The organism is Pseudomonas rosaeacicularis, from assembly GCF_057128745.1.
In genome coordinates this window covers 159,383-217,053 of record NZ_JBSKHT010000006.1, presented here as the reverse complement: position 1 = coordinate 217,053, position 57,671 = coordinate 159,383, and the positions used below count along the sequence as shown (strand labels likewise).

At 61.3% G+C, this 57,671-nt stretch carries 39 protein-coding genes; 16 read left to right on the top strand and 23 right to left on the bottom strand.

Annotation, left to right across the window (positions count from 1 at the left end; all coding sequences use genetic code 11):
* Positions 1–236: 236 nt before the first annotated feature.
* The 13 genes from yghX to ACWKWM_RS10015 all read right to left on the bottom strand — a co-directional run bounded on the left by yghX (position 237) and on the right by ACWKWM_RS10015 (position 13,085).
* Positions 237–1,124: a YghX family hydrolase gene (gene yghX / locus ACWKWM_RS10075; RefSeq protein ID WP_483846004.1), complete on the bottom strand. Its 888-nt coding sequence runs from the start codon at positions 1,122–1,124 to the stop codon at positions 237–239.
* 237 nt (positions 1,125–1,361) lie between these two features.
* Positions 1,362–2,396, bottom strand: coding sequence for an ABC transporter substrate-binding protein (locus ACWKWM_RS10070; RefSeq protein ID WP_483846003.1), 1,035 nt, complete (start codon positions 2,394–2,396; stop codon positions 1,362–1,364).
* Positions 2,397–4,508: a TonB-dependent receptor gene (locus tag ACWKWM_RS10065; RefSeq protein WP_483846002.1), complete on the bottom strand. Its 2,112-nt coding sequence runs from the start codon at positions 4,506–4,508 to the stop codon at positions 2,397–2,399.
* An 11-nt stretch (positions 4,509–4,519) separates the two neighbouring features.
* Positions 4,520–5,284: an ABC transporter ATP-binding protein gene (locus ACWKWM_RS10060; protein ID WP_483846001.1), complete on the bottom strand. Its 765-nt coding sequence runs from the start codon at positions 5,282–5,284 to the stop codon at positions 4,520–4,522.
* On the bottom strand, positions 5,281–6,297 hold the full coding sequence (locus ACWKWM_RS10055; protein ID WP_483846000.1) for a FecCD family ABC transporter permease: 1,017 nt from the start codon (positions 6,295–6,297) through the stop codon (positions 5,281–5,283). Before ACWKWM_RS10055 ends, ACWKWM_RS10060 begins: the two co-directional genes overlap by 4 nt.
* Before the next feature lie 362 nt (positions 6,298–6,659).
* A complete protein-coding gene (gene alc, locus ACWKWM_RS10050; RefSeq protein ID WP_483845999.1) occupies positions 6,660–7,664 on the bottom strand; it encodes an allantoicase in 1,005 nt (334 codons plus the stop codon).
* 159 nt (positions 7,665–7,823) lie between these two features.
* On the bottom strand, positions 7,824–8,510 hold the full coding sequence (locus ACWKWM_RS10045) for a DUF1989 domain-containing protein (protein ID WP_483845998.1): 687 nt from the start codon (positions 8,508–8,510) through the stop codon (positions 7,824–7,826).
* Between the two features lie 21 nt (positions 8,511–8,531).
* A complete protein-coding gene (locus tag ACWKWM_RS10040; protein ID WP_483845997.1) occupies positions 8,532–9,188 on the bottom strand; it encodes an amino acid ABC transporter permease in 657 nt (218 codons plus the stop codon).
* Positions 9,188–9,847, bottom strand: coding sequence for an amino acid ABC transporter permease (locus tag ACWKWM_RS10035; RefSeq protein ID WP_483845996.1), 660 nt, complete (start codon positions 9,845–9,847; stop codon positions 9,188–9,190). The genes ACWKWM_RS10040 and ACWKWM_RS10035 overlap by 1 nt, the downstream gene beginning before the upstream one ends.
* Positions 9,848–9,850: 3 nt before the next feature.
* Positions 9,851–10,495, bottom strand: a complete 645-nt coding sequence (locus tag ACWKWM_RS10030; RefSeq protein WP_483845995.1) for an urea carboxylase-associated family protein — start codon at positions 10,493–10,495, stop codon at positions 9,851–9,853.
* Positions 10,496–10,506: 11 nt separating this feature from the next.
* Positions 10,507–11,124 carry a DUF1989 domain-containing protein gene (locus ACWKWM_RS10025; RefSeq protein WP_483845994.1) on the bottom strand — a complete coding sequence of 206 codons (618 nt, stop codon included), beginning with the start codon at positions 11,122–11,124 and terminating at the stop codon, positions 10,507–10,509.
* Between the two features lie 8 nt (positions 11,125–11,132).
* Complete coding sequence (locus tag ACWKWM_RS10020; RefSeq protein WP_483845993.1) at positions 11,133–11,984, bottom strand: transporter substrate-binding domain-containing protein; 852 nt, start codon at positions 11,982–11,984, stop codon at positions 11,133–11,135.
* Positions 11,985–12,206: 222 nt separating this feature from the next.
* Complete coding sequence (locus ACWKWM_RS10015; protein ID WP_483845992.1) at positions 12,207–13,085, bottom strand: MurR/RpiR family transcriptional regulator; 879 nt, start codon at positions 13,083–13,085, stop codon at positions 12,207–12,209.
* A gap of 242 nt (positions 13,086–13,327) precedes the next feature.
* Between ACWKWM_RS10015 and ACWKWM_RS10010 the strand changes: the two genes are divergently transcribed.
* Both ACWKWM_RS10010 and ACWKWM_RS10005 read left to right on the top strand, forming a co-directional pair.
* Positions 13,328–13,936: an SCO family protein gene (locus tag ACWKWM_RS10010; RefSeq protein WP_483845991.1), complete on the top strand. Its 609-nt coding sequence runs from the start codon at positions 13,328–13,330 to the stop codon at positions 13,934–13,936.
* Positions 13,936–14,415, top strand: a complete 480-nt coding sequence (locus tag ACWKWM_RS10005; RefSeq protein ID WP_483845990.1) for a copper chaperone PCu(A)C — start codon at positions 13,936–13,938, stop codon at positions 14,413–14,415. Before ACWKWM_RS10010 ends, ACWKWM_RS10005 begins: the two co-directional genes overlap by 1 nt.
* Before the next feature lie 824 nt (positions 14,416–15,239).
* Here the strand turns inward: ACWKWM_RS10005 and ACWKWM_RS10000 are convergent.
* The 4 genes from ACWKWM_RS10000 to ACWKWM_RS09985 all read right to left on the bottom strand — a co-directional run bounded on the left by ACWKWM_RS10000 (position 15,240) and on the right by ACWKWM_RS09985 (position 19,237).
* A complete protein-coding gene (locus ACWKWM_RS10000) occupies positions 15,240–15,785 on the bottom strand; it encodes a GNAT family N-acetyltransferase (protein ID WP_483845989.1) in 546 nt (181 codons plus the stop codon).
* A gap of 48 nt (positions 15,786–15,833) precedes the next feature.
* Positions 15,834–17,195 (bottom strand): cysteine--tRNA ligase, encoded by a 1,362-nt coding sequence (gene cysS / locus ACWKWM_RS09995; protein ID WP_483845988.1) that lies wholly within the window; start codon positions 17,193–17,195, stop codon positions 15,834–15,836.
* Between the two features lie 203 nt (positions 17,196–17,398).
* On the bottom strand, positions 17,399–17,764 hold the full coding sequence (locus ACWKWM_RS09990; protein ID WP_483845987.1) for a response regulator: 366 nt from the start codon (positions 17,762–17,764) through the stop codon (positions 17,399–17,401).
* A 63-nt stretch (positions 17,765–17,827) separates the two neighbouring features.
* Positions 17,828–19,237, bottom strand: a complete 1,410-nt coding sequence (locus ACWKWM_RS09985; protein ID WP_483846063.1) for an ATPase domain-containing protein — start codon at positions 19,235–19,237, stop codon at positions 17,828–17,830.
* A gap of 315 nt (positions 19,238–19,552) precedes the next feature.
* On the opposite strand from ACWKWM_RS09985, the gene ACWKWM_RS09980 reads away from it, so the two are divergent.
* The 3 genes from ACWKWM_RS09980 to ACWKWM_RS09970 all read left to right on the top strand — a co-directional run bounded on the left by ACWKWM_RS09980 (position 19,553) and on the right by ACWKWM_RS09970 (position 22,822).
* Positions 19,553–20,989, top strand: coding sequence for an iron-containing redox enzyme family protein (locus tag ACWKWM_RS09980; protein ID WP_483845986.1), 1,437 nt, complete (start codon positions 19,553–19,555; stop codon positions 20,987–20,989).
* Positions 20,986–21,972, top strand: coding sequence for a methyltransferase (locus ACWKWM_RS09975; RefSeq protein WP_483845985.1), 987 nt, complete (start codon positions 20,986–20,988; stop codon positions 21,970–21,972). The genes ACWKWM_RS09980 and ACWKWM_RS09975 overlap by 4 nt, the downstream gene beginning before the upstream one ends.
* Before the next feature lie 304 nt (positions 21,973–22,276).
* Positions 22,277–22,822 (top strand): S1 family serine peptidase, encoded by a 546-nt coding sequence (locus tag ACWKWM_RS09970; RefSeq protein ID WP_483845984.1) that lies wholly within the window; start codon positions 22,277–22,279, stop codon positions 22,820–22,822.
* 11 nt (positions 22,823–22,833) lie between these two features.
* On the opposite strand, the gene ACWKWM_RS09965 is transcribed toward ACWKWM_RS09970, so the two are convergent.
* The 5 genes from ACWKWM_RS09965 to ACWKWM_RS09945 form a co-directional block, all read right to left on the bottom strand.
* Entirely contained in the window at positions 22,834–24,012 is a 1,179-nt protein-coding gene (locus ACWKWM_RS09965) for an HlyD family type I secretion periplasmic adaptor subunit (RefSeq protein WP_483846062.1), read from the bottom strand.
* A 29-nt stretch (positions 24,013–24,041) separates the two neighbouring features.
* Positions 24,042–26,201, bottom strand: coding sequence for a type I secretion system permease/ATPase (locus tag ACWKWM_RS09960; protein WP_483845983.1), 2,160 nt, complete (start codon positions 26,199–26,201; stop codon positions 24,042–24,044).
* Positions 26,198–27,604 carry a TolC family outer membrane protein gene (locus tag ACWKWM_RS09955; RefSeq protein WP_483846061.1) on the bottom strand — a complete coding sequence of 469 codons (1,407 nt, stop codon included), beginning with the start codon at positions 27,602–27,604 and terminating at the stop codon, positions 26,198–26,200. The genes ACWKWM_RS09960 and ACWKWM_RS09955 overlap by 4 nt, the downstream gene beginning before the upstream one ends.
* Before the next feature lie 129 nt (positions 27,605–27,733).
* Positions 27,734–41,557, bottom strand: coding sequence for a BapA/Bap/LapF family large adhesin (locus ACWKWM_RS09950; protein ID WP_483845982.1), 13,824 nt, complete (start codon positions 41,555–41,557; stop codon positions 27,734–27,736).
* 596 nt (positions 41,558–42,153) lie between these two features.
* Complete coding sequence (locus ACWKWM_RS09945; protein ID WP_483845981.1) at positions 42,154–42,963, bottom strand: phytanoyl-CoA dioxygenase family protein; 810 nt, start codon at positions 42,961–42,963, stop codon at positions 42,154–42,156.
* A gap of 533 nt (positions 42,964–43,496) precedes the next feature.
* Here ACWKWM_RS09945 and ACWKWM_RS09940 point away from each other — a divergent pair.
* The 8 genes from ACWKWM_RS09940 to ACWKWM_RS09905 are packed head-to-tail and all read left to right on the top strand — an operon-like array spanning position 43,497 to position 50,945.
* Positions 43,497–44,348, top strand: coding sequence for a transporter substrate-binding domain-containing protein (locus ACWKWM_RS09940; protein WP_483845980.1), 852 nt, complete (start codon positions 43,497–43,499; stop codon positions 44,346–44,348).
* A 9-nt stretch (positions 44,349–44,357) separates the two neighbouring features.
* Positions 44,358–45,005, top strand: coding sequence for an amino acid ABC transporter permease (locus tag ACWKWM_RS09935; protein ID WP_483845979.1), 648 nt, complete (start codon positions 44,358–44,360; stop codon positions 45,003–45,005).
* Positions 45,002–45,661 (top strand): amino acid ABC transporter permease, encoded by a 660-nt coding sequence (locus ACWKWM_RS09930; protein ID WP_483845978.1) that lies wholly within the window; start codon positions 45,002–45,004, stop codon positions 45,659–45,661. Before ACWKWM_RS09935 ends, ACWKWM_RS09930 begins: the two co-directional genes overlap by 4 nt.
* Entirely contained in the window at positions 45,658–46,494 is an 837-nt protein-coding gene (locus ACWKWM_RS09925; protein ID WP_483845977.1) for an amino acid ABC transporter ATP-binding protein, read from the top strand. Before ACWKWM_RS09930 ends, ACWKWM_RS09925 begins: the two co-directional genes overlap by 4 nt.
* Positions 46,491–48,875 (top strand): xanthine dehydrogenase family protein molybdopterin-binding subunit, encoded by a 2,385-nt coding sequence (locus ACWKWM_RS09920; protein WP_483845976.1) that lies wholly within the window; start codon positions 46,491–46,493, stop codon positions 48,873–48,875. Before ACWKWM_RS09925 ends, ACWKWM_RS09920 begins: the two co-directional genes overlap by 4 nt.
* Positions 48,872–49,702: an FAD binding domain-containing protein gene (locus ACWKWM_RS09915; RefSeq protein ID WP_483845975.1), complete on the top strand. Its 831-nt coding sequence runs from the start codon at positions 48,872–48,874 to the stop codon at positions 49,700–49,702. The genes ACWKWM_RS09920 and ACWKWM_RS09915 overlap by 4 nt, the downstream gene beginning before the upstream one ends.
* Entirely contained in the window at positions 49,699–50,178 is a 480-nt protein-coding gene (locus tag ACWKWM_RS09910) for a (2Fe-2S)-binding protein (protein WP_483845974.1), read from the top strand. Before ACWKWM_RS09915 ends, ACWKWM_RS09910 begins: the two co-directional genes overlap by 4 nt.
* A gap of 23 nt (positions 50,179–50,201) precedes the next feature.
* Positions 50,202–50,945, top strand: a complete 744-nt coding sequence (locus tag ACWKWM_RS09905; RefSeq protein ID WP_483845973.1) for an SRPBCC family protein — start codon at positions 50,202–50,204, stop codon at positions 50,943–50,945.
* A gap of 744 nt (positions 50,946–51,689) precedes the next feature.
* Here ACWKWM_RS09905 and ACWKWM_RS09900 read toward each other — a convergent pair.
* On the bottom strand, positions 51,690–52,205 hold the full coding sequence (locus ACWKWM_RS09900; protein WP_483845972.1) for a MarR family winged helix-turn-helix transcriptional regulator: 516 nt from the start codon (positions 52,203–52,205) through the stop codon (positions 51,690–51,692).
* Positions 52,206–52,616: 411 nt separating this feature from the next.
* Here ACWKWM_RS09900 and ACWKWM_RS09895 point away from each other — a divergent pair, with 411 nt between their 5' ends.
* The 3 genes from ACWKWM_RS09895 (at position 52,617) to ACWKWM_RS09885 (ending at position 57,165) form a co-directional block, all read left to right on the top strand.
* Entirely contained in the window at positions 52,617–53,882 is a 1,266-nt protein-coding gene (locus tag ACWKWM_RS09895) for an amidohydrolase/deacetylase family metallohydrolase (protein WP_483845971.1), read from the top strand.
* 15 nt (positions 53,883–53,897) lie between these two features.
* Complete coding sequence (gene hpxZ / locus ACWKWM_RS09890; RefSeq protein WP_483845970.1) at positions 53,898–55,481, top strand: oxalurate catabolism protein HpxZ; 1,584 nt, start codon at positions 53,898–53,900, stop codon at positions 55,479–55,481.
* A 76-nt stretch (positions 55,482–55,557) separates the two neighbouring features.
* On the top strand, positions 55,558–57,165 hold the full coding sequence (locus ACWKWM_RS09885; protein ID WP_483845969.1) for a gamma-glutamyltransferase family protein: 1,608 nt from the start codon (positions 55,558–55,560) through the stop codon (positions 57,163–57,165).
* Positions 57,166–57,671 lie beyond the last annotated feature (506 nt).

Here is a 57,671-nt window from a genome sequence, read left to right as displayed (position 1 = left end):
TGTTTAAAGGTGCAAGAGGAGAATCGCGACGACGTGGCCAAGGAAATTGCGCGCAAGGCGCTGAACCAGCCACTGGACGATCGCAGCCGATGTTGGAGCGAGGCTTGCCCGCGAAGTCGACAACCCTGTAAGCCTGACACACCGCAATAGTTTTAAAAGGGGGCTGATGTAATTAACCGGTTAACAGGAAGGTCTCCTGCAATCCGCGTTTAAATAAATCAGACCCCTTTAAACGACTAAACCAGATACTTACGAAACCAGTCCAGCGTCCGGTCCCAGGCCAGCGTCGCGGCGGCTTCGTCGTAGCGCGGGGTCGAATCGTTGTGAAAGCCGTGGTTGGCGCCGGGGTAGATATACGCTTCGTAGGTTTTGCCCGCAGCTTTCAGCGCTTGTTCGTAGGCGGGCCAGCCTTCGTTGATGCTCTGGTCCAGTTCGCCGTAATGCAGCAACAGCGGGGCTTTGATGCGCGCGACGTCTTCGGATTTCGGCTGGCGACCGTAAAACGGTACAGCGGCGGCCAGTTCGGGGTACGCCACGGCAGCCGCATTGGCCACGCCGCCGCCATAACAGAACCCGGTGATCCCGACTTTTCCGGTGCTGGTGTCGTGGTTCATCAGCCATTCGATGCCGGCGAAAAAGTCGTTCATCAGCTTGGTCGGATCGACCTTCTGTTGCAGCTCTTTGCCCTTGTCGTCATTACCGGGATAACCACCCACCGAGGTCAGGCCGTCCGGGGCGAGGGCGATGAAACCGGCTTTGCCCAGCCGCCGGGCAACGTCTTCGATATAGGGGTTGAGCCCACGGTTTTCATGGGCCACCACCACGCCGGGCAGCTTGCCGCTGACTTTGGCCGGTTGTACCCGATACGCCCGCACGGTGCCGTTGCCTTTGGGCGAGGGGTAAGTGATGTATTCGGCGACGATGTCCGGGTCGGTGAACGACACTTGTTCGGCCAAGGCGTAATTGGGGCTAAGGGACGCCAGCATCGCCGACGCGGTCAGCCCGCACAGGGTGAACGCCGCCGCGCGGTCCAGAAACTCGCGTCGGTTGATCCGGCCGTGGGCGTAGCCGTCGTAGAGTTCGAGCAGTTCAGGGGCAAAGTCTTTGGCGGTGAGGCGAGTCATCTGCGCTTCCTTATCGATTCGTTCGGGCTGGGCTGTCAGGTCCGACCTTGGACAGTAGGCACGATCCGTTGACTGCGCAAATCTTTGCGACGTGAGCACCAACCTGTAGGAGCGGTACTGGCAGCAATCTGGCCAAAGACAATCCCGTGGGAGCGGACCTATCCGCGAATGGGTCGGTAGATTCGATATATCTCTGCTGTCTGAAACATCGCTTTCGCGGACAGGTCCGCTCCCACATTACTGAGAGGGCGGCAGGCCCTGGAGGATGAGTCGGGCGTCTGGCTCACTCAGCGGGTAATCAAAAAACTGCCGATAAAACTCCACCGTATTCGCGACCATATCCACATCCCCAAACAGCTCCGGATGCAGCTGCTGCGCGGCCCATTGAATTTGCAGCGCAACCTCGGTGCCGTAGCGATCCCACGGGAACACGCCGGCTGGATTGCGCAGCACATGCTGCTCTTGCACGGCCTTGAGCTGCGCCAGCAACGGCGCCTGCGCAGCGTGACTCAGGTCGCCAGCGCCCGCCGCCAATATCACCACGTCCGGCTGCCAGGCCAGCAATTGCTCGGCGGACACCACCTGCATGTTGCCCTTAAGACCCGTCGCCGCATTACGCCCGCCGGCAATCTTGATCCAATCGTCAATCAGCGTGTCGCTGCCATCGACCTTCAGCGGATTAACCGAAGCGATGTGCAGCACACTTGGCCGCTGCTCGGTGGTCAATCCAGCGAATTTGCCCTGCACGCCTGCAAGCTGCGTGTTCAGGTACTGGTTGTAGGCATCGGCACGCGCCGTCGGCTGCGCGCCGCCAAGGGCCTGAGCCGTCGCGAGCATCGAGCGTTGCAGCCCGGCCAGATCCGTGTAGCCCATGCGCATCACCGGCAGGCCGACTTGCTGATACGCCAGCGCCTGTCGATCCGCGGTGGAGGTAAACACCAGATCCACCCGGTCGGCCAGCAGCCCCTCGACATTAAACGCCGTGCCCTCGACGCTGGTGGCCTGATTCAGGCTCGGCAGCACCTTGAACATCCACGGCTGGCTGCGCGCATGGTTGACCGTGGCGACGATGCGCGGACCGGCGCCGAGAGTCATCAACAGTACGTGATGGGCATACCAGGCGTCGGCGATACGCATGGGTTCGGCGGGCACCGTGACCGATTGTCCGCTGTCATCCACTACCTGCCGAGCGTCTCTGTCGTCAGCGTTCGAGGAGAGGCTGATCACTAACAGGCAACCCATCAACCAAGGCTTCAAGCCAACAGCCGCCACTTACAGATCCACCTGAATCGACGCCTGCAACATGCGCGGCGCCGCCACCGATGCACTGGCCTGGCCTGCGCCGGTGTAGCCGTTCAAGCCGCCGGGGACGATGTTGGTCCAGTAATGCTCGTTGCCGACGTTGGTCATCTCCAGGCGGTAGACCGTGTCCCGTTTCATCAGGCGCGTGCTGTAGCTTGTGCCGATGTCGAAGGTCTCGTAGCTGCCGACCCAGTGATCGTTGCTGTCATCGGTAGGGCGAGGGCCGACATAGCGCGCGTTGAGATTGACGGCCAGCCCTGGCACCTGATCGATGCGGTATTCCGTCAAGAGGCTTGCGGTCACTCGCGACAGGCCGACGATGCGCGTGTCTTCAGTGCTGGCGTTGCCGGTGGACAGCAGCTTGGGATCGAGCCAGGTGATGCCGCCATACATTTTCAGGTTTTGCGTGAGGCTGCCATCCGCCAGAAATTCCATGCCCCGATTACGCTGATCGCCGGCGATGGCATAGACGTTGTCCGCCTGGGTGTAGGCGAAGGGCCGCTTGATCTGGAACGCTGCCAGCGACAGGTTCACGCCGCTGACTACCCATTTGCTGCCCAGCTCCCACATGCGGCTGCGATACGGCGCAAGGATGCTGCCGACGTTGCTGCTGCCTGCTGCGGCGCTGTCGCCTTGTTGCAGGCTGTCGGCGTAGGTGAGGTAGAACGTCAGGTCATCGACCGGCTTGTACAACAGGCTGCTGGCGGTGCTGATCCCGGAATCCTTCGATGACGTGTGGGCGCCAGCCAAGGTGTAGTTGTCGGCGGTCAACCGGCTCTGGCTGCCACTGAGCATGACGCTCCACTGCGGGGTAAACGTCAGCGTGTCGCCGAAAATGAACGAGCGCTGTTTGGCGTTGGCCGAGTGATAGCGATCGGTGAAGTCCGGGTAGTTCGGTTCAGTGAAATTGGCCGGATTGCTTAACGACGCGCTGCCCAGGGTCTGCGTGCTGCCCGACACCGGGTTGTAGTTATCCCAGTCAAAACCGGTCAGGCCGAAGGTCAGCTCGTGCTGGATCGGGCCGGTGTTGACCGTACCGTTCAGGTTCGCCAGGTAGCTGTTGATCGTAAAGCGGCTGGCCGTGGCGCTGGACACCGAGGTGCGATAGGCACCGCTGTTGTTGATCAGCGTATTGGTCACGCCAGTGGATTCGCGGTCGGCGATCTGCCGCAGGGCACCGACGTCGAGTTTCCAGTTGCCGTCGAAGTCGTGCTTGAAGTGCGCGCTGGCGGTGTCAGTGGTGTTGTTGTCGCCAGCGAAATTCTGCCCCAGGTTGCTGCGCGTCGCGTCCGGCGCGTTGGGCAGCTTGACGCCGGAGGCCACGGCGAACTTGCCCGGCAGGCCTTTGGCGAGATAGTTGTAATGACTCAAATTGGTCTCGATGACGCTGTCGTCGCTGATTTGGAAATCCGTCGCCAGACTCACCAATTGCCGGCGCAAAGTACTGCCGGGCGCGTAGCTGTGGCCTTGTTCATCGGCGACGTTGAGGCGGTATTTGATCTTGCCTTCGGGGTCGAAGGGGCCGCTGAGGTCGGCCGCTTTCAACCAGCTCAAGCCGGTGCCGACGCCTGCCGTCACGCGGTTGCGGGTGAAGTCGGTCGGTCGCTTGGACAGCAGATTAAACGTGCCCGCCGGGTTCGCCGGACCGTACAAAGAGCCGGACAGCCCGCTCAGCACCTCGACGCCGTCCAGTTGTTCAGCGGGGTAGTCGGTGGTCGACACCACGTTGAGCCCGTCGAGCCGGCTGTTCTGCACCACGCTGCCCTGCAAGCCTCGGGTTTGCGGGCGGGCACCGTCGGCCTGTACCGAAGGCAGGTAGCGGATGATGTCCTTGAAGCTTTTGAGCTGCTGGCTGTCGATCAGATCGCGCGGCACCACGCTGATGGAGTAGGGCGTGTCCTGCAAACGGCGCTGACCCATGGGCCCGACCGTGGCGGATTTGTCCCGTGCCTGTTGCGCCAGCGAGTCATCGGCATTGACGTCGATGGGGGCCAGTTGCAGTTCTTCGGCGTGAGCCAGTTGCACGCAAACGCCTAGCAACAGCGGCGCAAAAACAAGGTGGGGCGGGAGTGAACGTCTCATCAACAGAAGGCTCAGCAAGGGACAAAAAATCGGTGTCCGTCGGCATCGATCTGCCGCACGGTGACGTGATAAAGACGCTGCATCAGGTCGCTGTCGATGACGGCGCGGGGCTCGCCATCGGCAATCAAACGACCTTCATGCAGGACCAGCACGCGGTTGGCCCAGGCCAGCGCCTGCTCGGGTCGATGACTGCTCGAGAGCACGCTCAGGCCTTGACCGGCCAGCCGTTGCAGCAAGTCCAAAAGGCGCAATTGGTGCCCGTAGTCCAGGCCTGTCACTGGCTCGTCGAGAATGATCAGCCGCGCCTTTTGCACCATCGCGCGGGCAATCAGCACCAACTGACATTCGCCACCGGACAGCTCCGTGTAAGGCCGCGCTTGCAGATGCTCGATCCCCAGCTCCGCAAGGGCTTGGGTCACGGCTTGTTCATCGGCAAGGCCTGGCGCACGGCCGAGACCGGTCACCGGTAAACGACCCTGGGCAACGATTTGCGCGACGCTGAACGGGAAACTCGGCACGTGGGTTTGTGGCACGTAGGCCAGTTGTCGGGCGATGGCGCGACGGCTCAGGTTGGGTAACGGTTCGTCATCAAGCAGCACCTGCCCGCTGGCCGGTTTCAGCAAACCAAGCAGCAGCCGCAGCAGGGTGCTTTTGCCCGCACCGTTGGCACCCAGCAGGGCGATGTTGTCGCCAGGACGAATGCTCAGGGAGATGTCATCGAGGATCAGTCGGTGGCCGATTCGAAAGCTCAGTTGGTCCGCTCGCAACAGCGTCATAACCAGCCCTTGCGCACGCGGTGCAGCACCAGCACGAAGGCAATCGCGCCGAACAGTTCGGTGATGATGCCCAGCGGAATTTCCCCTGCTGAAACGCTGCGCGCTACGCCGTCCGCTGCCAGCAGGAACACCCCGCCCAGACAAGCACTCACCGGCAGCAAACGCACGTTGCTCGGCCCCACCAGCAGCCGCGCCAGATGCGGCACCAGCAGGCCGATCCAGCCGACCATCCCGGCCAGACTCACGGTCAATGCGCAGATCAGCGTTGCCAGAATGATCACCCCGTAACGGATTTTCTGCACCGGCACCCCAAGGCTGTAAGCCTCGTCATCGCTCAGGGACAGCGCGTCGATGGCACGTCCGCCAAAACACAGCAGCACGATCGCAATCGCGAGCACTGGGGCGATCCACATCAGGGTGTGTTGATCCACCGCGCTGAGACTGCCCAGCAGCCAGTAGACGATGCTCGGCAGCTGATCGACCGGATCGGCAATGTATTGGGTCATCGATAACAACGAGGTGAACAGCGCGTTGGCGACGATGCCGCCGAGCACCAGCAGCAGGATTGATGAGGTCTGGAACATGTGCGCGATGCCCACTCCCACCGCCACGGCGATCAGCCCGGTGACGCAGGCCAGCAGCGCAATTGGCAACGCCTGCCAATGCCAGATGATCCCCAGCGCCGCGCCAAACGCGCAGCCGCTGAGCACACCCAACAAACCCGGCGACACCAGCGGATTGCGAAACACCGCCTGATACGCCGCGCCGGAAACCGACAAACCGGCGCCCACTAACACGGCGGCGATCACACGGGGCAGGCGGGCGTCGATGATCAGGCTGTGCAGGAGTTGGACGCGGGCAGTCGGCACATCGCCCAGGCCCAATGGCTGGAGGATGAACTGAGAGAACTCGGCGAGTGAGATCGAATATCGCCCCACCAACAGGGCAAGCAACATGGCGGCACACAGCAGACACAGGCTGAGCCAGACGGAAAAACGGGAAGAAGGGGGCATCAAGCGCTCAATGTAACGGTATGTAAAAAAGTATATAGCGATGAGCCTGCAGGTACTACGGACAATCACGGCTTGGGGGAAATCTTCATCCAATTAACAAGGTCGACGCTGCTTTTGCAGGAGCTGACGAGCACCGCGAGGCTCCGGGGTCGCGCTCGACCGATGGAATCTGTCTGACACACCGCAATCGCAGCCTCCCTTCGGGTCGTCAGCTCCTAAGGGGAATGTGGCGAGGCGAGCGAATCGGTGTGTCAGGGACAATGGCTCGCTGTAGGAGCCAACTTGTTGGCGAGGCGGCTATGTGGGTGTTTCAGGGATGCCAGCTCGCGAACAAGTTCGCTCCTACAGAGGGGTCGGTGGGGTTAGCTGCTTTTGCGGACGGGTTTACCAAACAACCGCAACCGGCTCACGCCGCCATCCGGAAACACGTTCAATCGCACGTGAGTGATCGGGCCCAACTGCGTCAGTTCTGCCTGGTAGAAATGCTCACGGTCCATCTGCATTTTTTGCTCCGGCAGCAGGTCTCGCCAGAACAGACTTTGGGTTTCGATCTGCCCGTCGGTGCCGCCTTTGACGTAAGCGGCCTGGATCGATACCCGGTCCGGATAGTTGCCCTTGTAGTGCAGCGTGTCGACCACGATACGCTCGATTTCCCCGGCGACACCCAGCGCGACGATCACCCAGTCATTGCCCGGTGTGCGACGGCGTGCGGTTTCCCAACCTTCGGCCATCACCGCTGCGCGGCCGGGGTTGATGATGTTGCCCATCTGCCCGTAATGCTCGTCGGAGCAGGCAATCGCCCGACCACCGTTGAGCGCGGCGCACAGGTCCACGCTCTCGTTCGGATCGATGCTCGACCAGTCTTTGTGCGGGATGCCATACACGCGCAGTCGCGCAACACCGCCATCCGGGAAGATGTTCAGCCGCAAGTGGCTGTAAGGCGCGCTGTCGTCCAGGGCGTGATAGTGATGACTGTCGCCACGCAATTCCACGGCGCCCAGCACTTCGGTCCAGACGGTATCGTCATCGGGATCGGCGCCTTGCAAAAAGCACCCCTCGATTGAAGCCGACGGCGGGAAGTTGCCGGTGAAGAATGAAGTGTCGATGTCCACGCCCTTGAGCGTGCCGGCTACGCCGAGGCGGATGACAGCGTGGTCGTAACCTTCGTGGCGTTTGCGTCGTGACTCCCAGCCGTCCATCCACTTGCCGTTGTCGTCGAACACGCCGTCCTTGAACACCGCAGGGGTGTGCTGGAACAAGCGGTTCACGTCGGCGAACCAGTCATCCGTGACCGACAGCGCGACGGTGCCGAGGCGTGCGTCGGCCAGGTTCAGGTATTTCTCGAAGGCGTGTTTTGGGGTGTTCATGGGCATACCTTTAAAAGAGAGAATGCGGTCATCAGTCCTGGCCGAGAACCTGTGGGAGCGGACCTGTCCGCGAAGACAATGTGCCAGGCGATACATGTGCATCGGGCACACCGACCTCTTCGCGGACAGGTCCGCTCCTACGGGTAAATACCATCAACCTCAACCCCGCGCCGCTTTCACATGATCCGGCACCCAAGGCCCTTTGACGCTGATCGCCGGGAAGGCTTCATCGATGATCTGCAAATCGGCATCCTTGGGTGTGTTGTCGCCTTGGCCCTGAATATTGACGATGTCTTGCGGGCAGGCGGAAAACGCGACAAAGCAGTCCATCTCCGCGCGCAAGGTGATGTAGTCGCCGGGGTTAGTGACCGTGGGCAAGGTCGCGAGGGTGATGTTGTCCGGGTGTACGCGAATATTCATGAAAATGTTGAACGATGCCAGGTTGCGGCGCGGTGGCGTCACGCCCAGTTCGAGCATGCCTTCGAACAGGTTGTCGCTGCAGTTGCGGTGGTAATGGGTGCAGCCGAGCAGCTCATAGCGACGGCGATCACAGGCGGCCATGAAGGTGTCGTGCACGCCGGGCGAGGTGTCTTCAACCAGCGTCAAAATCGGGTGACGGGCGCTGGTGACGAAGCTGTCGCCCACCACCGGATTCAAATGCTGGGTCCATACCCGCGTGGCCTCCATGCACATGAACTCCTCCAGGTCGTAGGCGTTCCAGGCCCAGCAATCCACAACCTGGGTGCCGTGGGTGTTGATGACGCGCACCGATTGCCCGGCTTTCAAGCGTACGGCTTTGCCGTGGCCGGCGTGGATGGTCAGGGACGGCGAAGAGGCAACAGACATGAGTAAAACTCCAGGTTGAATTCAGGCCAGACGATGGCGATTGAGGCGGCGCTCGAGCGCGCCCGCTGCGGTGTCCAGCAGCAAGGTGATCAGCCAATAAGCGATGGCGACCACCAGATAAATTTCCAGCGGCGCGTAGCTGGTGGAAATGGCTTGTTTGGCGGCGTACATGAATTCTTCCACGCCCACCACCGACAGCAGCGCGGTGTCTTTGATCAGCCCGATCAGCAGGCCAACGGACGGCGGCAGCGCCACCGGCAACGCCTGTTTGAGCAGAACATGGCGCAGGGTTTCCCAAGGGCGCAATCCCAACGCAGCACTGGCCTCGTATTGACCACGGGCGATGCCGCCAAAGGCCGAGCGCAGCACTTCGGCCATGTACGGCCCGTAATACAACGTCAGGGCGGTGACCCCGACTACAGGCGAACTGAGCGTAATGCCGTATTCCGGCAGGATGAAAAACAGCAGATAGATCAGCACCAGCATCGGCAGGCCGAGCACGAAATCAATGTAGGTGCGCACGACTGCTTGCATCCAAGGCCGACCCTTTTGCAGGGCCCAGGCCAGCAGGGCGCCGAGGACCAGCGCGGTGCAGGCCGAGATCAGACTCAGGCGCAACGTAATCAGCAAGCCGGCAACCAGATCGGGCGCGTTATCGACAATCGCTGACCAATCCATCAATGACTCCTCGCGCGGTTGAAGCGCCGTTCCAGGCGCCGCGCCAGCTTGAGCGTCGGCCAACAGATCAGCAGGTAGCCTGCGACCACCAACGCCAGCACCGGCGTGGCCTCATAGGTGCGGGCGATGACCAACTGTCCGGCGTAGGTCAGCTCCGTGACCGCCACCACCGAAGCCAACGGCGTGGTTTTGACCACCAGCGTGAACTCGTTGACCAGCGCTGGCAGGCTACCTCGCAAGGCTTGGGGCGCCGACACGTACCACCAGCGCTGAAACCCCGACAGCCCGAGGGCCTCGGACGCCTCGGTCTGACCGTGGGGCAGGACGCGGTAGTTGGCGCGCAGGATCTCGGCGACGTAAGCGGCGCTGTTCAGCCCGATCGCCAGCACCGCCGCCAAGAGCGGTTTACCGCCCAGACCAATCAGCGGCAGAGAGAAAAACACGATGAACAGCTGCACGATCGACGGCACCCCACGCATGACACTGACGTACAAATGCCCGATGCCGCGCCACAGCGGCGTCGACCGGCCACGCAGCCACCAGATCACATGACCCATGGCAAAACTGGTGACGGCGGCAAGCACCGTCAGTTCCAGCGTCACCAGCAGGCCCGTCGCCAGGTCGGGCAGGGCGTTGAGCAGTTGAGCGCTTGAGGTCATGGATTACGCCGGGAAATCGCTGAGGTCTTCAGCCACCGATAACTCGACGGCGCCGGGCTGGTCGTTGCCAGCGATCCCGGTGCAGCAGGTCGAAACCACAAACACTGTGTCCAGCACCACGCGGCAAGTTACCGAATCCCCGGCTTTTACAGTGTTGGGCTGCGGCGTGAGCGTGCCTTGCTGATCCAGCTGCACGTTCATGAACAGGTTGATCGGGTCCGGCAGCTTGGGTTGTTTGCGGCCCAGGCGTTGCAGCTCGGCGATCAGCGATTCGACGCAACCGGTCAGGCCTTCGTAGCCGTTGGCGGCGAGAAAAGCGCTGGTGGAGGCGGGCATCAGCAGGTCGTGTTTGCCGACGCTGTCCTTTCCCAGCACCATCACCGGACGGCGACGGTTATTGACCAGGCGCATGCCAGCGCCGAGCACGTACGAGTTGCTGAACACCCGCGTGTGATGCACCGACAGATGCACGCTGGGTTCCGTTTCGCTGAAGCCGAACAGGCTCGCCACAGCGCCGTCTTCAAGTGCCTTGATGCGTAGCAATTGACCGCGCTTGACCAGAATGGAACCGGCGCTGCCTGCCTCTACTTTTACCGATTGCATCGGCAGCGTTGCGCGGGTTTCGGTGGCTTCTTTCATTAACAACATGGGGGGGCTCCTCAAGCGTGCAGCGGTTCGTCATCGGTGATGACGATGTCGATAGGCGTCACCAACAGGCCGTTGCCGGGAATGATGTCCTGCGGGCATGACGACACGGCGCAGACCAGATCTTTCAACGCGCGAAAGACGATGCGGTCGCCTGGCTTGCTCACCGGATCAGTGACTTGCATGCGGCAGTCGGCGGTCACCGGGCCGTTCTGAAACAGGTTGAAGGGCTCGGGCACGTTCACCGGCAACACGCCGTACGCACTCAGGCCTTCGTGCATGTTGTCCAGGCAGTTGCGATGGCCGTCCACGCCGAAGTCGACGCTGAAACGGGTGCAATCGCAGGCCGGGACGTTGGCGTCATGCACGCCGACGGTATCGTGCAGCACCTGCAGCAGTGGCTCGTCGGCATTCGAATACAGGCTGTCGCCGACACCGAAGAACAGCGAATCAAGGCGCCTGCGCGTGTGGGTCGGAGACAGATATTGCTCTGGCTTACCATTAACGATGGCGACGAAATCCGCCGCTTGCTGGCCGTCACGATCGATCACCGTGATGAACTGACCGCTGCGCACTTCGAAGGTACGGCCATGCCCGGCAGGCACATGGACGTGAGTGGGGGACGAAGACATGGAGGTACTCACTTGGCAGGAATGAAGTCACTGGAAGGCAGATCGAAGGTCACGCCCAGGTACTGCTGTTGCAGTTTTTGCAGTTCGCCGGAGGTCTTCATGGCGATGATCTGATCGCTGATGACTTTGTTCAGGCGCACGTCGTCCTTGCGCGTTGCCCAGCTGATCCATTGACTATCGCCCAGTTCGCCGACCTGACGCAGGTTGTCGGGGTGCTGTTTGCGCAGGGCGCCTAACACGGTGATGTCATCGAGGATGAAATCGGCGCGTTTGGTCATCAGGGCGGACATGGTTTGATCGACGCTGTCTACGCCGACGATCTTGATCGGCGCCAGGCCTTTGTCCTTGAGCTGGACGTTGAACTGCTTGACCAGTTGTTCGGGCGCGGAGGTGGTTTTGACAGCAGCGCTCAGGCCGGCCAGGCTTTCGACCTTCAAGCTGGCCGTGTCCAGGCGTTTGTCGTCGGCGCGGGTCATCACGGCGTTGACGCTTTTGCCGAAGGGCGCGACGAATAACACTTTGCCGGCGCGTTCGGCAGTGACGTTCAGAGAGGAACCTTCTGCGTCCACCGAGCCTGAAATCAGCGCCGGGATAATGCCGCTGAACGCCATCTTCTGGTACTCGACCTTCACGCCAAGGGTTTTGGCCACCTGAGCCATGATGGCCGGGGTGTAGCCGGTAATGGCGCCGCTATCGTCGGTGTATTCGTAGGGCGCGAACGTCGGGTCGATGGCCACTACCAACGTGCCGCGGGCCTTGACGTCGTCCAGGGTATCGGCCTGGGAAACTGTGACGTGCAGGCTGACGGCCAAGGTCATGGCGGCCAGAACGAACGGAACTCCGGAGAAGGTTTTTTTCATGATGGCGCCCTTGGTGAGGTAGGTAGACCCAAGGGGTATCGCAGGTTCTGTGCCAGCCAGAGCGATGATGTCAAAAGAAAATCAGCAGGCCTTTAGAAACAATGGTTTCAGGTGTCAAGACTGTGAAACATAAGTTTCTTTCGAGCGTTAGTGTGCTTGTTTATTCAGTTGCCGCACGCTCCAAGATAGTGCGTGCCTGTACGTTCCTGGTGCTTACGGCAGCTATTCCAGCTCTTGAAGTTGCTGATGCAGCACTTCAGCCTGAGGCAGATGCGTGGATTTTTCGCCCGCCAGTTCTTTGCCGACCAATGAGCACAGCAGATTGGTGATACCGGCAACGCTGGCGTTGCTGTCAAACATCAGGCTGCCCTCGGTGTGGCAGCGGATGACCCAGCGCGCCAGTTGCGCCGGTTTGCCGGCGAGCACGTCCGAGATATAGAGGATCTGCACCCCCAGCGCGGCCATCGCCGCCATGCCGCGTTCAAGCTGCGGCACCCGTCGCCGCAAACCGATGCAAATGGCGACATCCCGTTCATCGAGGCCTGCCAGGTACTCGGCGAGACTATCCCCCGGTGCCGGCAGTACCAGAATGTCGCCGCGCACCTGAATCAGGTTGCTGCGAAACATCACCGCAATGGTCTGGCTGTGGCGATAACCGATCAGCACCACGCGCCGGGCCTTTGCAATAGCCTGGGCCATCTCGAACAGATCGGTCTGGGACAACGACTCGTAAGTCTTCGCCAGATTGGCGATCTCTTGATCCAGGTGATGCTGGATCAGCGCCTGAGGGTCGCGATCCTCGTCACCCATATGCTGCAAGTACAAAGGAGAGCCGCCGCTGCTGGCTTTGCGCGCATCACGCCGGGCAGTTTCGTAGGAATCGTAGCCCAGGGCCCGAAAGAAACGGGTGGTGGTGGCTTTGGAAACGCCTGCGCTGGTCGCCAGCTCCGTCGCCGTCTGCATCGCCAGATAGCCGGGGGAGGCGAGGATGACATCGGAAAGCCGTTGCTCGACCGCCGACATCTGCTCATACCGACTGCGGATGCGGCTTTCCAGAGACGCTGACGGGTCCGATGACGTGACGGTGCTTTTGGACGCCATGGGCGGCTCCCTGTGTTGATGGGCAATGCGGTGGCTGATGACGATGTGGTGCTGCGAAGGCATGGCAGTGTACAGAAGAATTTCCGCAGAGCCTTGTCGGCACGAGGCCTCGCACGACCTGTGCCATTTTGTCGCACGGCACAAGTCGGGTGCGACATACCTTCGGCCGCTCTGAATGTTAAATTCTGCGCCCGCTCAACTTGCGTGGCGCCGCCTGTGGCCTGCGCGTGAGGAAGGTAAACATGAATGGATTACTGACCCGTCGCCGGGTACTCACCGGCATGAGCCTGCTGAGCCTGGGCCTGCTCGCGGGTTGCGACGGTTCCACCAGCGCCTTGTCGTTCAAGTACGGCAAGGACCTGAGCAACAAGATCCTGGGGCGCACGTTCAAGCTCAAGGATGTGAATGGCGATGTGAAGCTGCTGTCGAGCTATCGAGGCCTGATGCCGATGATTTTTTTCGGCTTCACCCAATGCCCGGCTGTCTGCCCGACGGCGTTGGCCCGCGCGGCGCAGGCAAAAAAGCTCATGGGCCCGGACGGCGACACGCTGCAGGTGATTTTCATCACTCTGGACCCGGAGCGTGATACGCCGAAGATGATCGACGCCTACGTCAAGCAGTTCGATCCCAGCTTCGTGGCGTTGTCCGGCACGCTTGAAGAAACCGCCGCGACCGCTAAGGAATTCGGGGTGTTCTACGAGAAAGTCCCGCTGGGCGATACCTACACCATGTCCCATTCGGCTACCAGTTTCGTCTTCGATTCCCGGGGCAATCTGCGCCTCGGGCTGTCGCCGTCCCTTTCGGCAAAACAGTGCGCAGAAGACCTGCTCACCGTCATGGAGGTGTGCTGATGAGCACTCGATTTTTCTCGTTAATTGCTCAGTCGTCTGTATTGGCGCTGCTTTTGGGCTTAAGCCTGAACGCTTCTGCCCAGACCACCGTGGAAGACGCCTGGGTGCGCGCAACGGTTGCGCAGCAAGCATCGACTGGCGCGTTCATGCGCATCACCTCGACCACCGACAGCAAGCTGATCGGCGTTCAGTCGTCGGTGGCCAAGATTGTGCAAATCCACCAGTCGAGCATGGTCAACGACGTCATGAGCATGAAAGAAGTTGCCGATGTTCCGCTGCCTGCGGGCAAACCGGTGCAGATCGAGCCTGAGGGTTACCACATCATGTTGATCAATTTGGTGGGCCAGGTGAAGGAGGGCAATCAGGTGCCGCTCACCCTGACGGTTGAAAACGCTAGCGGCGAGAAAGAGACAATCCAAGTCAACGCCACAGCGCGGGCGTTGAACGCGCCGGAGCATGGCGGCATGCACATGCATTGATCCATGTGCCAGATCGCGAGCAAGCTCCCTCCCACAGTTCCAGTTTGATGTGGGATAGCGCGGCGTTTCGATGACGGGAGGTCTGCGGCCTGCGGCCATAATCAAAATCCATTGCCGTGCAATTCGCTTCTGCCGCAGGCGTAGGAGCCATCGGAGGCTACGACGGTCGCGATGGGCTGCGAAGCGGCCCCAAACCTGCTTCGATTCAGCCTGACACACCTCATTCGCAGGTTTTACTGCCTCTGCGCGGCAGATCGCGAGCAAGCTGCGCTCCTACGGCCTCCGGCCAGAATCAAAGCGACTTTCGCCGCGCCGCTATCGTGCTTCTGCCGCAGGCGTAGGAGCCATCGGAGGTTACGACGGTCGCGATGGGCTGCGAAGCGGCCCCAAACCTGCCCCCTCGATTCAGCCTGACACACCGCATTCTCAGGTTTTACTGCCGCTGCGCGGCAGATCGCGAGCAAGCTGCGCTCCTACGGCCTCCGGCCAGAATCAAAAGCGACGTTCGCCGCGCCGCTATCGTGCTTCTGCCGCAGGCGTAGGAGCCATCGGAGGTTACGATGGTCGCGATGGGCTGCGAAGCGGCCCCAAACCTGCCCCCTCGATTCGGCCTGACACACCGCATTCACAGGTTTTACTGCCGCTGCGCGGCAGATCGCGAGCAAGCTGCGCTCCTGCGGCCTCCGGCCAGAATCAAAAGCGACCTACGCCGCGCCGCTATCGTGCTTCTGCCGCAGGCGTAGGAGCCATCGGAGGTTACGACGGTCGCGATGGGCTGCGAAGCGGCCCCAAACCTGACAAATTGGTATCGCCTGACACCGCCATCAAACGCTTTTCAACCACTGCTCCCGGCTCAATTCCCATATCTCTTTGCCCATGACGCCGCTGACGAACCGGGCTTCGCCGACCGACACCAATGTCATGCCTTCGCGCTCTGAAACCCGTCGTGAGGCTTGGTTGCCGACTGCTTTGGGGACTTGCATCACTGGGCGGTCCAGGGTTTCAAACCAGTAACGATTAACCACCTCGCAGGCCTCGCTCATATAGCCGCAGCCGTGCCATTGGGGGGCCAGCCAGAAGCCACGGTTGTTGCCGGGTTGGTCGTACAAAGAAATACTGCCGATCGCCTGTTCCGGGTCATCGCTCAGACGAATCATCCAATGCCACTCCTCACCACGTTCGATGGCAGGCAACGCGACATCTCGCACGTAACACAGCGCGCCGTTGGCGGGGTAGGGCCACGGCACGCGACTGTCTAGATATCGCACCACTTCCCAATGAGCGAACAGCCGCTGTATGAGCGGCGCGTCAGTCAGTTGCAAGGGCGTCAGCGTCAAACGCGGGGTGTTGAGTGTCGGTGGGCTGTCCATGGCGGTCCTTGGGTAATGGCTAAAATCACAGCTAGAAATAAGTGATGGCTATAACGTCGAAGTGCCTTTGTCGTTAACCTCCCACCCCAGAGCGGTCAGTTGATCACGCAATGCATCCGCCAGTGCCCATTGCTGCTCGCGACGAGCGATCAGACGCTGCTCGATCAGCGCAGCAATCGGTGCAGAGATTTCATCTGCCGGCGGGACCCACTGATCCAGTCCCAACCCCAGCGTTTGATCGAAAGCGTGCAACGTTGCACGGCGATCAGCCGGCGGCAAGTCACTCTTGATCAGTTCCCAAACCACCGCCAATGCCCGCGGCGTATTCAAGTCCTGATTCACCTCATTCATGAACCGCTTAAAAAAGTCCGCATTGACGTTGCCGCCCTCCGGCCATGAAGCGAAGTGTCTGCGCACTTTGCCCAATGCGACGACTGCGCTTGCCAGGCCCTCGTCGGTAAACCGAAGCGTGCTGCGGTAGTGCGCGGTCAGGCATAAATACCGGTAAGCCAGTGGGTCGATGCCTTGTTCGATCAGCGATTGCAGACGCAGGAAGTCGCCGTCGGACTTGGACATTTTCCCGTGTTCCAGGGTGAGAAACGCGCCATGCAACCAGAAATTGGCGGGGCGAGTACCGTGGCAGGCTTCGCCCTGGGCTATTTCATTGCTGTGATGCACGCTGACGTGGTCTTCCCCGCCGCAGTGGATATCGAACCAAGGGCCCAGGTATTTGGCGGACATGGCCGAGCACTCGATGTGCCAGCCTGGGAATCCGATGCCCCACGGGCTGGGCCATTCCATTTGTCGCGTGCTGCCCTCGGGGCTGAATTTCCATAAAGCAAAATCGGTGGGCTGGCGTTTGTCTCCCACCGCCACACGCGTTCCGGCCCGCAGGCCGCTGGCGTTGAGTCGTGCCAGATAGCCGTAGTTGTCCTGTCGCTGGGTGTCGAAGTAAATCCCGTCGTTGGTGCGATAGGTGAAGCCCTTGTCTTGAAGGGTTCGAATGAAGTCGATTTGCTCCTCGATGTGCTCGGTGGCGCGGCACCAGAGCGTCGGTTCAAGCAGGTTGAGATCGCGCCAGTCCTGCTTGAAGGCCGCAGTGAAACGTTCGGCAATGGTCCAGGCAGACTCACCGCTGCGTCGGCTGCCTTTCTCCATTTTATCCTCGCCTTCGTCGGCGTCGGAGGTCAGATGGCCGACGTCAGTAATGTTTACCACATGCCGCACGCTGTAGCCGTTGGCCTGCAGCGTGCGGCGCAGCAGGTCTTCGAAAATGAACGTGCGCAGGTTACCGATGTGCGCGTAGTCGTATACCGTCGGCCCGCAGCAGTAGAGGCCCACGTGTCCGGGTGTCAGCGATTGGAACGCACGCAACGTTCGCGTCCATGTGTCGTAAAGCGCCAGGCTCATCGGTCAGATCCTTGTGTTGAACGATTCCACATTAAATGACGGGCAAAAAAAATGGCCACCGGGGTAAGCGGGTGGCCATTGGTATGCGTGCTCAGTCAGTCACGCGTACGCCAGGGCCACGTGAGACAGCAATTAGAGAAGACGGTGATGTTCGAAATAATGTTCATGGTCCGCACGCTAACCTCGCCAAAGCCGGGCGTCAATCAATCAGCCGCATCCACTGTCTGCTTGACCGCCGCCACCACCTCATCGATGTCGAACGGTTTTTCGAAGACGTTGAAAAACAGATCAGGCCGCGCTATGCCCAAATGTGCCTGCGCGCCGCTCATCAAGATCATGGGGGTCGTCTCCATGCCGGTCCTTTTGCGCACCGCCTCCGCCAGCTCGATTCCGTTCATGCCGGGCATCATGTAGTCGGTGATGATCAGTTCCGGACGTTCGCGGTCCAGGATGTCGAGCGCCTTTTGGCCGCTTCCGGCCTTGACCGTCAAATAACCTTCGTCTTCCAGTGCGTAGCTCAAAATGTCTGCGATCAGGTATTCGTCGTCGATTATCAGGACGGTCGTCATATGGCCCTCATCCGGCCAGATGGCGCATGAGTTCGAAAGCGTAATACCGACCGTTGCACGGGTTCAGTCGCCAATTGCATGCTGGGAAACCTTCTTGACGTCTATACCTTGGTTGCCGATGACGACCTCTAAGAGGGAAGGGTCATAAGCGCTGTCTCTTATCTTAAGTATGGACAACAGCCTTTTAAGTTCAGCAGCATGCTGATCAAATCTGATTAACAGCAGGTTATCGACAATACCCGACAGATCCGGCGCGGGGGCGTCGATCTGTGACCCGAGCAGGCTTTGCACTTCCCAGGAGGCCATTACCGTTACCCCGCGCCCCCGCAGCTCGCCCGTCAACGCGGTGAACAGGTCGAGCACCCGGCCTTTATCGGCAGCAACGCGGGTCATCCCGCCGAAGCTGTCGATGAACACCCGCTTGATGTTCTTCTCTTCAACGACGCGCAGCAGGTCGAACGCCAACCGGTCGATCAACCCCGCCGTGGTCGGGTTCCAGACGATGGTCAGCGCACCTGATGCCTCCATGGCGCGAAAATCGCGACCCAGCGCTGATGCTTTGAGGCGCAAGCGTTGCGGCGTTTCATAGAAACCAAAGTGCAGGCCGGGCTCTTGCGGCGTGGACTCACTCAGAAACTGAATGCCGAACGACGTTTTGCCGGAACCCGAAGGGCCGGCAATAAGTGTCACAGAGGACGAAATCAGGCCGCCGCCGACCACTGCGTCCAGCGTGGGGATGCCGCTGGACTGGTACCCAAGGGTGTCGCTGTCCAGCGTTGCGGGTTTCAAAACGCTTTCAAGGCGTGGATAAACGATGATGCCCTGATCGGTGATCTCGAACTCGTGAACGCCCGACACCGCGCCGCTGCCACGGGTCTTGCGCAGCTTGATGCGGCGCACGGTGCGTGGCCCGATGGACTCTTCGCCCAGCTCGATTACGCCGTCGACCATGGTGTGTTCGGGGCTGCCGTCGTCCAGTTGCGAACTGGTGAGAAACAGCACGGTGCAGCCCGCAAAGGCAGCATGGCCCTGCAGTTCGGAAATGAATTTTTTAGTGTCGATCGGCGATTCGGCCTTGGAGCGGGCATTGAGCAGTCCGTCGACGATCATGACGGTGGATTTCTGGCGAGTGATTTCGCGGCGCAGCAACTTGACCACGTCTTCAAGTCCGTCGTTCTCCAGCGTGTCGAACGCGCTGACGAACTGGATGTCGGCACCGATCCTGGTTTTGTCAAAAAAACTCAAGGTCGACAGAAATTCGAAGAGGCGTTCATGGGGTTCGGCCAGGAGAGTGGCAAACAGAACTCGACCACCATTGCCCACATGGTTAAAGCCAAGCTGGTTTGCAAGAATGGTTTTGCCCGAGCCCGGACGACCTTGAATGATGTAAGAAGCACCGGCAACAAAGCCGCCCTTCAACAGCGTATCAAGCCCTTCAATGCCACTCTGAAGGCGTTTTAGCTGATTCAAAATTAAACCCTCTGCTGGTGTTAATCAGCCTGGTGAAGCGTGCAGGCTGTCCTGCACTTTTGCGTGAGCGCCATTCTTCCCCGTTTGGCCCCGATTTCCAAGCACTTGAAGCGTAAAAAGGGTTGCAGATAGGGGTATGCGATCCATTTGAATTCTCGATTGCGGCAGAAGGCTTCTAACGGAGGCGCTGCGTGCCGCTGATCCGGGAAGTTTCAATCTGCGATGAATCTTGTTCCGGCGGCGTACTCATTCCTACAAGAGCGACAGAACACTGTTGCCAGGATTGCCCCTCGTACGTTTGATACTGCCAGGAACGCTATGACCTCTCTTCAGCCCATGACAGGCGCGCCTGTCACCCGACGGACGCTTGCCAGCGAAGGCCAAGTGAAAGCCGTTTACGACGCGTTGATGCAGCCTGATGCCAAGGTTGGTTCTGACGACGTCACTGCCTTCTTGAACCATCAGCTGACACAGGCACAGCACGCCGCGTGCGATATGCCTGACAAGCCTGAGCATCTGGAGGACTGGATCGCTCAAAGCGTCAGCAGCGTTGCCGAGCAATACGCTGCTTATCTGGCGTCGCGACACGCCGGAGAACCGCGGCGGTTTTTCACCACCAAAAGTCATGCGATGTACTTCATTCAGCACGTCGCACCCACCAAGCTGGTGGACGGCGCCTGGCTGTACGGGCTGTTGGCGCACTGGAGCGATTATCGCTTTCATGGATTGGTGCGCACCTACCTGGAAGAGCTTGGCGATGGGGATCCGGCGCTCAATCATGTGTCGCTGTATCGCAAATTGCTCGCGGATCTTGATTGCGAACCGGGCGACAGCCTGCCCGATGACCTGTACCTGCAAGGCGCGATTCAGCTGAGCCTGGGCATGAACAGTGCGCAGTTCTTGCCGGAAGTCATTGGCTACAACCTGGGTTATGAGCAACTGCCGTTGCACCTGCTGATCACCTCGTTCGAGCTGAACGAACTGGGCATTGATCCGTATTACTTCACCCTGCATGTCACCATCGATAACGCCAGTACCGGCCATGCGCGCAAGGCCGCGCAAAGTGTGTTGGCGTTATTGCCAATGGGCCCCGAGCGTGACGATTTCTATCGGCGCATTGGCCAGGGCTATCGGCTAAACGAGTTGGGGCTTGGCACCACGGCGGTGATCGAGTCCTTTGACCTGGAGCTGGAAGTCATCGCCATGCTGGAGCGCAAACGTACGTTTGGTCAGCACATGCATTCCGACTACTGCCGCCTCGACGGCAAGACTGTGAACCAGTGGCTGGCTGAGCCGGATCAGATTCCGGCGTTTCTTGACGTTCTGCAAAACCGGGGCTGGATCAAGCGCCATCAGGACCCTGCCGACAGCCGTTTCTGGCAGCTGATTGAGGGTGCGGGCGCACCGATGTTTGGCGTTTTCAGTGGTTACGAAAAACAACTGCTGTGCGACTGGATCAGCGGTGATTGGCGACCGGCCCAGAGCGATCAACCGAAAAAGGCAGCCGGCAATGCGTTCCGGGCACGCTTTCGCAAAACCGCGGCGGCGCACCCGGCTGCGCACACGCAGTTGGCTGACGGCGACCCGGATGTGCAGGCGTTGAACCGCCAGATGAATGAAGCCGAACCCGGTTCCATCATGGCTCTGCTGATCGAGCATATTTCACCGGCGCGCCATGCCACCCCGGCAGGGTTGCAAGCCACAAGGCTGTTCGTGCAGCACATGGCCGAACGCATGAAGGGGCAACACCCATGAGCAACGACGTGATGGCACCCGATGAGCAAACGCCAGCGGCGCATAATAAGTCGCCGGAGCATGAGGCGCTGCTGACACTGGGCCAGGCACTGGGGGATGGCGGCTACCGGTTCATTACCCCAACGCCATTGACCCATCAGCGGGTCAACGAGCGTGCGGGCAACGAAAGCGCGCAAACGCTGGAAGCGGCCTTCGGCTGGAACCGTCCGTTTGCGTCAGGCCTGTTGCCCAGCGAACAGCAAGGCAGCCTGCTTGGCAGCGGGATTATTGAGCGTCAGGGCAACCGGTTTATCAGCTGCGTAAGGTGGTCGACGCTCAATCACCTCCTGTTGCTGCATTCAGCGTTCCCCACTACGCAGGAAGATTCGGTTTTTTTCGGCCCCGATACCTATCGTTTCGCCCAGTCCATCGAACGGCAGATCGACGCGGCTCAACAGCCCATCCGCCGCGCAGTGGATATCGGTTGCGGGTCGGGCGCGGGGGCGTTGGTGATTGCCAGGGCGTGTCCTGAGGCTGAGGTATTGGCCGTGGACATCAATCCTAAAGCGCTGGCGTTTACGCAAGTTAATGCGCAACTGGCAGGTCTGGCCAAAGTTCGTGTGGCGCACAGCAACATTCTTTCAGGCGTGGATGGCAGTTTTGACCTGATTGTCGCCAATCCGCCGTACATGAAAGATGCCAAACAGCGGGCTTATCGCCATGGCGGCGATGCCCTCGGAGCCGACCTGTCGGTGCGCATCGTGCGCGAATCAGTCGACCGTCTGTCCGATGGTGGAGTGCTGGTGCTGTACACCGGTGTGGCCATCGTCGACGGCCACGATCCGTTCATCGCAGCAGTGCAGGAATGCCTTGAAACAGGCGGGTTCCGGTGGCGTTACAGCGAGCTGGACCCCGATGTTTTTGGCGAAGAATTACTGGAACCGGGGTATGAGAGGGTAGATCGGATTGCCGCTGTGGAATTGGTGGTCACCCGTATCGGATAATGCTCTGGGCCGCAGCTTAGCCGGCTTGTGACAGCTGAATTCTCGCCTGCCGTTTCGTAAGTGATTGAATTTTAAGGATTGGATCCAATGGATGCAGTCCGACGAATGACCGTAGTGGCACATTGCTTTTAGGGTGGCACGATGACATATTTGCCTCCCTTTCATTTACCTTGTGAACTAAATGTTATCGTTCAAGCCACTTCTGGTAGCCTGCGTGCTACTCAGCGGTTGCAATGGAATGCCCACCGCTTTTACCCAGGATCCTGTTTACGACCAAGCGTTCGTTGTTCATTCCGGAGGACCGATGCCCCTGCTGTTGATGGGTAGCGCGGTGCAGTGGAACGAAGAATATGCGGTAACCGTCAAGCACATTCCTTATCTGAACGGATCGGTCTACCAGGGCAGGGGCGATATCCAGTTCTTCAAGCATAGTGCGCCATCTGCCCCAACCTGGCGTGAATTTCGAGCCGGCGAGCAGCTGACCGCAGTGGGTTTCAACCCATTGTATTTCCCGGTCAAGGGCACGGGTACAGCATTGCCTGCGCTGGTCCGCCTGGACGCCAAAGACGGCGGCGTTCTTTACGGCACCCACGACGGCCCAACCGCTAAAGGCATGTCGGGCGGCCCGGTATTCGCCGACGACGGCGATGCTGTCGGTATTAACGTCGCTTACCTCACCCAGAGCGATCTTCGCGATCTTGATCGTGCTGATCTGGTCAACCTGCCACGGGTGAGCATCTTCATGCCGTACAACGAAATCAACAAAGAGTGGCGCCGTTTTCAAGGTGTACTGCAGGCCGAAGCGCTGCAGCAGCAGATCAAAAACGGTGGCGCCATCACCAATCGTTGAGGCTGGGGCGATCATCTCTCGCGCAATGCCTCCTTGGCCCGGTTCAACGGTTTGATCAGGTAGTCGAGGATGGTCTTCTCACCGGTACGGATGTCCACCGTGGCAATCATGCCGGGGACGATGGCGAAGGTTTTACCCGCCTTGTTGCGCAACACATCGGCGTCAGTGCGGATGTACACCCGGTAGTAAAAGACTTCAGGTTTGGCTTCGTCCTGAATGGTGTCGGGGGAGATGGTCACGACCTTGCCGTCCAGGCTGCCGTAAATGGAATAGTCGTAGGCGGTGATCTTGACCTTCGCTTCCTGGTCCGGATGGATGAAAGCAATGTCTCGAGGCGCAATGCGGGTTTCGATCAGCAGTTGTTCATCAAGCGGGACGATCTGCATCAATTGACCGTTGGGTGCCACCACCCCGCCGATGGTCGTCACTTTGATGTCCTTGACGATGCCGCGCACCGGCGAGCGCAGTGTCAGTCGCGACAGTGAATCGACACGCCCGCGTACCACTTCTGAAAGGGTGCCGGCCTCGGCGCTGGCTTTGGCCAAGTCTTCGCGGGCTCGCACCATGTAGTCCGAACGGGCCTCGGTGGCCTTGAGTTCCAGCTCCGAGCGCTGACGGTTCAGGCGAATCACTTCGACCCGGCTGGAGGCACCGATCTTCGCCAGGTTTTCGGTGATCTCCAACTCACTGCGCACCAGTTTCAGCGAATCCTGAATGCCGGCCAACGTGGATTCCAGGCCGCGACGTCGAGTGTTGTACAGCTCGGTTTCCGCGCGGGTCAATTCTGGCCAGGCGGCCAGCGACGCTGGAAACTTCAACGGCTGACCGCTGGATTCGGCTTGTAGGCGGGCAACACTGGCGACCATGGCGCGGTATTTGACTTCGCTTTCGCCGACGTTGGACTGGGTCTTGACCGGATCGAGCTGGGCCAGTATCTGACCGCGCTCCACCAGCGTGCCTTCGGACACGTTCATCTGCGTGACGATCCCGCCTTCGAGCGACTGAATAACCTGCTCGCGGGAACTGGGCACCACCTTGCCGGTGCCGGTGGACACTTCAACCACCTGAAACCACGCTGACCAGCCTAGAAAGCACGCCAGCATCACCGCACACAGCCAGACCACTCGGGTCGAACCGCGCACGTCGGCGTCATCGGAACCATCCAGGTACGAGGCAGGCGCTGACGGCATGCGAATCGCAACAGCATCGGACGCAGCGTTCATGGCCGAGCTCCATTGGGTTGTCTGAGACGGGCCAGCGCCGCGTCACGTTTGTCGTCGATCACGATCCGGCCAGCGTCCACCACAATGATCCGGTCCACCCGTTGCAGCACGCTGACCCGGTGGGTTGCGATGACCAATGTGCGGCCTTCGCTCCACAGTTCCAGGTCGTCCAGCAACTTGCGTTCGGTGACGTCATCGAGCGATGCAGTCGGTTCGTCCAGCAGCAGCACTTGCGGCTGGCGCAGCAAGAGTCGCGACATCAACAGGCTTTGTCGCTGACCGCCGGAAAGCCCTTGGCCGCCTTCGAGGATCAAGTGATCGAGGCCCTTGGGCAGTTGCCGGATGAAGTCCAGCGCGCCACTGATGGCCAGAACCGAAACCAGCTCCTGATCGCTGGCCTGGCCTGCGCCCAGCGTGAGGTTGTCGCGCAGGGTGCCGTGGAACAGCCGCGCATGTTGCTGCAGCAGGCCGACATCACGGCGCAGGTCGGCGGGGTCGATGTGCGCCATGGCGATGCCGTCGAGGGTGAAATGACCGGTGGCCAGATCCATCGCGCCCGCCAGCCCTTGTAGCAGCGTGGACTTGCCCGCGCCGTTGCGGCCGAGGAGGGCGATGCGCTCGCCGGGGCGTATTTTCAGCTCACTGATTTCCAGCACCGGGGAGGTTTCTTCGGCGTAGCGAATGCTGACATTTTTCAAGTGGTAGTCGCCGCGAATCGCCGGCATGTGCACGCGCTTGCTGCCTTCGGGATGATCCACCGGCAGTTGCATTAGCCGGTTCAAACCCTGCAGCGCGACCTTGGCTTGTTGCCAGCGAGTCAGCACATGAGTCAGCTGCGCCATCGGCGCCATCATCCGCGAGGCGAGCATGGATGCCGCGACCAGACTGCCGGTGGTCAAATCGCCCGCGATCACCATCGGCGCGCCAAACACGATGACCACGGCAAACACGCCGCTCTGCACATTCTGCGTCCAGGCGACCAGTCCGTTGGTCAGCGTGCGCAGTTGCAAACCGCTGTCGGCCGTGGCGGCGTTGTAGTGATTCCACTGCTCCTGAAAGCGTTGTTCGGCCTGCAGGCATTTGATGTCGTCCAGGCCTTGCACGCTCTCCACCAGCATTGCGTTGCGCAGGGCGGACTCGCGCATGTTCGCGTTGGCCAGCCGTGCCAGTTTGCGCTGGTACATAAAGCCGGGCAGCACCATCAGCACCAGAGCCACCAGCGGGATCGCCACCAATGACCCGCCGATCAAATAAAAGATCAGCAGGAACAGCAAGAAGAACGGAAAGTCAGCCAGCGCCGTGGCGGTGCTTGAGGTGATCAAGTCGCGGATCTGCTCCAGCTCGCGCAACTGCGCGATAAACGAGCCGGTGGACTTGGGACGTGCCGAATTGCGCAGTCGCAGCGCGTGGCCGTAGACCAGATCAGACACACGCAAATCCGCACGCTTGCCCAGCAGGTCGGTGATGCGCAGACGCATGATGCGCATGACGAAGTCGAAGATCACCGCCAGCATTACGCCGCTGAACAGCACGTACAGCGTGGGCAGGGATTCGGCGGGTATCACCCGGTCATAGACCTGCATCGAAAACAGCACGCCGGCCATGCCCAGCAAGTTGGCGACCAGCGACGCAATCATCACATGGCCGTAGGGCCGCAGATCGCGTAGCACGATGCGCCGAAACCAGTGCTCGTCAAACGGCTGCACGTAGTCATCGGTGCGCACATCGCTCAGCGGCCGCGCCGGACGCAGGATGACCGTGCGGCTCAGTTGTTCGCCCAGTGCCTTTAAAGGCATGCGATTTTGCAGCCCTTGATCGCCACTCAGGGCGATGCCGACTTGCTCCTCGTCAACGCTTTGCACCACGCCGACCTGGCCGTCGTGCAGCTCGACCACTAACGGCATGCGCCAGCGGTTGAGGTCTTTGGGCAGTTTGCCGGCGAACTTGATGGTCAGCCCGGCCTGTCGCGCCATTTGCCGGACCACGTCGTCAAGCTTGCGATCATGACGCAGGGAGGCGATGCGCACGGTTTCTTCGGAGACGTTGAGCCGGTAATGGCGGGCCACCAGCAGGATCGCTTCCATCCATTGATCGTAATCGGGCGCTGCGGGGCCAGGCTCTGGCGCGGCGGTGGTAATCATGACGGCGTCGTTCATGGCAGTATCCTCACACCCTGCACCGTACTGTCATCGAGCCTGAACGCTCGACGCAGGCCGCCGCTGTTGTATAGGCAATCGATTTGCAGGCGACGCATGTCGGCCACCGTGTTGGCCAGATCAAAGCGCGACTGGTGGATTTCCTGCTCGGCGTTGAGCAAGTCCAGCAGCGGGCGCGTGCCCAGATCCAGATACTGGCGGCCATACAGCGAGCGGGCTTCGCTGATGCTGGTCTGGCGCTGCTCCAGTGCGCCGAGGCGTTGCGACAGACCGGACGTTTGCGCCTGGGCTTCGGCCAGACCCTGGGTAGCTTGCAGGCGCGCGGTGTCCTCGGCCGAATCGGCGGCCGTCAGCGCATAACCGGCTGCGCGGCTTCGGGCACTGATCGCGCCGCCCTGGTAAATCGGTACTTCGACGTTCAGATAAATCCCGGCCTGGGTCCTGTCAGCGTAGGGATTGTTCTGGTTGTAGTTGTTGTCCAGGTAATGGTTGATCGACGGCTCAAGTGACACCGTCGGATACGCCTGGGACTTGGCGCCGGCCAATTCGGCCTGTGCCTCGTTGCGCTGGGCAAGGGCTGCGAGAACGGCGGGGATGGCATCGATCGATGTGTCCGGGTTGTCACAGGCCTTGGCCGCCGCGATGGGGAATCCGTCGGTGACCTCGGCGGTGGTGGTTTGCCCCATCAGGTTGCTGAGAGTCGCTTGCCAGCGCGCGTATTGCGCCTTGAATTGCTGCAGCGTCGCGATCCCGCCTTCGGAGCGTGATTGCGCCTGCACCACATCGGATCGGGTGCTGGCGCCCATGTCGCTGCGTTGCCGGGCCAGCTCGACGATGTCACCGATGCCTTTAATCTGCGCCCTGGCGATCTCCAGCAAGTTGCGATAACGCTGCACCTCGATGTAGGCGTAGGCCGTGTCGCGGGCGACCTGGTCGATGGACACCAGAATCTGCGCCTGACTGCGCGCAACCCTGGCTTTTGCGGCCTGTACGGCGTTCGAGACTTTGCCGAAGTCGTAGAGCATCTGCTTGAGCGAAATGCTCAGTGACTGACTGTCACCTTCAACGCTGTTGCCGCTGCTGTAACCGGATCTGACCCCGCCGCTGATCTGCGGGTAGTAACCGGCTTCGGCCACGTTTATGCCTTCGGCCTGCTGATAAAGCGCGCCGACCGATTGGCCGATACTCGGATTCCAACCCACGGCCTGCTGAATGGCCTCATCCATGGGCAAAGTCGACGCACTGGCAACGGCCGGCGCGCTGGGCATCTTTGCGTTACGGGCAGGAGCGGTGTTACGGGTAGGGCGATGCTCCTGTAATTGGCTGGGGCTCAGGTTTCTGAGTGCGGGGGCGATGTGCTCGTCGGCACTCGCTGCGTTGCGACTGGCAAGCAGTACGCCCATCGCCAATATCGCGATGGGCACCTGCCGGATAACACAGGCTGACTTCACATAAATCCCTTACTGTCGGTCCCTGGCGCGCTGCTATGGCAGCGCGCGTTTCCTGTTTTTTTTTGTGGCTGGCGCTCAGGCTTAAACCACCTGTACGCCGTTCTGCACCCAAAGATGGTGGGTCGGGTCCTCCTGCGGTGTGTATTGGGTGTATTCCAGCCCTGCAGCCAGGTGCGTGCCGTCCGCAGACCACTCGCCGGTCATGTGCACGCTGTCCTGCTGCGTACCCTTGATCAGCAACGTGCTGTGGTCGGCTTCGGTAACGGCCACCAGGTCCGACAGGTTCAGCGTGAGCTTCACGGCGCTGGTGGCATTGAGGTCAATGACTTCGATGTTGTGCAGGCGGCCCTGCAAGTTCCCGAGGTCGATGCTCGCATCGCCGCCTGCCCACATCAGGGTGTCGGTGCCGGTGCCGCCGTCCACGGAGGCGAAGTGCTGGTCAACGACGATCAGCGTGTCATTGCCCGCGCCGCCGTTGAGGGTGATGGCGCCACCCGCGTGAGCAACGTTCAGCTCGTTGTTGCCGTCGCTGCCCTGAATCACTACGTGATTGTTGATCGCCTCCTGAGTGGTGAGTGCTGCTGTTGTGGCGCTGTCATCGACCAGGCTGAACGCCGCCACACTGGCGACTGCACTGGTGCCGGCCTGATGCAGGTCAATGGTCAGCGTCGCCGTATCGGTGGTGCCGTTGGGGTGGGTCAGTTGATAGTTGAAGACATCCGTGTGCCCAACCGCCGCATCGGTCAGACCGGCCTTGAGCGCGTAGGTGTAGCTGCCGTCTGCCTTGACCAGCAAGGTGCCGTAGGTGCCGACCACACTGGTGCCGTTGTAGCCCGGCAGCACGTAGGCGCCCGACGCCAACACCGCCAGCGAGGTAAAAGACGAGCCCAGTACATCGGGCCCTGCGCCTGCGGTGTCGGTGAACAGGTTGCCGGACACCGGCGTGCTGCTGCCGATCACGTTCAGGTTGGTCACCGTGGCATCGTTGATCAGACCGACCGTCACGGTGTTCAACAGCGCGACACCGGTGACGGAGACGTTGACCCGGTAGGTGCCCGGCGTCTGATCTTCAACGGTGACGCCGTAGGTGCCGCCGCCCAGGGTCAGCAGTGAATTGCCACCCCAGCTCTTGACCAACACGTAGCTGCCGGTGGTGGTGTCGAGTTTGTACAGCCCCAGGGTCAGCGTCGGCAGCAGGTTCAGCAGGCTGACGGGCTGCACGGTCAGGGTCAGGTCGCTGACGGTATTGGCCAGCACGCTGAAGGTGTAGGCGCCGGAAATCGAGCCCAACACTGCGCCGGCTGTGCCCAGTGTCGACACATCGTGGGTCACCGGATGAACCAGGGTGACGTCAGTGGTCGCCAAGTCATTGGTCGCATCCACTACTACCGCTGGCGCCGCCAGGTTGGAGTTGCTCCAGACCTCCACCGCCTGTGGGCTGTCGATGCGCACAAACAAGCTGGCCGAATCGCTGAGCCCGTTGCTGTGCACCAACTGGTAAGTGAAGACGTCAACTTTGCCGACGCTGGCCGCACTGCCGTTCGGTGTGTAGCTGTAATTACCCTGGCCGTCGATGGTCAGCGTGCCGTACAGCCCCTGAACCGTAGTGCCTGCAGACGCATTGACGAAAGCGCCCGCCTTGAGCACTTGCAGCACCGCACCGTTGTCCGGCCCAGTGATGTCGCGCGTCCCATCGGTGCCGATGTCCGTGATCACGTTACCGGTGACTGCTGCGCCCGCAACCCCATTGAACTGGGTGAGGCTGGTAACGTCCATGTGCAGGTTGGAGTTGACGACCTGCAACAGGGTAAGCGACGCAGTGCTGGCAACCAGACGGTAGTCACCAGCGATCAAGGTGCCCATATCGACCACCAGACCTGTGCCGCCGAGCAGGGCCAGATTGATTGGCGAGCCATTCCCCGCCACACCGATCGTCACCCAGGCGCCCGTCGCGTCCTTGACTTGCAGCGTATAGGTCCCGTTGGACGCCAATTCCAGAATGTTGCCAGTGGTCAGCGTCAGAGTTGAGTGAGCCGTCTCGCCGCTGTTGACCGTGAAGGCAAACGCCTTGGTTTGAGTGCCTAGGCCCAGAACGGTCAGAAAGCTGTCCGCGTAGTTGCGCACCGTTGTCGCCGGTGTGAGGGTCACGGTGGCCGTCGCCAGATTATCGCTGGCGATGACCGGCAGATTGACGTCGATGTCTGGCGCCGTGACGTTGGTGCTCGGCGAGACGTTGCCCTTGATGTCAGCGAGGGTGACTTTCAACACCTCGCCGTTGATCTGCGCGCTGTTCAGAGTGAGGGTGAAAGTGCCGTTGGCCGCAGCGGTGCCGGTGCCGATGGTGGTCCCGGCGGCGTTGGTGACGGTGACGATCGAGCCCGCTTCCGCGTTACCGGTCAGGGTCAAGCCGTCTGCGCTGACCAGCAGCGAACCTGCTGCTGGGGGTGGCGTCAGGTCTGGCGCAGTGGCATTGATAGGTGCCGACACGTTAAGCGCGGCATCGAGTTGGGTGATGCTCAACACTTGATTGTTGATTTGCGCGGGTATCGAGACCGAGTAGGTACCGTCGGCTGCCACGATAGCGCTGCCCAACAGGATGCCATTGGCACTGCGCACAACGATCTGATCCCCGACGATGCCTGTCCCGGTGACCAACGTGCCGCTGGCATTGACGATGCCCGTCGCGGGTGCGACGGGCGCAGTGATGTCAGGAGCAGTGATCCCGAGCGAAGGCGAAACGTTGTTGGAGCCGTCGTTCAGACGAACCGTCAACGCCTGGCCGTCGGCCTGGGCAGGGGTCAATGTCACGGTGAACAAGCCGTTACTGCCCACCTGTGCACTGCCCAACAGTTCGCCGCTGGCGCCATACACTTTCGCGGTGGTGCCTGCTTCGCCTTGCCCGCTGACTGCGGTGCCATTGGCGGCCACACTCAGATTGCTGGCGATTAATGGCGCAGTGATGTCGGCTACGACCAGCGTTCCAGGTGCCGAGACGTTAGTGGCGGCGTCGGTCTGGCGCACGGTGAGGGTTTCGCCGTTGAGCTGCGCGGCAGTGAGTTGCACGGTAAACACACCGTTGGCGCCCACAAGCGCATTGCCCAGCGGATTACCCAGGTTGTCAGTGACGACCACTCGGGCACCCGCTTCGCCAGTACCGCTCAGTTGCAGGCCGTTGGTGCTCAGCGCCAGGTTGCCCGGCGCGTTGGGCGCGGTGGTGTCCAGCACATTGAGCGAGGCGGGCAGGGACGTGTTGTTCGCCCCATCGGTCAGCGTGACGTTGACGGTTCCGCCGTTGAGTTGCGCCGCCGAGAGCGCGATGTTGAAGGTGCCTGCGGCGCCGACCGTGCCGGTGCCGAGCAGGTTGCCCGCACCGTCGCGCACAGTGACGGCTGCGCCGATTTCTCCCGCACCGCTCAGTTGCAGGCCGGTCCCGTTCAACAACAGATTGGTCGCAATAGGGGGCGGAGTAATGTCCGGCGCGTTGATAGCTGTTGGTTGAGAATCCAGACCTGCGCCTGCACGATCGGTCTGCAGCGCGGTCAGCACCTGACCGTTGGCTTGCGCCGGGATGAGGGTCACGCTGAAGGTGCCGCTGGCGGTGACGCTGCCAGTCCCAAGCACTTCTCCTGCTGCTGATTTGATAGTGACCAGCGCGCCGACTTCACCGGTGCCCGTCACCAAAGTGCCTGTAGCGTTGATGGTCGGAGCGAGCAGCGCGGCAGGTGGGGTAGTGTCGAGCGCCGTCACGATGGTGGGAAGCGAGTTGCCGCCCAGCGTAGTGCTAGCGGTGACCTGCAGCGTTTCACCGTTGGTCTGCGCGGTCGGCAGCAAGATGGTGTAGGTGCCATCCAACGCAACACCGGTGTTCAGTGGCAGTCCGTTGTTGCCGTACACGGTAACCGTGCTGCCCACAGCGGCTGTACCGGAGACGGTCAGGCCATCAGCCGAAAGTACTGCGGCAGGTGCGCCAGGTGCAGGTGTCGGAGGTGGGGTAAACGGCGCAGGCAATGAAGGGTTACCCGCGACGTCGGTCTGGATGATGCTCAGCACGGTCGACGTGGTGATGGGGGTGCCAAAGGTGAACGTGAAGTTTCCGTTGGCATCGACCAGCGCAGTACCCAGGACCGTGACTCCCGAGCGGATGGACACTGTAGCGCCTGCTTCGCCGTGGCCTGCCAGTTGAGCGTAATCGGCACTGATGGTCAGTTGGGTGACGAGGCCGGGAGGTGTGCTGTCGTGAGCATTGAAGCTCAACGGCGCGGAGGTATTGTTCGCTGCATCCCTGGCAACAACGGTCAGGGGTTGGCCGGCGTTTTGCGCGGTGGTCAGCGTGACCACATAGTTGCCTGTCCCGTTGGCCTGAGTGGTTCCTACGCTCACGCCACCGGCGAACACCGTGACGAAGCTATTTGCTTCAGCGGTCCCGGTCACCGTGGTGTCGGTGACAGCAGTCACCGTCGGTACGTCCGGCGCAGTGACATCCGGTACCAGCAACGAAGCCGGTGTGACGAGCACGTTGCCTTTGGCATCGGTCAGCGTGACACCCAGTTGCCCGCCGTTCAATTGTGCAGGATTCAAGGTGGCGCTGAAGTGTCCATCGGCTCCAACCGTTGCGATGCCGATTACCGTGGTGCCGCTGAGGACCTTGACGCTGGCGCCGACCTCACCGTTGCCTTCGACCACCAACCCGTTGGAGCTGAGGGTCAGACCGGTAGCGAGGGTAGGGGCCTGAACGTCCGGAACGGTGTAACTCAGATTGCCGGAGTCATTGCCCGCCGCATCTTCCTGGACAAGGTTGAGCACTTGGCCGTTGAGCTGTGGCGGATTCAACGACACGCTAAACGTGCCGTCGGCATCGACCACCATCTGGCCCAGTTGCACGGGCGGGATAGCGCTGCTGTAGACGTGAACAGTCGCGCCCGCTTCACCGGTACCGCTGAGTGTGACGCCGTTGGCGCTCAACGAAACAATGACCGGCGCCGCAGGTGCGGTGGTATCGGGCGCAATGAGGGTCACGCCGGTGGATGGATTACCCGTTGGGTCTTGTTGAATCACCGTCAGGGTTTCGCCGTTTCTCTGCGGCGTGCTCAGTTCGACCCGGAAGCTGCCGTCACTGGCGACCAGGCCGGTGCCGACGGTGTCTCCCAGATTATTGGTGATCACCAACCGGGCACCCGGCTCGCCGGTACCGGTGACAATGCTGCCCGTCGCGTCGATCGGCGTGACCGGCGTCAGTACCACTGGCGCAGGCGGCGTGGTGTCCGGTGCAGGCAGCGTCCCCGCCGCCGAGGCGTTGTTGGCCGCGTCGGTCAGTACCACGAGCAAGGTCTGGCCGTTGATTTGCGCGGCGGTCAATGTGATGGAGAAATGGCCGTCAGCGCCGACCGTGCCGGTGCCCACGGACGTCCCGCCCAGTGGCGTGATGCTGACGGTGGTGCCTGCTTCCCCGGTGCCGGTCACTGTCAAGCCGTCGTTGCTGATATGCAGTTCGATCGGCACACCGGGCGGGGTCAGATCCGGCGCGGTGACCGGAACGGATGTGCTGACGTTGCCAGGAGGATCGGCCTGCTGAACCTGCAGGATCTGGTGGTTGATCTGTGGCGTACTCAGCGTGACGCTGAAGCTGCCGTTGGCCAGCACCAACGTGGTACCGATCACCACGCCGCCTGGATCGCGGACGGTGACGGTTGCGCCGGGCTCGCCCGTGCCTGTCACTACCACGCCTGCGTTGTTGATTGCCACGCCAGCCAGTGGCGCCGGTGGCGTGAGGTCCGGTGCAGTGAGTCCGATGCTCGGCGATACGTTGAGCGAAGGGTCCGTCTGAGTGACAGTGATTGCTTCGGCGTTTTTCAGTGGAACAGCCAATACCAGCGTGAAAGCGCCGGTGTCACCCACGACAACACTGCCGATGGAGGTGCCCGCGCTGTTGCGCACAATGACCGTCGCACCCGCTTCGCCACGACCGGAAATGGTCGCGCCGTCGCCCGCGATGGCCACACCGGTCAATGCCAGCGGTGCGGTGGTGTCGATGGAGGTCTGCACAGCAGCGGAGACGTTGCCGCTGGCGTCGGTCAGGGTCACGGCCAGTTTTTCACCGTTGGCCTGCGGGCTCAAGAGGTTGACCTGGAAGCTGCCATCCACCTGGACCACGCCGGTGCCGAGCACCAGACCTGATACATCCTTGACCGTTACCGTCGCACCGGCTTCGCCCGTACCTGAGACCACCAGGCCGCTGGCGCTAACAGCAACGCCGGTAGCCGCGAGGGGCGCGACGAGGTCTGGCGCAGTCAGGTTGACCGCCACCGATTCGTTGCCCTTGGCATCGGTCTGCTCCAGGCTCAGAACCTGGCCTGCAGTCTGCGCAGGGGTGAGCGCCACGGTGAAGGTGCCATCGGCAGCCACCACCGCAGTGCCCAGAACGACTCCGCCCTGACCTGCAACCGAGACAGTCGCCCCGGCTTCGCCACGCCCGGTGAGCGTGATGCCGTTTGCTGCCAGATGGTAGTCGGTGATCGGCGCAGGAGGTGAGGTGTCGTTGGCCACCAGCTGAGTCGGCAGCGAGTTGAGGCCGTCGCTGCTCGATGCGCTGACCGACAGCGTTTCGCCGTTGATCTGCGCAGCACTCAGGGTCACGCTGAACGTGCCGTCGACGCCTGCGAGCGCAGTGCCCAGTTGCGCACCACTGAGGCTGCGCACGGTCACAAGCGTCCCGGCGCCAGCGGTGCCGGTCACGGTCAAGCCGTCTACACTCAGCACCAGACCGGTCGGCGCGCTCGGCGCCAGAATGCCGGGCGCGGTGACGGATGTGGCTGGCGAAACGTTGAGCGCCGCGTCGGTCTGAACCACGCTCAGTGCATCCCCGGCAGTGACGCCGGGAGCCAGCGTCACGCTGAAGGTGCCGTTGCTGGCAACGTTGCCAGTGCCGATGACAACACCCAGGGCGTTGGTCACGCTGACGGTGGCTCCGGCTTCACCCAAGCCGGTGAGCGTGGCGCCGTTCGGGGCCACGGCCAGGTTGCTGACCGGCACGGGGGCGGTCAGGTCAGCGGCGGTATAAGGAACCGCTGCCGACAAATTGCCCGCCGCATCGGCAGCCTTGACGCTGAGCACCTGGCTGTTGAGTTGTGGTGCATTGAGTGTCACCTGGAAGGTGCCGTTGTCCGCCACTACCGCTGTGCCCAACACACGACCTTGTGCATCGGTGACCGTGACGGTGCTGCGAGCTTCGCCCAGACCGGTGAGTTGCAGGCCGCTGGCGTTCAAGCTCAGACCGCTTGGATCTACCGGGGCCACGAAGTCCGGCGCGATGACAGTGACCGCAGCGCCTTCGTTGCCTGGTGGGTCCTCCTGGTTGACGGTCAGGATTTGCGCGTTGTTTTGTATGGTGTTGAGCGTCAGGCTGAACGAGCCGCTGCCGTCCACCAGCCCGCTGCCCAGCACCAGGCCGCCCGCGCTGCGCACGAAAACCGTCGCGCCGGGTTCGCCGTGGCCGGTGACAGTGAGGCCGTCGGCGTTGAGCACCACATCGGTCAAGGCCGCTGGCGGGCTGATGTCCGGCGCGATAATGCTGTCCGCCGCCGAGACGTTGCCGCTCGGATCGGTCTGGGTGACTTCAAGGGTCTGCCCGTTGTTCGGCACCGGCGACAGATTGACGCTGAACAAGCCAGTGGCGCCAACCACAGTGGTGCCCAGCAATACGCCGCTGGCATCACGCACGTTGACCGTTGCGCCTGCTTCGCCGTGGCCGGCGAGGGTGACGCCATCGCCGGTAATGGTGAGGTCAGTCACCGCTGCTGGCGGTGTACGGTCCAGGGTGGTGACGCTGGTGACAGGAGATAGATGATTGGCGCCGTCCACCAGTTGCACTTGCAGCGGTGCGCCGGTCAGTTGAGCGTTCGGCAGTGTGACCTGGAAGTTGCCGCTCGGATCGACAGTGCCGGTTGCCAGCAGATTGCCTTGGGCGTCGCGCACATTAACGGTAGTGCCCGCTTCGCCTTGCCCGGTGACGACCGTGCCGCCAGCGTTGATGGACACGCCGGTCGGGGCCAGTGGTGATTGCAGGTCCGGCGCGATGGTGCTGCCCGGTTGTGACTCGTTCAGTTTCAGGTCGGTTTGCCGCACGGTCAGGGTTTCGGCATTGAGCTGGGAAGGGGACAGGGCGACCGAGAACAGGCCGTTGCTATCAACGACCGCACTGCCGATCACCGCGCCTGCGGCGTTTTTGACCGTCACGGTGGCACCGGCTTCGCCGCGACCACTGAGTGCGCTGCCATCGGTGCTGACCAGCAGATTGGTCGGCGCATCCGGCGCGGTAGTGTCCCCGGCAGTCAATGTGCCCGGCACCGAAGTTACGATGCCGTTGGACGCGGTGACCTGGAGGATTTGGCCGTTGAGCTGGGCCGATCCCAGAATGACCGAGAACGTACCGTCGCTGCCTACGAGGGCCGAACCCAAGACAGCGTTGCCAGTGCCGGCGACAGTCACGGTAGTGCCCGCGACGCCGAGGCCAGTCAGGGTAAAGCCGTCAACCGACAGCGCAAGATTCGTCGGTGCTGGCAGTCCGGTGCCATCGGGCCCGCTTAATGTGACGGGAGGTGAGTTCAGGCCGGCGCCATCGGTGGAGATCACGGTCAGGGTGTCGGCGGTCACGGCGTTTGTGGTCAGCGTCACCACGAACACGCCGTTGGCGTTGATCTGCCCGGTGCCCAGCACCAGTCCATCGCCACGGGTAATGGTCACGGTAGTACCGGCTTCCCCGGTGCCGGACACAGTGTGGCCGTCCGGACTGATCACCAGGTTGGCAACTGCCACAGGCGGCGTTACATCTGGTACCGGGAAAGAGAACGGTTGCGAAGCGTTGCCTTGAGCATCGGTCACCACCAGCGACACGGTTTGCCCGTTGAGTTGCGGTGTGCTCAACGGCACGCTGAAGTCGCCATTGGCATCCACTGGCGCGGTGCCCAGCACAGCGCCATTAGCGCCTCTGACCGTGACCGTGGTGCCGGGTTCGGCAGTACCGGTCAGCAGGGTGCCGTTTGCTGCAACGGCCAGGTTTGACGGCGCGTCCGGCGCACTGAAGTCGGGGGCCTGGAGGCTGACATTAGGGGATACGTTGGTGCCGTCGGTGGCGCTGACGCTCAATTGTTGCCCGTTTAGTTGCGGCGGGCTCAAGAACACCGAGAACGTTCCGTCGCTGGCGACCACTGCGGTGCCCAGTTGAGCGTTGTTGGCGCCGCGCACAATCACTGTGCTGCCGGCTTCACCGATACCGGTGAGGCTTGCGCCGTTGAGGCTGACCTGCAGAGCGGTCGGTGTGGCCGGAGGGGTGTTATCAATGGCGTTGAAAGCCACCACCACCGACACCTGGCCTACGCCATCTGCCTGGCTGATTTCAAGCGGCTGACCGTTGCGCTGAGCGCTGGACAGCGTAATCGTGAATGAGCCGTCGGCCGCTGCGACCGCGCTGCCCAGAGCAATGCCGTTGGCATCGCGGATGGTCACCGTGGCGCCTGCTTCACCGGTACCGCTAATGGTGATGCCATCGGCCGCGCGCACCAGAATGATCGGTGCATCTGGCGCCTGAATGTCCGGCGCATCCAGCGGTGATACTGGAGAAACATTCTGCGCGGGATCGGTTTGACTGACGCTGAGCGCCTCGCCATTGACTTGCGCAGGGTTCAGCGTGACGTCGAAGTGCCCGTTGGCGCCCACGACTGCGCTGCCAAGGAGCACACCCTGGCTGTTCACCACCTTGACCGTGGCACCGACCTCGCCGTCGCCGCTGACGACAGCGCCATTGGCGGAAATCCCCAGGTTGGTCAGTGCAGCCGGAGGGGTGAGATCCGGGGCCGTGGCAGTCACGGCGACCGAAACGTTGCCCGCCGCATCGGCCTGAACCACCTGCAAGGACTCTGCATTGTCTTGTGCGGTGCTGAGCGCAACGCTGAAAGTGCCGTCGCCGTTGACCACCGCTGTGCCCAATACCAGGCCATTGGCATCACGCACGGTGACTGTCGCACCGGGTTCGCCGATACCGTTGAGCACGCTGCCCGACGCGTCGAATGTCAGCGCGGTCACGGCCGCAGGCGGTTGCGTATCGTTAGTGGTGTAAGGCACTTGGGCGGTATTGCCGGTGCCATCGACTGCACTGATCTGCAGGGTCTGCCCGTTGTTCTGCGGGCTGTTGAGGACGACGCTGAAGGTGCCATTGGCGCCAACTACCGCCGTGCCAAGTACTGCGCCTGCACTGTCGGTCACGGTAATCGTTGAACCGGCTTCGCCATTGCCCGTCAACAACGTGCCGGCGGTATCCACGCTGATATTGCTGGGCGTCAGCAGGCCGTCGAGGTCTGGGGCGGTGACAGCCAGCGGGGCGCTGGTATTGCCGGCGGCATCGGTCAAGGTGACCTGCAGCGATTGTCCATCGATCTGCGCGGTGGGAAGGGTGACTGCAAAGCTGCCGGTTGACGCAACAACAGCGGTGCCCAGCACATTTCCTTGTGCATCCTTGACGGTCACTGTGGCGCCGGGCTCGCCCCGACCACTGACCACCAGGCCGTTAGGGTTTACTGCCAGCGCGACCGGTTGATCGGGTGCAGTGACGTCGGGAGCTGGCAATAGAGTCGGCACCGATTCTGCGCCGTTCGGGGCAATTGCCACGACTTCCAGCAATTCCCCATTGAGCTGAGGCGCGGTCAGCGATACGTCGTAGGTGCCATTCGGCGCCACGACTACGCTGCCCAGCACATTGCCGTTGGCATCGCGCACTTCAATGGTATTGCCCGGCGTGCCGTTGCCGGTGACGTGGATGCCGTCGGCGCTCAGCACCGGGTTGACCGGCGCAACGGGGCCGCTGCCATCTGGCACGGTCACGTCGGTGGCGGTCGACACATTGCCTGCGGCATCCGCCTGACTGACGGTGAGCACGACGCCTTCTGCCACGGGCGGGGCCAGCGTGATAATGAAGGTGCCGTTGGCTGCAACCGTGGCGCTGGCCAAGGCGTTGCCGTTGGCGTCGCGTACGGTGACGGTATCGCCGGCTTCGCCTTTGCCCGAAAGCGTGGCGCCGTCCGGGCTCACCTTCAGATCAGTCACCGGGGCCGGTGCGGTGCTGTCCGGTGCAGTCACCAGCACGGCGGCGGTGCTGTTGCCGTTGTCGTTGACCGCGTTGACGTCCAGCACTTCGCCGTTCACTTGCGCGGAGTCGAGCGTCACCGCGAAGGTGCCGTCCGCCTCAACCCTGCCCACACCGATGACTTGGCCGAGCGCATTGCGCACGAAGATTCGCAATCCGGGCTGACCTGTCCCGGTCAGGGTCAGGCCGTCGATCGATACCGCAAGATTTTCCGGTGCAAGAGGCTGACTCAGGTCCGGCGCAGACACCGCGACGTTATCGGACACGTTGCCGGCCGCGTCGGTCAGCGTCACGGTCAACGACTGACCACCGATCTGGGCAGGGGCCAGCGGTACATTGAACAGACCATCGGCGCCGACGGTGCCTGTTGCCAGGATATTGCCACTGGCGTCGAGAATGGTCACCGTCGCGCCCGCTTCGCCACGCCCGCTGAGCTGTGCGCCGTTGCCGCTGATGGCGACGTCGGTCGGGGCGGCTGGAGGGGTGGTGTCGACCGGAGGTGTTGTGCCGACATCCGGCGCGGTAATTGCGCTGGCACCAGAGGCGTTACCGGCCGCATCGACCGCGCTGACAGAAAGATTTTGTCCCGCATCCTGCGCGGGGCTGAAGGTCAGGGTGAAGGTGCCGTCGGCCGCGACGATCGCAGTGCCGAGCAGGGTTCCGTCTGCCGCACGCACTTGCACGGTGGCGCCAGGTTCGGCGGTGCCGGTCAGTTGTGAGCCATCAGCATTGAACACCAGCGCGCCCGGTGCACCGGGGGCCGTGGTGTCGGCAGCGGTGACAGGCACTTGCGCTGAAGCGTTGCCAGCAGGGTCGGTCTGGCCGACGGAAAGCGTCTGGCCGTTGGTTTGCGACGAACTGAGAGGGACAGTAAACGTGCCGTCCGCAGCCACCACCGCGCTGCCTAATACGTTGCCGTTGGCATCGCGCACGGTCACGGTGGCGCCCGCTTCACCGCTACCGGTGAGGGTCGAGCCATCGGCGGCGACTGCAAGATTGGCCGGGCCGGCGGGAGCTGTGGTATCGCCGGCGGTCACAGGCACTTGCACGGAGGCATTGCCAGACGGGTCGGTCTGGCCGACAGAAAGCGTTTGGCCGTTGGTTTGCGATGAGCTGAGCGGGACCGTGAAAGTACCGTCCGCGCCCACGATAGCGCTGCCGAGCACATTGCCGTTGGCATCACGCACCGTCACGGTCGCACCTGCTTCACCGCTACCCGTGAGGCTCAGGCCATCGGCGCCCACTGCAAGATTGGTCGGCCCGGCGGGAGGCGTGATGTCGCCGTCGGTGACTGCGGTGACAGGAACTTGTACTGAGGCGTTGCCAGCGGGGTCAGTCTGGCCGACAGAAAGTATCTGGCCGTTGGTTTGCGGTGTGCTGAGCGGGACAGTGAAAGTACCGTCCGCAGCCACGACAGCGCTGCCCAACACATTGCCATTGCTATCACGCACGGTCACGGTGGCGCCTGCTTCACCGGCACCGGTGAGGGTCGAGCCATCGGCGCCGACTGCCAGGTTGGTCGGGGCAGCGGGAGGGGTGGTGTCGGCAGCGGTCACAGGGACTTGCGCTGAGGCGTTGCCAGCGGGGTCGGTCTGGCCGACAGAAAGGTTCTGGCCGTTGGTTTGCGATGAGCTGAGCGGAACAGTAAACGTGCCGTCCGCACCGACAACAGCGGTGCCAAGCACATTGCCATTGGCATCACGCACGGTCACGGTGTCGCCCGCTTCACCGCTACCGGTGAGGGTCAAGCCATCGGCGGCGACTGCCAGATTGGTCGGGCCATTGGGAGCAGTGGTGTCGGCTGCGGTGACAGGCACTTGGGCCGAAGCGTTGCCTGCCGGGTCAGTCTGGCCGACAGAAAGGGTCTGGCCGTTGGTTTGCGATGAACTGAGCGGGACCGTGAATGTACCGTCCGCGCCCACGACGGCGCTGCCCAGCACATTGCCGTTGGCGTCGCGCACGGTCACGGTGTCGCCCGCTTCACCGCTACCGGTGAGGGTCAAGCCATCGGCGGCGACTGCCAGATTGGTTGGGGCAGCCGGCGCTGTAGTGTCCGGGCTGGTGATCGGGGTCGAAGGCGAAACGTTGCCGGCCGTATCGGTCTGGTCAACCACCAGCGGAGCACCGTTAACCTGTGGCGTATTCAAGGGAACGGTGAACGTACCATCGGCCCCGACCACGGTGGAGCCGAGCAGAGTGCCCCGCGTGTCACGGACATTGATTGTGGCCCCGGCCTCACCAATACCGCGTACGGTCAAACCGTCCGCCGAGACCGTCACATTCCCGGGCGCAGTGGGCGGGGTAACGTCACCGGCATTGTTGCCTCCGCCGCCACCACCACCGCCTCCGCCAGTGGCTGCCGCCGCGCCGCCTACGCCTAATAGCCCTAACCCGGCAATGGCAAATTCCGGCGTGGCGCTGCCGACCACTCCCGTAGTTGCGAGCAAGGCATCAAGGGAGGAGATTTCTTCGAAGGTAAAACCGGCGAACGCTTCGCGGCTGTACTGACCCTGCCAAAGGGTTCCGTCTTCAGCCTGGAACACCATGTCGCTGCCAACACCGTTGGGGTCGGTGTTGAAGAAGTTGCTCACGGTGATGTGTTCACCGGATTTGAGCGTGACCGTCAGGTCTTGACCGTTGCGGCTGACAGTGGCGACCTCTCGGGGCGACACCGGCAATTGCACCACGCTGGCTTTGGAAAGTTGAACATTACCCCAGGCATTTGCAGAAATTTCGGATGTGGATTTATCGGCGACTACAATATTGTCCATAACGGCTCCTGCCATTTCCATACGCGCGCGCCAGACTTCGGTTGTCCTGGCTTGCGCTCAAACAGCTCACACTCAAACGAGTGGTGTTAGCTGAATTTTTTTTAACCAAACACAGATGTTTGGCATCCATCCGGATAGTCATGGGTATAGCAAAGAAAAATAATCTGGCTAGTCAGGTAGGGGCTTTCGGAGGACCGGCTGGCAAATTTTAAACGGCCTGAAACATCTGTTTCGGCGACAGTCTGCCCCTCGAATCCAGCTTCGGATATGGCACATTGACCCGTACGGACGGGGGTTTTGGTTGATTGCAGGATGCAATCAAAAAGCCATGAATCGGCATCAATCTGACGCTAAAAATTTGGCGTATTTTTTTCTGAAATCGGATAAGTGGTTGGTGTGGAGGATGGGTGGGGCAGGAAGAGTTCCCTGAATGTCCGGAGCTCATAAAACGGATGGCAAACCTTCCGTTGCCAATGGGGATAACGGCCGTTTTGCACAGCGCCTCATATAGCAAACGTTTGCTTGCAAGGCGTCACGATCGCAGTGTCGCTGGCAGGGCAGCGAAGGGGCTCTGTGATCGTGGACGGGTCAGGCGCTCAGCCGCCTTTGACTTCGCCATCGCGATATTGGCCCCATGCCTGATGCAGTTGCTCCATCGCTGGGGGATCGTAGTCGCAGGTTGGCAACGCTTCAGGGTCCCAGTGCCCAAAGTGGTCTTCGCCGCGTACCAGGGTGGCCCGGCGTCGACCGATCGTCGAGGTCACGTGGGTAGGGATGTAGAAAAACGCAAAACCAATGCGCCGGTCATCCGTGGTGTTGCAGCGTGAGCTGTGCGCCGTGCGCTCATGGTGAATTGAAAACTCACCCGCGGTGAGGGGCATCTCCAGGCCGAGGCTGTCGTCTACCCCGATCAACGATTGCCCTTTGGCCAGCATGTTGTCTTTGGCGAAGGTTTCCTGATGTTGGTAATCGGGTTCCAGGTGGGAGCCGGGCAGGATGCGCAAGCAGCCGTTTTGAGAGGTTGCGTCGGTGAATCCGACCCACACCGTGACTTCTTCATGGGGCGCGAGACCGAAGTAGGTCGAATCCTGATGCCAGGACACGTAGCGCGGATCATTGGCGTTCTTGGCAAATACCGAAGCACCAAACAGCAAGATGTTGGGCCCGATCAAATCTTGCACCGCATCAAGAATTCTTGGGTTGCGCGCCAGCTCGACAAAGGCGGGAGAGGCCAGGTGGGCTTTTATCTTCAGCGAGCGGTTGGCGTCTTCACCCACATGCGCTTCGTACGCCTGGATGCGCGCACGATACCCGGCAGCGTCTTCAGCGCTCATGGCTGTAAAGGGGAAGACGTAGCCGCAGGCTTTGAAGTGTTCGACTTGAGCCGCTGTCAGGTGCTTGGTCATAGGGTCCTCTATCGGCGGTTTGGGGAGTATTAACGACCCATAAGCCAGAAACGTGCCGAAAAGGTAGCGCCTGAACAAAGGTGCTTAAAAACAGAGGCATAGGGGACGAAGTAGTTAAGGCTGCTATAGGGGCTATACCCCGTATTCCGAAATGATTGTGCTTATATAAATCTATCGTATGTATTAAATAAGCAATATAAAACAACGAGTTGATGAAATTTTTCATCGATTTTTGGCTGAACATGGGCAGCATTAAAGTCGCGCTATCCCGACAAAATAAGCTTTTGTGACTGTGCGTTTGAGAGGCATACCCCGCATGTTCTGGATTATTTTGGTGCGGGTTCTCTTCGTTTCCCCCCGCAAGTGGTCGCTGAAATGGCGGCAGACAGCCTCCAGCCCTGCAAACAGAGCATCAGAACTCTAAAATAATAGGTGGCATGCCACTTGCTTCGTCCAAGTCAAGCGCTCGCAGGCGCTGCCAGCCCGGACCATCCGAATGGACCGACCTCACACGGACTCAGCAAGGAAATTCCATGACTGCTCTATTGCACAAGCTCAAGCGTCGGATGCGTATCAGTAAGTCGGTGTTGGCCCTCGCGATGGCGATGACAGCTGCCCTGGCCAACACTGCAATGAGTCATGCGGCCACGATTGACGAGGTCAAAAGCCGTGGTTATCTGCTCGTGGCTACAGAGGATGACTATCGTCCATTCGAGTTCATGCAAGACGGCAAGGCCACCGGCTACGACAATGAGCTGCTGGCGTTGGTGGAAAAGTCCTCCGGCGTGAAGATTCGCCAGCAAGTGCTGCCATGGGCCGGGATTCTGCCAGGGGTGACCACCGGCAAATACGACATGGCATTGTCGGCAGTGCTGGTCACCACCGCGCGCAAGCCCACGTTTGACTTCACCTCTCCGACTGCGCAGACCGCAACCTTCTTTGCCACCAAAAAGGGCAGCAGCATCCTCAAGCCCGAAGACCTGATCGGTAAAACCGTTGGCGGCGAAACCGGCAGTGCGATGCTCACGGATCTGAAAGACTTCGACGCCAAACTCAAGGCCAAGGGCAAAGGCCTGAAAGAAATCGTCGAATACCACGGCTATCCCGAGGCCTATCAGGACTTGGCCAACGGCCGTCTGGACGCGGTCGCCAACACTGACTTGTCGCTGAATGACCTGGTCAAGCAGCGCGGCGACATGTTTGTCATCGGTCAGCCGATCGGCGAGCCGACTTACCTGGCCTGGGCCGTGGCCAAAGGCAATACCGGCGTTTTGAAAATGGTCGACGATGCGCTGCTTGAACTGCGCAAGAACGGCGAAATGTATCGCCTGCAGAAGAAGTGGCTGGGCGAGAGCCATGAAAACATGCCCGTCAACGTCAACTGATAGACGCCCATGACGGCATACGACTACTGGAGCATCCTGCTGGGTGCCCTGTCGACGATAGGGGTTTCGCTGGTCAGCATCATTGTTGGCGTGCCCCTTGGCCTTGGCCTGGCGTTGATTCGCTGGGGCAAGGTGCCGGTGGCGCGGCAAGCGGTGTTCACTTACGTCAGCATCATGCGTTCCTGCCCCGCAGTGACGTTGATCCTGCTGATCTTCTTCGCACTCCCGCAGTTTGGTATTTCGCTGGACCCGGCGAGCGCCGGCATTCTGGCCCTGACCTTGTCCACCGCCGCCTTCAATTGCGAGATCTGGCGCGGCGCGTTAATCGCTTTTCCCAAGCAGGAATACGACGCGGCGCTGGCATTCGGCATGCGCCGTGGCCCGCGCTTGCGTTTGATCGTGCTGCCACAAGTCTGGCGCTCAAGCCTTCCCGGACTGGTCAATGAAATGACCATGCTCCTCAAATCCAGCCCCGCAGTTGCCGTGATCGGCATGGTGGAAATCACTCGCGCCGCACAACGAGTGGGCGCCCGCACCTACGATCCCTTGCCGCCGTTCATCTTCGCCTTGCTGTTGTACAGCGTGATTGTTTACCTGCTGATTCGGCTGCAGCGCCGGCTCGAACGCCGTAGCGCAGGTCATGAGGTGATCGCATGATCAATGACTTTGTGACCATCTGGGGCCAGTTGCCCGATATCGGCAGCGGCTTTCTCAATACAATCATTTTGGTCAGCATTGCTGCCACGGCTTCTTTGCTGTTGGGCATGTTGCTGACGCCGATGCTGATGTCCTCGCGTCCTGGCATCGCCCGCATCGCTACGGTGTTCTGCGACGCCATGCGTTGCGTGCCGTTTCTGCTGTTTGTGTACCTGATCTATTTCGCGCTGCCGTCGATGGGCATTCGTTTGTCCAACTGGAGCAGCGGCGTCCTGGCGCTGGTGCTGTACAACTCGGCCTATATGGCTGTGCTGCTGCGCGCCGCCTGGCAGGACTTGCCCGCCGACACCATTGAGTCGGCGCGGGCTTTCGGCTTTCACGGCTTGAGCCTGGTGCGCCGGATTATCATGCCGCCGGTGGTGATGCGCGCGATTCCAAGTCTGGGCAATCAGTTGATCCAGATCGTCAAAGACAGCGCCTTCCTGTCGATCATCGCGGTCACTGAACTGACCAGCGTGATGAACTCGATCCAGTCCACTTACTTCATTCCTTTTGCTGCGTTTCTCTCGGCGGTGCTGCTGTATTGGGTGCTGTGCCTGTGCATCGAGATCCTGACCAGCCTTCTGACTCGCTACGCCGAGGAGCGTCGAACGTGAACGCATTGCAACCTTCCCCCAGCGATCTGGCAGCGACTGCGCAGACCAAGGTGCTGCAATTGCAGGGCATCTCCAAATGGTTCGGCGACAACAACGTGCTCAAGGATGTCTCGCTGGACGTCATGAGCGGTGATGTCGTGTGCTTGCTCGGCCCCTCTGGCTGCGGCAAGTCGACCTTGCTGCGCTGCATCAACTGGCTCGAACAACCCAATGCCGGCAGCGTGTTTCTCAAGGGTCAGCGCATGGGCGTGCACAAGGGCGGGGTGAAGATGAACGACGCCGATCTTGCGCAAATGCGTTCGCGGATCGGTATGGTGTTCCAGCACTTCGCCCTGTGGCCACACCTGACCGTGCTGCAGAACATCATGCAAGCGCCGCTTTACGTGCAGAAACGTGACCGCGAGCACGTACGTCTTGAGGCGCTTGCGTTACTGGCCCGGGTCGGTCTGGCGGAAAAGGCCGATGTCTTCCCGGCACGTTTGTCGGGCGGGCAAAAACAACGCGTCGGCATTGCACGGGCACTGGCGATGAAGCCCGATATCCTGTTGTTCGACGAGCCCACCAGCGCGCTTGATCCGATGTTGGTCGGTGAGGTGCTGGAAGTGATTCGTGGCTTGGCGGGCGAGGGCGCGACCATGGTCATCGTTACCCATGAAATGGAGTTTGCGCGTCAGGTCGCCAGCCGCGTGGTGTTCATGGACGCCGGCGACATCGTCGAAAGTGGCGCGCCGGCCGAGTTCTTTTCCGCGCCAAAAACCGCGCGGGCGCAACAGTTTCTGTCGCGTTTTCACAGTGGCGCGGCACACGCCATGCCACAGAGGGGTTCGCAATGACTGTTCCATCGCAACCTTCCAGCCAAGGCATCGGTGCTTCACTGCCGCGCAAGGAAGATGATCGCTTCATGCGCGGTCGTGGCAACTACATCGGCAATATCCGCTTTCCCGGCATGCGCGACGTCGCGTTCGTGCGCAGCCCGGTGGCCCACGGGCACATTCTGCAAATTGAAAAACCCATCGGCCAGGAAGGCTCGGTCTACACCCTGGACGATCTGGTCGGCGTCAAACCGATCGTTGCCAATTCCGGGTTGCCGGGCTTCAAGACCTCTGAGCAGCCGGTGTTGGCCAGCGGCAAGGTGCGTCAGGTCGGCGAGATGATCGCCATGTGTGTGGCGGACACGCGCGCCGAAGCCGAAGACATCGCCGGCGCCACCTTCGTCGATTTCGACGAACTGCCCGCTGTGGTCGACATGCTCGCCGCCCGTGAACCGGGCTCAGCGCTGGTGCACGAGCACTGGGGCGACAACGTATTTCTGGAAACCACGGTAGACGCCGATCTCGACGAGATTCGCGAACGCGCTGCCATCCACGTGCATCGCGTACTGCGCACTGCCCGACAGAGCATGGCGCCAATGGAGGGCCGAGGTGTGGTCGCCTATTGGGACCGGCGCCTGAGCCAATTGGTGGTCTACACCTCGGCGCAGATGCCGCACATCAATCGCACCGGCCTCGCGGGTTGTCTGGGGCTGGACGAAGGCAGCGTGCGGGTGATCTCGCCGGACGTCGGCGGCGGTTTTGGCTACAAGGGCATTTTGCTGCCCGAAGAAGTCTGCGTGGCCTGGCTGGCGATGCATCTGGATCATCCGGTGCGCTGGATCGAAGACCGCCGCGAGCAACTGGTCGCCAACGCTAACTGCCGCGAGCACCACTACGACATCCACGCGTACGCGGATAAAGACGGCCGTCTGCTGGCGGTGGACTGTGAGGCCCATGTGGACTCCGGCGCGTATTCCTCCTATCCGTTTTCGGCCTGTCTGGAAGCGGCGCAGGTGGCGAGCATCCTGCCCGGTCCCTATAAAATGGAACGCTACCGTTGCCGCACCTGGTCGGTGGCGACCAACAAGCCGCCGATCCTGCCGTATCGCGGCGTGGCCCGAACTGGCGTGTGCTACGCCATCGAAACCGTGATGGATGCCATTGCCGTGGAGGCCGGGCTGGAGCCGTTTGAAGTGCGCTTGCGCAATCTGGTGCAGCCTCAGGAAATGCCTTACGACAACATTACCCGCAAGCATTTCGACAGCGGTGACTACCCCGAGGCGGTGCGCCGGGCGATCAAAGCCATCGACCTGCCGGCCGTGCGTGCGCGTCAACAGCGGGGTGAAGCCGATGGCCGTTTGATTGGGGTCGGCCTGGCGGTGTTCTGCGAGCAGGGCGCCCACGGCACATCGGTGTACTTCGGCTGGGGCATTCCGATGGTGCCGGGTCGTGAACCGGCAAGCCTGCGCCTGACCCCGGACGGCATTCTGGAGATCCGCGTGGGCGTGCATTCCCACGGGCAAAGCATGGAAACCACTCTGGCGCAGATCGCCAACGAAGTGCTCGGCGTCGATCCGCAGCGGGTAAGAATTGTTTTTGGTGACACTGGCATGACCCCTTATTCCACCGGCACCTGGGGCTCGCGGTCCATCGTCATGGCCGGTGGCGCGGTGGGCCAGGGCTGCAAACTGTTGCGCGATCGTCTGCAGCATGTCGGCGCCTATCTGCTCAAAGATCCGCTGGACAGCGTGACCTGGAGCGAGGGCGGCGTGACTGGACCGTCGGGCCACATTGGCCTGAGCGAGCTGAGCCGCATCTGGTATTTGCAACCCCAGCGTCTGCCGCCCGATACCCATGAAGGCGGGCTGGAAGTGCACACCACCTATCAGGCGCAGCGCGACACCGGCACCTTCAGCTACGCCTGTCACGCAGTGGTGGTCGCGGTTGATCCGCAGCTGGGCAAAACCGAAATACTGGATTACGCCATCGTCGAAGACGGCGGCAAGCTGATCAACCCGATGGTCGTTGACGGCCAAGTGTATGGCGGCGCGGCGCAAGGTATTGGCACCGCGCTATACGAAGAAATGCCCTACAGCAAAGAAGGCCAACCGCTGGCCTCGACCCTGGCCGATTACATCCTGCCGGGCGCCACTGAGGTGCCGTCGATCCGCATCGAACACATGGAAACCCTGGCGCCATATACCTCGTTCGGTCAGAAGGGTATTGGCGAAAGTGGCGCGATCGGGTCACCCGCCGCCATCGCCAATGCCATCAATGATGCGTTGCGTCCTTTGGGGGTCGAGGTCTCGCAGTTGCCGTTGTCGCCGCGTGTGGTGTTTGCCGCGCTCAGCAGTAAACAGCGCCAGGCCGCGCCCGCCGAACCGATGGAGGTGGTGTCATGAAAGCTGTGGCCTTTGATTACCAGTGCCCGAGCAGCGCCGCCGAGGCTGTGCAACTGCTGCGTGCCAGCGAAGGCATGGGCAAGATCGTCTGCGGCAGCCAGTCGCTCGGACCGATGATGAACCTGCGCCTGGTGCAGCCCGAACAACTGATCGACGTGCGCCGTCTGGCCGAGTTGCAAGGGGTGGTGGAGGAGGCGGGCAGCATTGTGTTGGGCGCCGCCGTTACCCACGCCAATATCGAGGACGGCATTGTTCCTGACCCATCTCAAGGCCTGATGCCGTACGTGGCGCGCGGCATCGCTTATCGGGCCGTCCGCAATCGCGGGACCTTGGGGGGCAGCCTGGCCCATGCTGATCCGGCCGCCGATTGGGTGAATGTGATGGCTTTGCTGGATGCCGAGATTCTGCTGCTGGGGCCTGATGGCGAGCGCAGCGTCAAGGCCGCGGCATTCATGCTTGGCGCCTTCACTACGCAGCTGGCGGAAGACGAACTCATTCGTGCCGTGCGCATCCCGCGCCTGAGCGCCAACGCCCGCTGGAGCTACTACAAATTCAATCGCAAGACCGGCGAGTTCGCCGAAGCCATCGCCGCTTTCGTCGACGATCCGCAGCGCGGCGTACGTCGGGCGATCATCGGCGCAGTGGATGGCGCACCGCAGGTGATTGAAGACGCAGGTCAGTTGATCGATGCCTGGGATGATGCGCTCGCCGATCCCTGGTTGCTGGCAGCCGGCATCGATCCTGACAGCTACGAATATCAAATCCATCGGGTGGCGTTGCAGCGTGCCGCCGAGCAATTGTCTTGCCCACGGGAAGCTTTGTCATGACGCAACTGAAACTGACAGTTAATGGCAAAGCGGTCAGCGCCAACGTCGAACCTCGTACGCATCTGGCGGATTTTTTGCGTGAAGAGCGCGTGCTTACCGGCACCAATATCGGCTGTGAACAAGGTGTCTGCGGTGCCTGCACGGTGATGATCGACGGCGCACCGATGCGTTCGTGCATCGTCTACGCGGCGGCATGCAATGGCGCCGAAGTGCGCAGCATCGAGGACTTCGACAAGGACCCGGTGATGGTCCAGCTACGCGCCGCGTTCACCGCCGAGCACGCGTTGCAGTGCGGCTACTGCACGCCGGGGATGCTCGCTACTGCACGCGATATTGTGCTGCGCATTCCCGATGCCGATGAGGCACGCATTCGCCACGAACTGTCGGGCAACCTGTGCCGATGCACCGGTTATGTAGGGCTGGTCAAGGCCATCTCCCGTGTGCTTGACCAGCGGCGCGAACTGTCGCCGGCCTGACCTTTTTGACGAGGTAATACGCAGTGGATATCGAACAAAGCTTCAGCGTCCCGTTCAGCCCCGAACTGGTCTGGAAAAGTTTTCTGGACGTGGAGGGCATCGTCACCTGCCTGCCCGGTGCCTCGCTGACTGAGCCACCTCAGGGTGATCAGCTGGCGCTGGCGATGACCGTCAAATTGGGGCCGATCGTGGCGGCGTTCAAGGGCGAGGGTCAGATGAAACTGGACCAGGCCAGCCATAGTGGTGTGGTCAGCGGTCAAGGCAACGATCGCAAGAGTGGATCGCGGGTCAAGGGTGAGGCGAAGTTTGAGTTGTTGCCTGAGGGCGCTGGTACGCGGGTCAATGTGGTGGTGGATTACTCGATCACCGGGACGTTGGCGCAGTTCAACCGTGGCGGTATCGTGCGGGAGCTGGCGACTCGCATGACCGATGCGTTCGCGCTCAATCTCAAGATGCGGCTGGAGGCGGCGAATGAGGGGATGGTTGAAGTTGGGCCGGCTGTTGGGGACGAACCGGTCGCTGCGCAGACGCCGGTCGGTGCGCACGCTTGCGTGATGGATGACCTCGGCGTCCAGTCCGTAGCAGCCACATCGGCAACTAAGGTCGAGCCTGTCGCCACAGCCGTCCAGGCCCAACCCGTGCCGCCGCGAGCGGTAGCGGCGCCACCGCTGGATCTGGGGAATATGTTCTGGAGCGTGATGCTCAACCGACTGCGCAGCCTGTTCGGCCTCAAACCCAAAACCCGCTGCCCGACCTGCGGCAAGTGATGTTGATCGTCGCCACGTTCTGGGAATTGATCCGCTTGATCAGACCTACACGAAACCGTTTCTGCCGAAGGCGTAGGAGCCTTGCTTGCAGGCGATGGGCTGCGCAGCAGTCCTAAATAAACCAGGCAGCGCGGTTCACCGCACGCACAGCCAGTCAGCGCGGTTTTACCTGGTCCACCGCATGCACCGGTTTTACTGCCGCTTCGCGCCAGATCGCGGGACAAGCCACGCTCCTACGCCTTCGGCAGAAGCGGTTCGCGGGGAACGATCAAGCGCAAAATTTGTGGGAGCGGACCTGTCCGCGAAGGGGTCGTTACAGCCAGTACATTTCTGGTGCCTGACGCTCAGTCTTCGCGGACAGGTCCGCTCCCACGGGTTGAAGTGACCTCCACCCTTTGATCGGTCAGTGACAGATCGCGGGACAAGCCACGCGCCTACGCCTTCGGCAGAAGCGGTTCGGAGAGAACGATCAATCGCAAAACTTGTGGGAGCGGACCTGTCCGCGAAGGGGTCTTTACAGCCAGTACATTTCTGGTGCCTGACGCTCAGTCTTCGCGGACAGGTCCGCTCCCACGGGTTGAACTGACCTCCACCCTTTGATCGGTCAGTGACAGATCGCGGGACAAGCCACGCGCCTACGCCTTCGGCAGAAGCGACAGGGTCTTCAATCGACAACACGAAGTGGTCGACCACCTGTTGAAGCGAGGCTTACGTGAGCGGCCAACGATCACCCCAACACCGGACTCACTCCCCTTGCCCCAGCTTGAAAGGCGCGGTGCCGACATCGTTGTTGGCTTCCACCAGCCGGATCAGTTGCAGCATGAACAACGCTCGTTGCTCTTCCGGGATTTGCTCAATGGTGCGGTCGTGTGCGCGTTGCACGTTGATGTCCATTTTCTTCAGCAGGTAAAGCCCTTTGCGGCTCAGTTTCACCAGCTTCACCCGTCGATCTTCAGTGCTCTGGCGCCGTTGCAGCAGGCCCCGCGCCTCAAGCCTTGGGATGACTTCAGCCACGCTGGTACGTTCCAGGCCGATCTCATGGGAGAGGGTGTTCTGGTCCATCTCGCCGTGGGTGCCCAACGCGGTCATCAGGCTGTATTGCACAGGTGTGATGTTGAACTCGCGGGTTTCATCGAGGAACAGGCCGCAGTGAATCTGGTGCAGCCGGCGAATCAAAAAACCGGGGCGTCCCAGTAACGCCGAACGGCCTAAGGCCGCACGCAGTTCCGTCTGGAGGTTATCGTCTTGCATCGTACTCATAGTTAACGAAACAACCTGTTGTCAGTGGAGCCGTCAGGGCCGAAACGAGGCCGGGAGCGTCTGATCCCGAAGGCCGGATTATAGGGTAGAAAGTGGCATGCCTCGTTATTTCACTGCAATTGCGCTGCCACGTTTCTGATGAGCATAACCCTACGCCCGCGATACAGGCATGAACCTGATGTGTGGCATACCTCAGAGTGCGCAAGCATGGTGCGGTCAGACTTCAAACGGTGCAGTCCCGGCCCCTGTCCAAAAACCGGACAATCCAAAAAGGAAGGTATGCCACATTTATTTATATTGAATTAAAACTATATAAATCAATTACCTAAGTTTTTTATAGAAAGAAGATATACAGAACTGGCACACCGATTGCGTCGCACTGTCCACCCAAGACTCTCCCAGAAGACTTCCATGAAAACGATCCTTCTTTACGGCGGTCGTGTTATCGATCCTGCGAACTCCATTGATACCGTTTGCGATGTATTGATCGAAGGGGATCGCATCCAAGCCGTCGGTACTTTGCGCGATACCGAGGCGGCCACTGGCGCCGAACTGATCGATTGCACCGGCAAGCTCGTGCTGCCAGGTCTGATCGACACCCACAGCCACGTTTATCAGTACGTCACCGGACGATTCGGCCTGAACGCCGACATGTGCGGCGTGCATTCGGGCGTTACCACGCTGATCGATCAAGGCGGCGCCAGCTGCATGACCTTGCCGGGCTTTCGCAAGTTCATCGCGGAGCCTGCGCACAGTCGCGTGCTGTCGTTTCTGTCGGCGTACCTGGTCGGCGGGCTCGAAGGCCATTTCTACCCTGAGCTGTACCGCCCCGAATGCGCTGATGTGGCGGCGACGGTCAAGTCGGCGCTGGCCAACAGCGACATCGTCAAGGGCATCAAGGCCCATGCAGAGCTGGGTGGTTTTGCGCGCTGGGGCCTGGATGTGATGAAAAAGGCCGCGCAGATCGGCGAGCAAACGTCGCTCCCGGTCTACATCCATTTCGGCCAGCTGTGGCCGATGCCGGACGAGCCTCAATACGACATCGATCCGGACAGCATTTTCCCGCAGGTGCTGGATCTGCTGAAACCGGGCGACGTATTGGCGCACCCGTTCAGTCGTCATCCGGGCGGCTTCGTCGAACAGAATGGGCAAATGCATCCCTTGGTCAGTGAGGCCATCGAGCGTGGGCTGAAAGTCGATGTCGGCCATGGCTCGCACTTCAGCTACAAGATGGCGGCCAAGGTGATCGATGCGGGCGTGGTGCCGGACACGTTAGGTTCGGACATGCACGGCTACAACACCACAGTGCCCGCGCCTGCAGGCACACCGGACGAACATCCGGATGAAGAACATCTATTCACCGGCACTTCGCGCTTCAGCCTGGTCTCGACCATGGTCAGCATGATGGCCTTGGGTTTGAGCCTTGAGCAACTGGTGCCGATGGTCACCAGCAACGCCGCGAAACTGGCCGGCATGAGCGATGAGATCGGCACTCTGGGTGTGGGTCGCGAGGCTGATGTCAGCGTGCTCAGTGACGAGGAGGGCGCCTGGCTGTTGCGTGACAACGAAGGCACTGAAGTGATTGCGCGACGCATGCTGCAACCGGTGTTTTGTCTACGGGCCGGCAAGCGCTTTGACGCCACCGCGCAAATCCTGCCTGTCCCTCGTGTTGCCTGACTGAGGGCCTGCCCCATGAATCCAGAGCTGACCCCGCCTGTTGAGCAACAATCCGCATTGCAGGCCGCGCTGGATCGGTTGTACGCGGTGAGTCCGATGTGGACTGACGTGCTCAGTGCCCGAGCGGCAGTGGGCCTGGAACCCATGACGTTGCTGCACGCCGGGCCGCCGTTTGCCGACCCCCGCCAGCCCAGCGCGTCGGTGTTGTCGTCTGCCGTGTTGTGCTGCCTTTACGAGGGCTGGGCAGCCACCGAAACCGACGCCCAAGCGATGATTGCAGAAGGCCGGGTGCGCCTGTTGCCCGCCCAGAATTATCGCATCGTCACGCCGTTGGCAGCGGTCATTTCTCCCTCGACCAGCCTGGTGCAGGTGAGCGACGGCGCGCAGTCCAATGGCTCTGTTTGCTGGTCCCTGCTCGGCAGCGGGTCCGGTCCACAGCTGCGTTTCGGCACGCGTAATCCAGCAATTTTGCAGCGCATGGCCTGGCGCGACGAACATCTGGCGCCTGTCTTGCGCGCCGTGCTGCAACACTCGCCGATAGCATTGATTCCGCTCGCCATTGCGGGTTTGCAAGAAGGCGATGATTTGCACAGCCGCACAACGTTCGCGACCGCCGCGTTGCTGCAAGCGCTGTCGCCGTCGCTGGAGGTGAGCGAAGTGCGCGCGATGCTGGAGGCCACGCCGCTGTTCTTCCTCACGTTGTGGATGGCTGCCTGTTATCTGATGCTCGATGCCACACGCAGCGCTGATCCCGCGCAAGCCACGAAACTGGTGCTGGCGTTGGCGGGTAATGGCAGTGAGGCCGGGGTCAGGCTGGCGGACGCGCCAGAGGTCTGGATGACTGCGCCAGCCCATGTGCCACAAGGACCGAGAATTCAGCCGGGCGACTTGCCTGCCAGCCCGATGCTGGGCGACAGCGGCGTTATCGATGCTGCCGGATTTGGTGCGCAGGCGTGGTTTTACACCACTGATGTCGCAAGGGATATGTGCGGCTGGTTAGCGCCACTGACAAACGAAAAGCCGGTATGGCAGGTGGGCAGTCATCCCGATTTCCACACGTTTGGCCTGGGCTGTGCGGTGGACGCGGCGATGGTTTCGCATCGTCATCCGACACCTAAAGTCGCCATCGCGATGCTCGACGCTCAAGGTGAGCAAGGCTTGCTCGGGCGTGGTGTATGTCTGACGGATGCCGCTTTGTTTGGCGCCATGCCGGCGCTGACGCCGGTGATCAACAATCCCGCATCGCTCGCCGGATTGAACCACGCCTTCGAGCGCTACGAACGGGCGCTGACCGGCAACGATGTGGCGGTGCTCGACGAGCTGTTCTGGGACAGCCCGCACACTCTGCGCTACGGTGCAGGTGAGCATTTATACGGTTATGCCGCCATTCAGGCCTTCCGTCACGCCCGTCCGGGCAACGCACTGGAACGCACGATACTGGAACGGTCAGTGACCAGCTTCGATGATGCATTCGCCGTCACCCACATCGTTTTCAGCCGCACCGGGCAAGCGCGGCTCGGTCGGCAGACGCAAAGCTGGGTGCGCATCGCGGGGGATTGGCGCATCGTCGCCGCTCACGTCAGCTGGATGGACCTATGAGCTGCCAAGCGCAGGTGCATAGCGCCGCCGGTATGCTGTACCACCCAACTATCTTTCCATTTGCCGGGAAATCCTGATGCCGCACATTCTCAATCCGGTTCGCGGCACGCGCGCCATGGCCGTCGCTCCCCATGCGCTGGCGGCACAAACTGCGTTGGCGGTGATGCGCGAAGGTGGCAATGCCGTGGAGGCGATGATCGCCGCTGCCGCCACCATTGCCGTGGTCTATCCCCACATGAACAGCCTGGGGGGCGACGGTTTCTGGTTGATCGCCAAACCGGGCGAAAAACCTCTGGCACTTGATGCGTGCGGCGCAGCGGCGGCGGGTGCCTCGCTTGCGGGGTATCGCGAACTGGGCTTGCAGAGCATTCCGTTTCGCGGTGGTCTGGCGGCTAACACGGTGGCGGGCACAGTCTCAGGCTGGGACGCCGCGTTTGATTGGCAGCGCAGCGCCTTGGGCGGTCGGATGCCGTTGAACCGGTTGCTGAACGATGCCATTCAATACGCGCGCGACGGCATTCCGGTCACCCGAAGTCAGAGCCGCTGCACGGCAGACAAACAGGCAGAACTGGCGTCGATCATTGGTTTCAGCGAGACATTTTTGCCAAGCGGTGCGGCACCGTTGACCGGGCAACGCTTCAAGCACCCACGTCTGGCCGACACTCTTGAGCAGCTGGCTCGCGCCGGTTTGAGCGATTTTTACCGGGGCGACCTGGCGCGCAGCATCGCCTCGGAGCTTGAGGCTGCGGGCAGTCCGTTGCGGCTGATCGATCTGCAGGGGCAATGGGCCGACTGGCGCGACGCCTTGGTGCTGCAACACTCACGCGGCGAGGTCTACAACTTCCCGCCGCCCACTCAGGGGCTGGTTTCGCTGCTGATTCTGGGCCAGCTCGACCGTCTGCTGACGCCTGAGATGGACGCTTTGGGTGCGCCGTTCGTGCACGCCTGCGTGGAGGCGACCAAGCGTGCGTTTGCGATCCGTGATCAACACATCACTGACCCTGCGCACATGACTCAACAGGCCCAGGAGTTTTTGTCCCCGGCGCGACTCGACGCCATGGCCAGTGCTTTCGATCCTGAACGCGTAGCGCCTTGGGGCAAAGGCGTGGGTCCAGCGGATACGGTGTGGATGGGCGTGGTGGACAATGAGGGCGTGGCGGTGAGTTTCATCCAGAGCCTGTATCACGAGTTCGGCAGCGGTATCGTCTTGCCGACCACCGGTTTGAATTGGCAAAACCGGGGCTGCAGTTTTTCCCTGGACCCTGCGGCGCGCAATCCGCTAACGCCTGGGCGCAAACCGTTTCACACGCTCAACCCGGCGATGGCCCGACTTCACGATGGCCGCACGCTGGTTTACGGCAACATGGGCGGCGATGGCCAGCCGCAGTCCCAGAGCGCGGTGTTCAGCCGCATCGTGTATTTCGACATGAACCCGCAGGCCGCCATCGACGCGCCGCGCTGGTTGCTGGGCAGAACCTGGGGCAACGCCAGCGATAATCTCAAGCTGGAGGCGCGCTTTTCACCCACCTGCGTGGAGGCGTTGAAGGCCAAAGGGCACGACGTTGAAATCCTTCAGGACTACGACGAAAGCATGGGGCACGCCGGCGCGATCATTCGCCATCCGGACGGTTTGCTCGAAGGGGGTTGCGATCCTCGCAGCGACGGCGCCGTGGCGGGCTGGTGATCAACCCAGGTTGCGCTCCAACAGGTTCTCCGCAGCTTCGTCCGAATGCGGCCCAGACCAAGTCTCGCTCCAACGAGATGTGTGTCAGGTAGAAATTAGCAGCGCCGCAGATTCACTGTGGGAGCGAACCTGTTCGCGAAGACGGTGGTTCAGACACCAGAGATGAAGTGGATGCGCCGGCGCCTTCGCGGACAGGTCCGCTCCCACGGGTTTGCGTCAGCCTCCAAGCTCCTCGCTCCAAAGGGATGTGTGTCAGGTAGAAAATTGGCAGCGCCGCAGATTCATTGTGGGAGCGAACCTGTTCGCGAAGACGGTGGTTCAGACGGCAGAGATGGAGTGGATGCGCCGGCGCCTTCGCGGACAGGTCCGCTCCCACGGGTTTACGTCAGCCTCCAAGCTCCTCGCTCCGACGGGATGTGTGTCAGGTAGAAATTAGCAGCGCCGCAGATTCACTGTGGGAGCGAACCTGTTCGCGAAGACGGTGGTTCAGACACCAGAGATGAAGT

Excerpts from the sequence above, each read along its gene's own strand:
- yghX (WP_483846004.1), bottom strand. The coding sequence starts at position 1,124 with ATGACTCGCCTCACCGCCAAAGACTTTGCCCCTGAACTGCTCGAACTC.
- ACWKWM_RS10065 (WP_483846002.1), bottom strand. The coding sequence starts at position 4,508 with ATGAGACGTTCACTCCCGCCCCACCTTGTTTTTGCGCCGCTGTTGCTA.
- ACWKWM_RS10060 (WP_483846001.1), bottom strand. The coding sequence starts at position 5,284 with ATGACGCTGTTGCGAGCGGACCAACTGAGCTTTCGAATCGGCCACCGA.
- ACWKWM_RS10055 (WP_483846000.1), bottom strand. The coding sequence starts at position 6,297 with ATGCCCCCTTCTTCCCGTTTTTCCGTCTGGCTCAGCCTGTGTCTGCTG.
- alc (WP_483845999.1), bottom strand. The coding sequence starts at position 7,664 with ATGAACACCCCAAAACACGCCTTCGAGAAATACCTGAACCTGGCCGAC.
- ACWKWM_RS10045 (WP_483845998.1), bottom strand. The coding sequence starts at position 8,510 with ATGTCTGTTGCCTCTTCGCCGTCCCTGACCATCCACGCCGGCCACGGC.
- ACWKWM_RS10040 (WP_483845997.1), bottom strand. The coding sequence starts at position 9,188 with ATGGATTGGTCAGCGATTGTCGATAACGCGCCCGATCTGGTTGCCGGC.
- ACWKWM_RS10035 (WP_483845996.1), bottom strand. The coding sequence starts at position 9,847 with ATGACCTCAAGCGCTCAACTGCTCAACGCCCTGCCCGACCTGGCGACG.
- ACWKWM_RS10030 (WP_483845995.1), bottom strand. The coding sequence starts at position 10,495 with ATGTTGTTAATGAAAGAAGCCACCGAAACCCGCGCAACGCTGCCGATG.
- ACWKWM_RS10025 (WP_483845994.1), bottom strand. The coding sequence starts at position 11,124 with ATGTCTTCGTCCCCCACTCACGTCCATGTGCCTGCCGGGCATGGCCGT.
- ACWKWM_RS10020 (WP_483845993.1), bottom strand. The coding sequence starts at position 11,984 with ATGAAAAAAACCTTCTCCGGAGTTCCGTTCGTTCTGGCCGCCATGACC.
- ACWKWM_RS10015 (WP_483845992.1), bottom strand. The coding sequence starts at position 13,085 with ATGGCGTCCAAAAGCACCGTCACGTCATCGGACCCGTCAGCGTCTCTG.
- ACWKWM_RS10010 (WP_483845991.1), top strand. The coding sequence starts at position 13,328 with ATGAATGGATTACTGACCCGTCGCCGGGTACTCACCGGCATGAGCCTG.
- ACWKWM_RS10005 (WP_483845990.1), top strand. The coding sequence starts at position 13,936 with ATGAGCACTCGATTTTTCTCGTTAATTGCTCAGTCGTCTGTATTGGCG.
- ACWKWM_RS10000 (WP_483845989.1), bottom strand. The coding sequence starts at position 15,785 with ATGGACAGCCCACCGACACTCAACACCCCGCGTTTGACGCTGACGCCC.
- cysS (WP_483845988.1), bottom strand. The coding sequence starts at position 17,195 with ATGAGCCTGGCGCTTTACGACACATGGACGCGAACGTTGCGTGCGTTC.
- ACWKWM_RS09990 (WP_483845987.1), bottom strand. The coding sequence starts at position 17,764 with ATGACGACCGTCCTGATAATCGACGACGAATACCTGATCGCAGACATT.
- ACWKWM_RS09980 (WP_483845986.1), top strand. The coding sequence starts at position 19,553 with ATGACCTCTCTTCAGCCCATGACAGGCGCGCCTGTCACCCGACGGACG.
- ACWKWM_RS09975 (WP_483845985.1), top strand. The coding sequence starts at position 20,986 with ATGAGCAACGACGTGATGGCACCCGATGAGCAAACGCCAGCGGCGCAT.
- ACWKWM_RS09970 (WP_483845984.1), top strand. The coding sequence starts at position 22,277 with ATGCCCCTGCTGTTGATGGGTAGCGCGGTGCAGTGGAACGAAGAATAT.
- ACWKWM_RS09965 (WP_483846062.1), bottom strand. The coding sequence starts at position 24,012 with ATGCCGTCAGCGCCTGCCTCGTACCTGGATGGTTCCGATGACGCCGAC.
- ACWKWM_RS09960 (WP_483845983.1), bottom strand. The coding sequence starts at position 26,201 with ATGAACGACGCCGTCATGATTACCACCGCCGCGCCAGAGCCTGGCCCC.
- ACWKWM_RS09955 (WP_483846061.1), bottom strand. The coding sequence starts at position 27,604 with ATGGGCGTACTGCTTGCCAGTCGCAACGCAGCGAGTGCCGACGAGCAC.
- ACWKWM_RS09950 (WP_483845982.1), bottom strand. The coding sequence starts at position 41,557 with ATGGACAATATTGTAGTCGCCGATAAATCCACATCCGAAATTTCTGCA.
- ACWKWM_RS09945 (WP_483845981.1), bottom strand. The coding sequence starts at position 42,963 with ATGACCAAGCACCTGACAGCGGCTCAAGTCGAACACTTCAAAGCCTGC.
- ACWKWM_RS09940 (WP_483845980.1), top strand. The coding sequence starts at position 43,497 with ATGACTGCTCTATTGCACAAGCTCAAGCGTCGGATGCGTATCAGTAAG.
- ACWKWM_RS09935 (WP_483845979.1), top strand. The coding sequence starts at position 44,358 with ATGACGGCATACGACTACTGGAGCATCCTGCTGGGTGCCCTGTCGACG.
- ACWKWM_RS09930 (WP_483845978.1), top strand. The coding sequence starts at position 45,002 with ATGATCAATGACTTTGTGACCATCTGGGGCCAGTTGCCCGATATCGGC.
- ACWKWM_RS09920 (WP_483845976.1), top strand. The coding sequence starts at position 46,491 with ATGACTGTTCCATCGCAACCTTCCAGCCAAGGCATCGGTGCTTCACTG.
- ACWKWM_RS09915 (WP_483845975.1), top strand. The coding sequence starts at position 48,872 with ATGAAAGCTGTGGCCTTTGATTACCAGTGCCCGAGCAGCGCCGCCGAG.
- ACWKWM_RS09910 (WP_483845974.1), top strand. The coding sequence starts at position 49,699 with ATGACGCAACTGAAACTGACAGTTAATGGCAAAGCGGTCAGCGCCAAC.
- ACWKWM_RS09900 (WP_483845972.1), bottom strand. The coding sequence starts at position 52,205 with ATGAGTACGATGCAAGACGATAACCTCCAGACGGAACTGCGTGCGGCC.
- ACWKWM_RS09895 (WP_483845971.1), top strand. The coding sequence starts at position 52,617 with ATGAAAACGATCCTTCTTTACGGCGGTCGTGTTATCGATCCTGCGAAC.
- hpxZ (WP_483845970.1), top strand. The coding sequence starts at position 53,898 with ATGAATCCAGAGCTGACCCCGCCTGTTGAGCAACAATCCGCATTGCAG.
- ACWKWM_RS09885 (WP_483845969.1), top strand. The coding sequence starts at position 55,558 with ATGCCGCACATTCTCAATCCGGTTCGCGGCACGCGCGCCATGGCCGTC.